General features: G+C 65.7%; 53 protein-coding genes (2 of these 53 cut by a window edge). 15 read left to right on the plus strand and 38 right to left on the minus strand.

Annotated features, from left to right (window positions below; all coding sequences use genetic code 11):
- Nucleotides 1-1,839 carry the 3' portion of a sulfatase-like hydrolase/transferase gene (locus TO66_RS13450; RefSeq protein ID WP_044462777.1) on the plus strand. Its footprint begins 72 nt before the window's first position, so 1,839 of the gene's 1,911 nt are visible here — the last part of the coding sequence; its start codon lies off the left edge, out of view; its stop codon occupies nucleotides 1,837-1,839.
- A 156-nt stretch (nucleotides 1,840-1,995) separates the two neighbouring features.
- Here TO66_RS13450 and TO66_RS13455 read toward each other — a convergent pair whose 3' ends face one another.
- The 5 genes from TO66_RS13455 to TO66_RS13475 form a co-directional block, all read right to left on the minus strand.
- Entirely contained in the window at nucleotides 1,996-2,760 is a 765-nt protein-coding gene (locus tag TO66_RS13455; RefSeq protein WP_044462778.1) for an SDR family NAD(P)-dependent oxidoreductase, read from the minus strand.
- A 104-nt stretch (nucleotides 2,761-2,864) separates the two neighbouring features.
- The gene (locus TO66_RS13460) at nucleotides 2,865-4,232 is read right to left on the minus strand and encodes a DUF1329 domain-containing protein (protein ID WP_044462779.1); all 1,368 of its coding nucleotides are present in this window, start codon (nucleotides 4,230-4,232) and stop codon (nucleotides 2,865-2,867) included.
- Between the two features lie 59 nt (nucleotides 4,233-4,291).
- Entirely contained in the window at nucleotides 4,292-6,262 is a 1,971-nt protein-coding gene (locus tag TO66_RS13465) for a DUF1302 domain-containing protein (protein ID WP_044462780.1), read from the minus strand.
- Nucleotides 6,263-6,413: 151 nt separating this feature from the next.
- Nucleotides 6,414-7,799 carry a glycoside hydrolase family 1 protein gene (locus tag TO66_RS13470; RefSeq protein ID WP_082061082.1) on the minus strand — a complete coding sequence of 462 codons (1,386 nt, stop codon included), beginning with the start codon at nucleotides 7,797-7,799 and terminating at the stop codon, nucleotides 6,414-6,416.
- 53 nt (nucleotides 7,800-7,852) lie between these two features.
- Nucleotides 7,853-9,274, minus strand: a complete 1,422-nt coding sequence (locus TO66_RS13475; RefSeq protein WP_044462781.1) for an MFS transporter — start codon at nucleotides 9,272-9,274, stop codon at nucleotides 7,853-7,855.
- A 198-nt stretch (nucleotides 9,275-9,472) separates the two neighbouring features.
- Between TO66_RS13475 and TO66_RS13480 the strand changes: the two genes are divergently transcribed.
- Nucleotides 9,473-10,096 (plus strand): TetR/AcrR family transcriptional regulator, encoded by a 624-nt coding sequence (locus tag TO66_RS13480; protein WP_044462782.1) that lies wholly within the window; start codon nucleotides 9,473-9,475, stop codon nucleotides 10,094-10,096.
- 112 nt (nucleotides 10,097-10,208) lie between these two features.
- Here the strand turns inward: TO66_RS13480 and TO66_RS13485 are convergent, their stop codons facing one another.
- Nucleotides 10,209-11,831, minus strand: a complete 1,623-nt coding sequence (locus tag TO66_RS13485) for an arylsulfatase (RefSeq protein ID WP_044466025.1) — start codon at nucleotides 11,829-11,831, stop codon at nucleotides 10,209-10,211.
- Nucleotides 11,832-12,107: 276 nt separating this feature from the next.
- Between TO66_RS13485 and nudK the strand changes: the two genes are divergently transcribed.
- The 4 genes from nudK to TO66_RS13505 all read left to right on the plus strand — a co-directional run bounded on the left by nudK (nucleotide 12,108) and on the right by TO66_RS13505 (nucleotide 15,276).
- A complete protein-coding gene (nudK, locus tag TO66_RS13490) occupies nucleotides 12,108-12,986 on the plus strand; it encodes a GDP-mannose pyrophosphatase NudK (RefSeq protein ID WP_044462783.1) in 879 nt (292 codons plus the stop codon).
- A gap of 179 nt (nucleotides 12,987-13,165) precedes the next feature.
- Nucleotides 13,166-13,576, plus strand: a complete 411-nt coding sequence (locus tag TO66_RS13495; protein WP_044462784.1) for an EF-hand domain-containing protein — start codon at nucleotides 13,166-13,168, stop codon at nucleotides 13,574-13,576.
- A 64-nt stretch (nucleotides 13,577-13,640) separates the two neighbouring features.
- Nucleotides 13,641-14,519 carry a DUF692 domain-containing protein gene (locus tag TO66_RS13500; protein ID WP_044462785.1) on the plus strand — a complete coding sequence of 293 codons (879 nt, stop codon included), beginning with the start codon at nucleotides 13,641-13,643 and terminating at the stop codon, nucleotides 14,517-14,519.
- Nucleotides 14,512-15,276, plus strand: a complete 765-nt coding sequence (locus tag TO66_RS13505; RefSeq protein ID WP_044462786.1) for a DUF2063 domain-containing protein — start codon at nucleotides 14,512-14,514, stop codon at nucleotides 15,274-15,276. The genes TO66_RS13500 and TO66_RS13505 overlap by 8 nt, the downstream gene beginning before the upstream one ends.
- A gap of 328 nt (nucleotides 15,277-15,604) precedes the next feature.
- Here the strand turns inward: TO66_RS13505 and TO66_RS13510 are convergent, their stop codons facing one another.
- The 4 genes from TO66_RS13510 to TO66_RS13525 all read right to left on the minus strand — a co-directional run bounded on the left by TO66_RS13510 (nucleotide 15,605) and on the right by TO66_RS13525 (nucleotide 18,972).
- Nucleotides 15,605-16,108, minus strand: coding sequence for a DoxX family protein (locus tag TO66_RS13510; protein ID WP_044462787.1), 504 nt, complete (start codon nucleotides 16,106-16,108; stop codon nucleotides 15,605-15,607).
- A gap of 53 nt (nucleotides 16,109-16,161) precedes the next feature.
- Nucleotides 16,162-16,797, minus strand: a complete 636-nt coding sequence (locus TO66_RS13515; protein ID WP_044462788.1) for a membrane protein — start codon at nucleotides 16,795-16,797, stop codon at nucleotides 16,162-16,164.
- A 115-nt stretch (nucleotides 16,798-16,912) separates the two neighbouring features.
- Complete coding sequence (locus TO66_RS13520) at nucleotides 16,913-18,235, minus strand: ATP-binding protein (protein WP_044462789.1); 1,323 nt, start codon at nucleotides 18,233-18,235, stop codon at nucleotides 16,913-16,915.
- The gene (locus TO66_RS13525; RefSeq protein ID WP_044462790.1) at nucleotides 18,232-18,972 is read right to left on the minus strand and encodes a response regulator; all 741 of its coding nucleotides are present in this window, start codon (nucleotides 18,970-18,972) and stop codon (nucleotides 18,232-18,234) included. The genes TO66_RS13520 and TO66_RS13525 overlap by 4 nt, the downstream gene beginning before the upstream one ends.
- Nucleotides 18,973-19,270: 298 nt before the next feature.
- On the opposite strand from TO66_RS13525, the gene TO66_RS13530 reads away from it, so the two are divergent.
- Together TO66_RS13530 and TO66_RS13535 are read left to right on the plus strand one after the other, a co-directional pair.
- Nucleotides 19,271-19,534 (plus strand): DUF2790 domain-containing protein, encoded by a 264-nt coding sequence (locus TO66_RS13530; RefSeq protein WP_044462791.1) that lies wholly within the window; start codon nucleotides 19,271-19,273, stop codon nucleotides 19,532-19,534.
- Nucleotides 19,535-19,618: 84 nt separating this feature from the next.
- Nucleotides 19,619-20,824: a cytochrome c biogenesis protein DipZ gene (locus TO66_RS13535; protein WP_044462792.1), complete on the plus strand. Its 1,206-nt coding sequence runs from the start codon at nucleotides 19,619-19,621 to the stop codon at nucleotides 20,822-20,824.
- A gap of 178 nt (nucleotides 20,825-21,002) precedes the next feature.
- Here the strand turns inward: TO66_RS13535 and TO66_RS13540 are convergent, their stop codons facing one another.
- Both TO66_RS13540 and TO66_RS13545 read right to left on the minus strand, forming a co-directional pair.
- Nucleotides 21,003-21,314, minus strand: coding sequence for an AzlD domain-containing protein (locus tag TO66_RS13540; RefSeq protein ID WP_148558714.1), 312 nt, complete (start codon nucleotides 21,312-21,314; stop codon nucleotides 21,003-21,005).
- Nucleotides 21,314-22,012: an AzlC family ABC transporter permease gene (locus TO66_RS13545; RefSeq protein ID WP_044462794.1), complete on the minus strand. Its 699-nt coding sequence runs from the start codon at nucleotides 22,010-22,012 to the stop codon at nucleotides 21,314-21,316. The genes TO66_RS13540 and TO66_RS13545 overlap by 1 nt, the downstream gene beginning before the upstream one ends.
- A gap of 383 nt (nucleotides 22,013-22,395) precedes the next feature.
- On the opposite strand from TO66_RS13545, the gene TO66_RS13550 reads away from it, so the two are divergent.
- The 3 genes from TO66_RS13550 to TO66_RS13560 all read left to right on the plus strand — a co-directional run bounded on the left by TO66_RS13550 (nucleotide 22,396) and on the right by TO66_RS13560 (nucleotide 24,746).
- Complete coding sequence (locus TO66_RS13550) at nucleotides 22,396-23,052, plus strand: ribonuclease T2 family protein (RefSeq protein ID WP_044462795.1); 657 nt, start codon at nucleotides 22,396-22,398, stop codon at nucleotides 23,050-23,052.
- Between the two features lie 86 nt (nucleotides 23,053-23,138).
- Nucleotides 23,139-24,059: a pyridoxal-phosphate dependent enzyme gene (locus TO66_RS13555; RefSeq protein WP_044462796.1), complete on the plus strand. Its 921-nt coding sequence runs from the start codon at nucleotides 23,139-23,141 to the stop codon at nucleotides 24,057-24,059.
- A 57-nt stretch (nucleotides 24,060-24,116) separates the two neighbouring features.
- On the plus strand, nucleotides 24,117-24,746 hold the full coding sequence (locus TO66_RS13560; RefSeq protein WP_044462797.1) for a LysE family translocator: 630 nt from the start codon (nucleotides 24,117-24,119) through the stop codon (nucleotides 24,744-24,746).
- A gap of 141 nt (nucleotides 24,747-24,887) precedes the next feature.
- Here TO66_RS13560 and TO66_RS13565 read toward each other — a convergent pair whose 3' ends face one another.
- From TO66_RS13565 to TO66_RS13635, 15 genes are all read right to left on the minus strand, one after another.
- Entirely contained in the window at nucleotides 24,888-25,673 is a 786-nt protein-coding gene (locus tag TO66_RS13565) for a hypothetical protein (protein WP_044462798.1), read from the minus strand.
- Between the two features lie 62 nt (nucleotides 25,674-25,735).
- Nucleotides 25,736-26,089, minus strand: coding sequence for a DUF2493 domain-containing protein (locus TO66_RS13570; protein WP_044462799.1), 354 nt, complete (start codon nucleotides 26,087-26,089; stop codon nucleotides 25,736-25,738).
- Complete coding sequence (locus TO66_RS13575) at nucleotides 26,077-27,786, minus strand: Na/Pi cotransporter family protein (protein ID WP_044462800.1); 1,710 nt, start codon at nucleotides 27,784-27,786, stop codon at nucleotides 26,077-26,079. The genes TO66_RS13570 and TO66_RS13575 overlap by 13 nt, the downstream gene beginning before the upstream one ends.
- 18 nt (nucleotides 27,787-27,804) lie before the next feature.
- Nucleotides 27,805-28,020: a hypothetical protein gene (locus tag TO66_RS13580; RefSeq protein ID WP_044462801.1), complete on the minus strand. Its 216-nt coding sequence runs from the start codon at nucleotides 28,018-28,020 to the stop codon at nucleotides 27,805-27,807.
- A 129-nt stretch (nucleotides 28,021-28,149) separates the two neighbouring features.
- Nucleotides 28,150-30,864 (minus strand): magnesium-translocating P-type ATPase, encoded by a 2,715-nt coding sequence (gene mgtA, locus TO66_RS13585; RefSeq protein WP_044462802.1) that lies wholly within the window; start codon nucleotides 30,862-30,864, stop codon nucleotides 28,150-28,152.
- Between the two features lie 288 nt (nucleotides 30,865-31,152).
- The gene (locus TO66_RS13590; protein ID WP_044462803.1) at nucleotides 31,153-31,437 is read right to left on the minus strand and encodes a hypothetical protein; all 285 of its coding nucleotides are present in this window, start codon (nucleotides 31,435-31,437) and stop codon (nucleotides 31,153-31,155) included.
- Between the two features lie 437 nt (nucleotides 31,438-31,874).
- Nucleotides 31,875-33,032, minus strand: a complete 1,158-nt coding sequence (locus TO66_RS13595; protein ID WP_044462804.1) for a glutathionylspermidine synthase family protein — start codon at nucleotides 33,030-33,032, stop codon at nucleotides 31,875-31,877.
- An 11-nt stretch (nucleotides 33,033-33,043) separates the two neighbouring features.
- On the minus strand, nucleotides 33,044-33,766 hold the full coding sequence (locus tag TO66_RS13600) for a DUF1190 domain-containing protein (protein ID WP_044462805.1): 723 nt from the start codon (nucleotides 33,764-33,766) through the stop codon (nucleotides 33,044-33,046).
- A gap of 20 nt (nucleotides 33,767-33,786) precedes the next feature.
- On the minus strand, nucleotides 33,787-34,215 hold the full coding sequence (locus tag TO66_RS13605; protein ID WP_044462806.1) for a DUF350 domain-containing protein: 429 nt from the start codon (nucleotides 34,213-34,215) through the stop codon (nucleotides 33,787-33,789).
- Nucleotides 34,216-34,230: 15 nt separating this feature from the next.
- Entirely contained in the window at nucleotides 34,231-34,881 is a 651-nt protein-coding gene (locus tag TO66_RS13610; RefSeq protein WP_044462807.1) for a DUF2491 family protein, read from the minus strand.
- A complete protein-coding gene (locus tag TO66_RS13615; RefSeq protein WP_044462808.1) occupies nucleotides 34,868-35,902 on the minus strand; it encodes a potassium channel family protein in 1,035 nt (344 codons plus the stop codon). The genes TO66_RS13610 and TO66_RS13615 overlap by 14 nt, the downstream gene beginning before the upstream one ends.
- A 68-nt stretch (nucleotides 35,903-35,970) precedes the next feature.
- A complete protein-coding gene (locus tag TO66_RS13620) occupies nucleotides 35,971-36,537 on the minus strand; it encodes a rhomboid family intramembrane serine protease (RefSeq protein ID WP_044462809.1) in 567 nt (188 codons plus the stop codon).
- Nucleotides 36,538-36,700: 163 nt separating this feature from the next.
- Nucleotides 36,701-37,402, minus strand: a complete 702-nt coding sequence (locus tag TO66_RS13625; RefSeq protein ID WP_044462810.1) for a PspA/IM30 family protein — start codon at nucleotides 37,400-37,402, stop codon at nucleotides 36,701-36,703.
- Nucleotides 37,403-37,428: 26 nt separating this feature from the next.
- Nucleotides 37,429-38,148, minus strand: a complete 720-nt coding sequence (locus tag TO66_RS13630; protein ID WP_409077171.1) for a YjfI family protein — start codon at nucleotides 38,146-38,148, stop codon at nucleotides 37,429-37,431.
- Nucleotides 38,149-38,271: 123 nt separating this feature from the next.
- Complete coding sequence (locus TO66_RS13635) at nucleotides 38,272-38,775, minus strand: GNAT family N-acetyltransferase (protein ID WP_044462812.1); 504 nt, start codon at nucleotides 38,773-38,775, stop codon at nucleotides 38,272-38,274.
- A 102-nt stretch (nucleotides 38,776-38,877) separates the two neighbouring features.
- On the opposite strand from TO66_RS13635, the gene TO66_RS13640 reads away from it, so the two are divergent.
- On the plus strand, nucleotides 38,878-39,465 hold the full coding sequence (locus TO66_RS13640; protein WP_044462813.1) for a LysE family translocator: 588 nt from the start codon (nucleotides 38,878-38,880) through the stop codon (nucleotides 39,463-39,465).
- 111 nt (nucleotides 39,466-39,576) lie between these two features.
- Here TO66_RS13640 and TO66_RS13645 read toward each other — a convergent pair whose 3' ends face one another.
- The 3 genes from TO66_RS13645 to TO66_RS13655 all read right to left on the minus strand — a co-directional run bounded on the left by TO66_RS13645 (nucleotide 39,577) and on the right by TO66_RS13655 (nucleotide 41,956).
- The gene (locus TO66_RS13645) at nucleotides 39,577-40,410 is read right to left on the minus strand and encodes an AraC family transcriptional regulator (protein WP_044462814.1); all 834 of its coding nucleotides are present in this window, start codon (nucleotides 40,408-40,410) and stop codon (nucleotides 39,577-39,579) included.
- 39 nt (nucleotides 40,411-40,449) lie between these two features.
- The gene (locus TO66_RS13650) at nucleotides 40,450-40,953 is read right to left on the minus strand and encodes a VOC family protein (RefSeq protein WP_044462815.1); all 504 of its coding nucleotides are present in this window, start codon (nucleotides 40,951-40,953) and stop codon (nucleotides 40,450-40,452) included.
- Between the two features lie 91 nt (nucleotides 40,954-41,044).
- Nucleotides 41,045-41,956, minus strand: a complete 912-nt coding sequence (locus TO66_RS13655; RefSeq protein WP_044462816.1) for a LysR family transcriptional regulator — start codon at nucleotides 41,954-41,956, stop codon at nucleotides 41,045-41,047.
- A 110-nt stretch (nucleotides 41,957-42,066) separates the two neighbouring features.
- On the opposite strand from TO66_RS13655, the gene TO66_RS13660 reads away from it, so the two are divergent.
- Entirely contained in the window at nucleotides 42,067-42,912 is an 846-nt protein-coding gene (locus tag TO66_RS13660; RefSeq protein WP_044462817.1) for an oxidoreductase, read from the plus strand.
- Between the two features lie 262 nt (nucleotides 42,913-43,174).
- Nucleotides 43,175-43,747, plus strand: a complete 573-nt coding sequence (locus TO66_RS13665; protein WP_044462818.1) for a GGDEF domain-containing protein — start codon at nucleotides 43,175-43,177, stop codon at nucleotides 43,745-43,747.
- A 15-nt stretch (nucleotides 43,748-43,762) separates the two neighbouring features.
- Here TO66_RS13665 and TO66_RS13670 read toward each other — a convergent pair whose 3' ends face one another.
- On the minus strand, nucleotides 43,763-44,233 hold the full coding sequence (locus TO66_RS13670; RefSeq protein WP_044462819.1) for a MarR family winged helix-turn-helix transcriptional regulator: 471 nt from the start codon (nucleotides 44,231-44,233) through the stop codon (nucleotides 43,763-43,765).
- 101 nt (nucleotides 44,234-44,334) lie between these two features.
- Here TO66_RS13670 and TO66_RS13675 point away from each other — a divergent pair, with 101 nt between their 5' ends.
- On the plus strand, nucleotides 44,335-44,703 hold the full coding sequence (locus TO66_RS13675) for an antibiotic biosynthesis monooxygenase (RefSeq protein ID WP_044462820.1): 369 nt from the start codon (nucleotides 44,335-44,337) through the stop codon (nucleotides 44,701-44,703).
- Between the two features lie 39 nt (nucleotides 44,704-44,742).
- Here TO66_RS13675 and TO66_RS13680 read toward each other — a convergent pair whose 3' ends face one another.
- From TO66_RS13680 to gloB, 7 genes are all read right to left on the minus strand, one after another.
- Nucleotides 44,743-46,350 (minus strand): ABC transporter ATP-binding protein, encoded by a 1,608-nt coding sequence (locus TO66_RS13680; protein ID WP_044462821.1) that lies wholly within the window; start codon nucleotides 46,348-46,350, stop codon nucleotides 44,743-44,745.
- A 1-nt stretch (nucleotide 46,351) separates the two neighbouring features.
- The gene (locus TO66_RS13685; RefSeq protein WP_044462822.1) at nucleotides 46,352-47,371 is read right to left on the minus strand and encodes an ABC transporter permease; all 1,020 of its coding nucleotides are present in this window, start codon (nucleotides 47,369-47,371) and stop codon (nucleotides 46,352-46,354) included.
- 1 nt (nucleotide 47,372) lies between these two features.
- Nucleotides 47,373-48,446, minus strand: a complete 1,074-nt coding sequence (locus tag TO66_RS13690; protein ID WP_044462823.1) for a microcin C ABC transporter permease YejB — start codon at nucleotides 48,444-48,446, stop codon at nucleotides 47,373-47,375.
- A gap of 1 nt (nucleotide 48,447) precedes the next feature.
- On the minus strand, nucleotides 48,448-50,292 hold the full coding sequence (locus TO66_RS13695; protein ID WP_044462824.1) for an extracellular solute-binding protein: 1,845 nt from the start codon (nucleotides 50,290-50,292) through the stop codon (nucleotides 48,448-48,450).
- Complete coding sequence (locus TO66_RS13700) at nucleotides 50,289-52,118, minus strand: extracellular solute-binding protein (RefSeq protein WP_044462825.1); 1,830 nt, start codon at nucleotides 52,116-52,118, stop codon at nucleotides 50,289-50,291. Before TO66_RS13700 ends, TO66_RS13695 begins: the two co-directional genes overlap by 4 nt.
- A 335-nt stretch (nucleotides 52,119-52,453) precedes the next feature.
- Nucleotides 52,454-53,899 carry a transglycosylase SLT domain-containing protein gene (locus TO66_RS13705; protein WP_044462826.1) on the minus strand — a complete coding sequence of 482 codons (1,446 nt, stop codon included), beginning with the start codon at nucleotides 53,897-53,899 and terminating at the stop codon, nucleotides 52,454-52,456.
- Nucleotides 53,900-53,998: 99 nt separating this feature from the next.
- On the minus strand, nucleotides 53,999-54,567 hold the 3' portion of the coding sequence (gloB, locus tag TO66_RS13710) for a hydroxyacylglutathione hydrolase (RefSeq protein ID WP_044462827.1). It continues 199 nt past the right edge of the window; the window shows 569 of its 768 coding nt (coding positions 200-768); its start codon lies beyond the right edge, outside the window — the gene reads right to left on this strand; it ends in the stop codon at nucleotides 53,999-54,001.

Raw genomic sequence — 54,567 nt, forward strand, 5'->3', positions numbered from 1 at the left:
TCGCTGGCCAAGGATCACCGGGTCCAGTCCAGACCCAATATTCTGTGGCTTGTCAGCGAGGACAATTATCCTTTTATCGGCGCCTATGGGGATCCGCTGGCGAGAACCCCGACCCTCGACAGGATGGCGCGTGAGGGCATTCTGTACCGGCACGTCTATTCCAACGCCCCGGTTTGCGCGCCTTCGCGTTTCGGCATTCTTACCGGAGTGCTGGCGCAATCCTGCGCCCCAGCCAACCACCACCGAGCGCGGGCGGAGTTTCCCGCGCAGTTCAAGACCTACCCGCAATTGCTACGCGAGGCCGGTTACTACTGCAGTAACAACGCCAAGACCGACTACAACTGCGATGTCGAGCCGGCCTCGGTGTGGGACGACAGCAGCGACGCCGCGCACTGGCGCAAGCGGGCGGCCGACCAGCCCTTCATGGCGGTGTTCAATTACGCCAGCACCCATGAATCGCGCATCTTTCGCGGTGTGGAGGGGGTGGTCAAGCCGGCGGATGTCCGGGTGCCCCCCTATATGCCGGATACGCCGGGCATTCGTGCTGACTTCGCCGCCTACTACAACCTGATGGAGCGCATGGATGGCCAGATTGCCGAGCGCCTGGCCGAGCTGGAGGCGGATGGCCTCGCCGATGACACCATCGTCTTCTATTACTCCGACAACGGCGGTGTGATGCCGCGCAGCAAACGCTATTGCTACGAGGAAGGTTTGCGCTGCGCCCTGATCGTGCGGGTTCCCCCCAAGTGGGCGCACCTGGTGGACGCGCGTCCCGGCACTCAGGTCGAGGCACCGGCGACCTTTATCGACCTCGCGCCCACCGTATTGGCGCTGGCGGGCATCGCGGCGCCAGCGCATATGCAGGGCTCGCCGTTGTTCGCTGGGCCGTCGCCCAAGACCCGGCAATACGCGTTCGGCATGCGTAATCGCATGGATGAGCGCTACGATTTCGTTCGTGCCGTGAGCGATACCCGCTACCGCTATATCCGCAACTACATGCCCCATCGCATTGGCGGGCAATACCAGGCGTTTGCCTGGTTGGCCAAGGGGTATCGCGACTGGTCGGCGCTGCTCAAGGAGGGTCGACTCACCTCGCAGCAGAGGGCCTTCTTCGAGGAGCGCCCCTATGAAGAACTCTATGATTTGCGCAGTGATCCGGACGAGATGGTCAACCTGGCGGCCGTTCCCGAACACCAGGGCAAACTCCAGGAGCTGCGGACAGCCCTCGACCAGCAGATGCTCGACGTCAACGACAACGGCTTCATTCCCGAGGGCTCGCCGCTGGAGGGTTATCTCAACAGCCGGCGGCCCGGTGCTTACCCGTTGGCCAACATCATGGCGCTGGCCGAACTGGCCGCGTGCCGCAAACCAGAGAACCTGCAAGCCTTTATCAAGGCGCTGGACGATGACAACGAGATAATGCGGTTCTGGGCCGTCAGTGGCTTGCTGATGCTGGGCGAAGAGGCCGCGCCAGCAAAATCGCGGTTATTGGAAATCCTTCACGAAGACCGTCCGCAAACGCGCATTGTCGCGGCGGAAGCGTTGGTGCACCTGCAGGAAACCGAGCAATCGGTGAGGTTGCTGGCCGGCTATCTGGCGCAGGAACAACCCAAGCCGCTGCGCTTGCAGGCCATCAACTCGCTGACCTATTGCGGGGAGGCGGCGCGTGCGGCGTTGCCAACGATCAAGGTCCACGCACAGAGCGACGATGCCGACGTGCGCAACGCTTGCGCATACCTGACGCAGATTCTGGAAGGCACTTACGACCCGAATGTTCCGGTCCAGGACGTGCCACGACTGCTGCGTGAGCTCAAGGCGCAGGGCAAACAGGTGGAGTGATCGCCGTTGCGCTGCACCGTTTGAAGCCAGGCTGTAATCCGTAGCAACCTGCCAACCCGCATGCCGCTTTCCAGTGGCGTTCGGGTTGGCAGGGGTTGATCGCGAGCGTCATGAACGGGCGAGCGTCCCGCAGGCAACCTTCGGGCGGGGGGGCTGTCAGGCCCAGCCACCATCGATGACCAGGTCCTGGCCTGTGCACATACGGCTATCGTCAGCTGCCAGGAACAGGGCGGCGCGCGCCAGTTCGTTGGCCTTGAGCAGTCCGGGCAGGCACTGCTCGCGCTTGATTTGCTCCAGCCCTTCCTCGTCCAGCCACAGGCGTGCCTGTTTGTCGGTAATGACCCAGCCGGGGCTCAGGCAATTGATGCGGATTCGCTGTTGCCCCAGCTCGCGCACCATGCCATTGACGAAGCCACGCAACGCTGCCTTGGCAGTGGCGTATAGCGGATAACCGCGGTTTTTGCGCATCCAGCCGGTGGAGCCCAGGCAGATGATCGACCCGCCGCCCAGTCGATGCATGTCGGGGATCACCGCACGCGTGGCGAAAATCTGGTGGCGCAGGTTGATTGCCATGTTGCGCTCGAATGCGCTTTCGTCGATATCGGCCAGTTCGTGCCGCCAGTCGTTAGCGGCATTGTTGATCAGCACGGCGATCGCTCCGATCTGCGTGCGAGCGCTGGCAATTGCGGTTTCCAGCGCATCCAGATCAGTCAGGTCGCAATGCAGGTATAGGGGCGGGTGCCTGGCATCGGCCAGGCGCTCGATGAGTACCGTGGCGCCTTCATCGTCCACGTCGAGAAAGGCGACACGCGCCCCTTGGTGCACAAACTGTTCGACCAAGGCAGCGCCGATACCGCTGGCGCCTCCGGTGATAAGCACGCCGCGATCGCGCAGGCTGGGGTATAGGGCAAAGTCGAACATTATCGGGTTCCAGGAGAAGGGGATGGTTCGGCGATTGGCCGTGGGGCGCCGCTGGTGTGCGCCCCGGCAGGGGTTGCCCATCGGATTGCCCGACGGGCGAGGGGTCAGCGAACGCCGCGGGCACGCAGGGCGGCAGGGCTGAAGAACTCATCGTCCGGCACCGGCTGGCTGAAATCGATACTGCCCTGCGCTTCGTTCTCCATGAGCTGCACCATGTAGCGCCGCGATTGCAGGTCATGGTAGACGTCCAGCACGCTCATGGTGGTCGGCAGGTCGTAGAGGTTCGACAGATAGGCCATGGACACTCGCCACAATTCGCCGCGTCCGTCGTACTGGTCGACCACGGCGGCGCTCCAGCTGTCTTCGTCGAGGTACAGGGTGCGGCGCGAGTAGACGTGGCGTGCGCCGGGCTTGAGCTTGCCCTCGACGACCCAGACCCGATGCAGTTCATAGCGGGCATATTGCGGGTCGATGTGGCCGGGCTTGAGCAGGTCCTGGTATTTCAGCTCGGGGCTGGAGGTCTTGTAGTTGTTGTAGGGAATGTAGATTTCCCGTTTGCCGACCAGGGTCCAGTCATAGCGATCCGGCGCGCCGTTGAACATGTCCAGGTCGTCGATGGTGCGCAGGCCGTCCGAGGAGGAACCCGGCGTATCGTAGGCGAACAAGGGGGCGCGGCGGACACGGCGCTGGCCGGGGTTGTAGGTCCAGGCCTGGCGTGGTTCCGTGACCTGGTCCAGGGTTTCGCGTACCAAGGAGGCCGTTCCGGCCAGGCGCGCCGGGCTCTTGGTCACCGTCTGGTAGTAGAACAGGGTGTTGTTCAGCTTGTCGAAGCTGCTGCCCTGCTGGTAGTAGCGAGAGAGCATCTGGTACTGGCTGGTGACCGGCGTGAAGCTGCCGTCGCGTTGCACCGCCGCCTCTGCCGGATTACGCACAAGGAAGGTGCCGCGGTAGCGGGCGACATGGTTCCACAGCGCCTCGACGCCGTTCTGCGGAATAGGGAAGGGAACGCCGCCGAAGGCATCGGCAAAGCCGACTCCTCCCTCGACCAGCCTGGCACTGGTGGCGTTCTTGAAGATGTTGTCGTAGACCCACTGTGGCGCCGACCCGGAACGACGGGTCGGGTATACCGGCATCTTGAAGGTGTCCGGATAGGTGTTGAACAAGGCGATTTCACCGGCGGTGAGATTGGCCTTGTACTGCTCCAGGTTGGCCTTGGTGATGGTGAACAAGGGCTTGTCGGCACTGAACGGATCGCTGCGGTACTGCCCCGACTTGTAGCCGGCCGGTGCCTGGGTCAGGCCACCGGTCCAGGTGGGAATGGTGCCGGCGGCGTTGCCGGCCTTTTCCGCGCCCATGGGGGTCAGGGTGGTGTGCAACTTGCCCGCCTCGCTGGCGGAAACCGCGGCCACGGCGCTGCCGGTGCACAGCACCAGGGCAGCGGAAGCGACGATCAGGGCTGGTAGATGACGCATGGTGAATCTCCGTGAGAAACCCGCCGTGCCATGTCGAATGGCGCGGCATGGGCGGTGGGTTAAAAGGAGTACTTGACGTTGAACCCGACGTTGTCGTGGTCACGCGTGCTGTTGTTGTTTCCGGCGCCATAGAACGCGGTGTATTGCAGTTCGGCCTCGAGGGTGTTGCGGTAGGAAGCCTTGAGGCCCAGGGTGTGGGCCTTGCGCCCTTCGATAAAGTTGCCGGCGGAAGAGGAGTTGCCCTTGAAGTCTTCCTTGTAGACCACGTAAGGCGAGAGGTTGACCCCGGCGAACAGGTCGTTCCAGGTGCCCGCGAGTTGCAGGGTGTAGCCATAGGCATTGCGATCGGCCTGGCTGTCGCGGCCATAGCCGGAGACATAGCCCTTGTTCGCGCCGCTGGCGTAATACCGGGTGCTGCCATCCTGGGCGGTGTACTTGAGGCTGCTGCCGCGCACGTGGTCGCTGGCGATCTCGGCCACTCCGGTCATGGTGTCGAAGAACAGCGTCGGGCCGAAGTTGTAAAGGGTGCCGATAGAGGTATTGAAGGACTCCACCCGCTCGTAGTTATGCACCATCGGGCCGTTGCCCAGGGCGATGCTCTGGTTGCCGACCGTGACCGACTGGCCCTTGCTCAGGTTGGGAGCCTGGCTCATCAGGTCGCCGAGCAGGTCGTTGGTGGTGGCGACGCCTATCGGCAGGTTCGGCCGGTAGGCCAGTTCCCCGAACACTGTGGCGTTGCCCACGTTGGTGTTGAAACTCACCCCCAGCATCCGTATGTCTTCCGGGTATTCGCGCTGCGCCACCAGTTGGTTGGTCAGGTCTACCACGGTCGCGCCATTGACCAGCCCCAGGGTCTGGGCCGCCGCCGCATTGCCGCCACGCGCCGCGGCGGCCAGCTGGTTGTAGCTGGCAAAGCCGCCGAGCGCGGCCAACTGGTCGAGGTTGACCCCGCTGTAGGCGCCATTCACATGGGCCGCGACCGAGGGTTCCTTGGCGTGATAGTTGACGAAGTAGAAACCGAATTCGGTGGAGTTGAGGGACTCGGCCATGTAACGGAAGGCCACCCCGAACTGGCCATCGTTTTTCGCATTGATGTCCGGGCCGACGCTGGCGGCCTTGATCACGCCATTGGCGCCCAGGTAATCGGTGCCCTGCAGGCCCGCCACATGGGCCCCCGCCAACTGTCGATAGAGACTCTGGAAGGCCGGATTGGCCAGCGACCTGACCGGGGTGTAGGCGGTGTTGCCGCCATCGGCGAACAGGTCGGTGCTGCCATAGAAGGTGCCGACCGGGTCGATGCGGGTTTCCTTCCAGTTCCATTGGTAGAAGGCGTCCATCGACAGGTTCTCGGTCAGCCCGAGGTTGAAGCTCAGGGCTTCCAGCGGCATCAGCACCTCCTTGACCTCGGAGCCCGGCAGGTGAAAGGCCGAGGCATCCACGGGGTTGGTGGTGTTGACCCCGCCGCGATAGAACAGGCTTTCCCCCCAGTTGAACACCTGGCGCCCCAGGCGGGCGGTCAGCGGCCTGCCCGCCACCTCCCAGTTGCCGTACACATAGGCGTCGAGGATCTCCGCGTTGCGTCCGGCGACACTGCGGGTCTCGTCGGTGAAATGGTCGTCGCGGGGGTAGGACTGGCTCGGCTGCTGCGCAAAGCTGCGATCGTAGTAGTCCGAGCGCTTGTCCATGATCTGCGTGTCGTAGAACGCCGAGCCGCGCAGGAACAGGCCGTAGTTCTGGTAGGTCGCGCCGAGGTCGGAGGTGACCTTGTAGACCTCCGAGACCAGGCCGGTGCCGAAGTTGCGGTTGCCGTCGTTGCCGTTGATGTCGTCGTTGTTCTTGTCCTGGCCCTGCACGCGCCACAGCCTGCCGTAGGAGACGGTGGTGTCCAGCGAGCCGCTGACCTGGTTGTCGGCGAAAGAGAACTCCACCGCCTGGGCAGGCAGTGCCAGGCACAGCGACCACAGGCCGGTGAGGGCGAAACCTGCACGCGCGGCAGCGGGCAGGGGGCGAGTCCGAAGGAAGATATCCATGGCGAAAACACTCGATAGTCTGATCATTGTTATTGGCGCCGTCAGTGCGGCGCCGTTGTTGTCGATCCGGCTGTACAGCAGGTGAGCGCGCGACCCTGGAGCCGGGTCGCGGCGCCACCGGACAAGCAGTGTTCGATGGCTGGGCGATACCTCAGGTCTGTGGCGCGTCGAGGGCGGCGTTGTGGCGGATGCAGTCGGCGAAATAGCCCAGGCTGCGTTTCGGCGTGCGGGCCAGGGTGGCGCGGTCGACCTGGATCAGGCCGAAGCGCTTGGCGAAGCCCTGGGCCCATTCCCAGTTGTCGGTAGCAGACCAATAGAACAGCCCCTTGAGGCGCACGCCCTGGGCATGGGCGGCTTGTGCGGCCTTGAGGTAGCCGGCCAGATGGGCGATCCGGCCGAGGTCATCCACCACGCCGTCCCGGGGTTGCGGATCGGGCATGGCGAAGCCGGTTTCGGTGATGTACAGCTGCGGTGCGTCGTACTCGTCGTGCAGGCGCAGGAGCATTTCGGTGAGGCCGTCCGGCTCGACATGAAAGTAATCGGTGTTCGCCAGATGCCGGGGCGCCTGGCCCTGGGCGATCCCCAGCACGTGATCGGCGGCCTGCCTGACATAGATCCGGCTGTAATAGTTCATGCCCAGGAAATCGGGCTTGACCGCGATCAGTTCCATGTCGCCCTCGGCGACGTAGGGGGCGATCAGGCCGGCGGCCAGTCGCGGATAGCCCTTGCCATACAGTGGGTCGACGAAGGCGCGGTTCCACAGGGCATCGACCATGCGCGCGGCTTGTTCGTCCTGGGCGGAGTTCGTTTCGGCACGTACCGGTTGCAGGTTCACCGTGGTGCCGATGCGATGCCCGCCCGGCAGGGTAGCCCGCAGCGCCTGGAACGCCAGGCCCTGTGCCAGGTTCTGGTGGTGGATCGCGGCATACGCGGCTTCGGCGCTGTTGAACGCCGGGGCATGGACCTGGGCGGCATAACCGCGCAGGGCGACGCTGTTCGGCTCGTTCAGGACGATCCACTGCTGCACCCGGTCGCCGAGCTTGCGTGCCACGATCTCGGCATAGTCGGCGAGCCGCTGGCAGATCTCGCGCTGGCGAAAATCCCCGGCCCAGGCCGGCACGTCCCAGTGGAACAGGGTTGGCCAGGGGGTGATGCCTTTTTCCAGCATGGCGTCGACCATCCGGTCGTAGACCGCCAGGCCGGCGGCATTCGCCGGGCCAGGGCCATCCGGCTGGACCCGGGGCCAGGCGATGGAGAAACGAAAAGCCTGCACACGGGCCTGGGCCAGCAACTCCAGATCCCTGGGGTACAGATCCTCGAACTGCGTACACAGGGCATTGGTCGAGCCATCCAGCATCGCGCCGCGTTCGTTGCACAGCGCATCCCAGTTACTGGGGCCGCGGCCGTTGCGGCTTTCGGTCTGCGCGGCGGAGGCCGCTACGCCCCAGACGAAGTCGGAGCAGAAGCGCAGCGCCGCGGTGTCCTCGGACAGAGGGCTGGAATCGGTATTCTGCGGGTGCGCGCGAGTAGCCATCATATGGATTTCCTTAAGGATTATTGTTGTTCGCAGGGGTGGAGCGGGGTCTGCGTCTACGTCCCGGGCAAGGGCGAGGTGGCGGGCAGGCCGGGGCTGTCAGGCTCCTCCTGGGAGCGCAGGGCCAGGGCCTCGAGCAGGCGGCGGTGGGTCGCCGGATCGATGGGGTAGATCCAGGCGAGCAGGAACACGCCCAGGCTGCCGAGCAGCGGCACGCCGGACATGGTGCTCAGCAGCAGTTGGGTGGTATGCGCCGACTGCAGGCTGTTGGGCACGAAACCGATGCTGCTCAACGCCAGGCCCAGGCTGCCGGCGGCGATGCCGAGCGCGGCCTTCTGGGCGAAGATCACCGTGCCGATAATCAGTGACTCGCAGCGAATGCCCGAACGCCACTGGCCGTACTCGACGGTATCCGGAACCATGGCCCAGAAGCACACGGCGGTGGCGCTGGCGCCGATCGCGAGCAAGGCGAGAATCGCCAGCAGCACGGCATACCCCGAGGCGCTGAACAGGTACCAGAGGACAAAGCCCAGGCAGTAGAAACCGGTGCCTGCCAGCAGCGCGAAACGCTTGCTGCGCGAACGCGCCACATAGGCCCAGAGCGGCGCGGCCAGCGCGGCTACGCAGGCCATCAGGGCCAGCGCCGTGCCGCCGAAGTCGGCGTCGTTGCGCACGTACTTGAAGTAATAGAGAAGGTTCTTGGAGAAAAAGGTGCTGGCCAGCGAGTTCATCAGCGTGATGCCCAGCACGATCAGCAGCGCTCGATTGCTCAGCAGGGCGCCCAGCAGGCGTTTGGCATCCGGCCTGTTGGCGGCTGTCGGCGGCTCGTCCTGCGTCGAGTCATCGGCACCCGCCGCGATGGCCGCGATGATCAGCATGGCGCTGGCCAGGCAGGCGAACAGGCCCACCACCAGCCCCCAGGCGAAAGTCCCGCCGCCGAAATGACGCGTCGCCGGCAGCAGCGTCGCCGAGACGGCCATGGCGGCGAGAATGGCGAACACCATGCGGATGCCGGCCATGGTCGCGCGTTCGGCGCTGTCCTGGGTGACCCGGGCATAGAGCGAGGCATAAGGCACCGAGACCAGGGCGAACAAGGTCCGGAACGCGAAGTGGCTGACCACGGTGAGCAGCACCAGCTGGGTGGTGTCGCCGCGGGGCAGGATGAACATGAGCACGAAGGCGATGGCCAGTGGCGCGGCGCCCAGCAGCAGGTAGGGGCGGAAGCGGCCGAAGCGGGTCCGGGTGCGATCGGCCATGGCGCCGATCAGCGGGTCGACGATCGCGTCCCAGATCAGTGCGCTCATGTAGATCAGGCCGGCGGTGTAGGCGGAAAGGCCCAGCACTTCGGTGTAGAAGAACAGCAGGAACAACGATGCGATCTGCCAGTAGAGGTTGACCCCGAAGTCGCCCGCACCGAGGGAAATCTTGCGTGCCAACGACATCCTGGACGGTGCCTTGCGCGCTACGAACCCGATCATTTGCAAATCTCCGCATAGGCCATTTTGGCTATTGTTTTGCCCGTTTCGATGCCTCGCCACGGGGTTGTTTCGCATCAGATGAGTGCGCGGTGGAAAACTATCCGGTCGGATAATTACTCGGCGAAATAGGCTTGTCAATACTCCGAGACCTGCGCCAGACTTGCGCCCATTCAAAATATTGGCCGGTAGGGATGACGCATGAACACGCCACGAGTCGCTAAGCAGGAACGCAGCGAGCAAACGCGAACCGAGATCCTGCAGACCGCGCTGGATCTGTTCGCGGCCCGAGGGTTCGCGGCGGTGAGCCTGCGCGATATCGCGGATCGGGTAGGGGTCAACCATGCGATGATCCGCTACCACTTCGGTGGCAAGGAGCAGCTCTGGCGCGAAAGCGCGGCTTACCTGTTCGAGCGCCTGGAACAGGAGATCCCGCCGCCGGATCTTGCGCGCGATCCGTCACCCATCGATGCCTTGAAGCGCTATATCCGTGCCTATGTCCATTACTGCGCACGGCATCCCGAGCACGCCCGGCTGATCGTCCAGGAGTCGATCGAAGGTTCGGACCGGCTGCAATGGCTGGCCGAGCACTACATCCGCCCCAATCACGCGCGGACGCTGGGTTTTCTCGAGAACGTCGAGTTGCCCGCCGGCATCGCGGGGCTGGACCCGGTGATGATGCTGTACATGGTGGTGGCCATTGCGCAGATGCCTTACCTGGTCACCGCTGAGCTGCGATTCGTCCATGAGCGCGATGCCCTCTTGCCCGAGGCGATCGAAGCCCACGCCGAGGCGGTCATGAAGTTCATCTTCCGCGACGGTTGAAAGCGGCTGCCGGCCCGGATGGGACGGCGGGCTCCGCTGGCGGCGATGCGCTGCCCGCCAGCGTCGAACCGGCACTGACGGGCAGCGCAGCCTCAGGCGCGGCCGAGGGCAGTCAAGGTTGCGGCAGCACCGGCACCGGCGGGCTGATCACGCCGACGTCCTGGGCATAGAGGGCGTAGGAGGCTTTTAGCCGGGTCAGCCGCTCCGGTTCCTCGCTGCTCAGGTCGAGGGTTTCGCCCGGGTCCCTGGCGATGTTGAACAGTTTCCAGGTGCCATTGCCGGTATCGGTGATTTTCCAGTCGCCCTGGCGCAACGCCCGGGAGCCGTACAGCTCGGTGCCGATGGCATCGTCCGGGCCATAGACGTAGTCGGCCTTGCCCTGCAGATAGGGTATCCAGCTGCGCCCGCGGATGGGTTCGACCGCGCGCCCCTCAAAGGTTGTGCCCGAGGCGGGAATGCCGGCGAGTTCGAGGAAGGTCGGCATCACGTCGGCCACTGACAGGAAGGCGTTGGAGATCGCTCCGGCACGGTTCAGGCCCGGGTAGCTGAGGAACGCCGGGGCGCGGGTCCCACCTTCGCTCGAGTAGTACTTCATCAGCAGCGAAGGGGCCGTGCCGGCCTGGGCCCAGCCAGGGCCATAACCGAAGAAGGAGGTCGCGTTGCCGCGATTTTCCAGGCGGTTGTCGGCGTCCTTGGGCATTTCCCTGGTCGTGCCGGTATCACGGCCTTCGGCGCCATTGTCAGAGAGAAAGAGAATCACCGTATTGTCGAATTCGCCGCTGCGCTTGAGCTCGTCGACCACCCGGCCGACGTTCTGGTCCAGCCGGTCCACCATGGCCGCGTAGACCTCCATATCACGTGCGCCAAGCTGCTGCTGTTCCGGGGTCAACTGATCCCAGCGGCGCGTCATGACCATCCCGTGGGCGCTGGTATCGGCCTGGCGCAAGCCGAGTTCGACCTGGCGTTGCAGACGCTGCTCGCGCAGCACATCGAAGCCGGCGTCGTAGCGTCCGCGGTATTTGTCGATCACCTCCCTGGGCGCCTGCAGCGGCCAGTGGGGGGCGCTGAAGGCCAGATAGGCGAAGAACGGCTGGTCGGGGGCCTGCTTGTCACTAAGGAACTGCAGCAGCTTGCTGGTGAAGTAGTCGGAGGAATAGAACCCGTCCGGCAGCTTCGCCAGGCGCACACCCTGTTCAGTGAACACTGCTCCGCCGGTGTTCTGCTCCGGCGCCTTGTCGGGATCGGCGAAGTCCAGGCCGTAGTGGTTGTGGGCGCCTTGCAGCAGAGCGAAGCTGCGCTGGAAGCCGCGGGCATGCGGGTCCTGTTCCGGCCTCAGGCCCTGGTGCCATTTCCCCGCCATCAGGGTTCGGTAGCCGCCGGCGGCGAAGCGTTCGGCCAGGGTCGCGACCTGCGGTCGCAAGTAACCTTCGTAGCCGGGCTTGCCTTGCTGGTTAGGGGCTATGCGTTCGGCCATCGCACCAAACCCGGCACGATGGCTGTCCGTTCCCGAGAGCAGCATCGCGCGCGTCGGCGAACAGGTCGGCGCTGTGTGGAAGCCGGAGAAGCGCAGGCCCTCGCGGGCCAGCCGGTCGAGGTTCGGCGTGGCGATCTCGCCGCCGAAGGCGCCGAGGTCGGAGTAAGCCAGGTCGTCGGCGACGATCAGCAGGAAGTTCGGCCTCCGGGCGCCGTCCTGCGCCAGTGCCGGTACCGATGCGCTGGTCAGCAGCATCGCCATGACGAGTGAGCGGCGCCAGGCCGTGAACCGGGTGGTGTGCGGGTATTTCATCGATCTTCCCTCGTGCGGGCATAGCCAACAGGCCGCCACTTGTTGTTATTGCCGTGCTCAGGCAACCGGTCACGGCATTTTGGATGGGATCCGGATTTATTTATCCGAGTGGATAAATACTGGCTGGAAATCGATCTGTCAACGTGCCGAGGCAAACCCGGGACAGGATCGACAGTCGCCGCGCCATTGCGGTTGAATGACGCCCAACCGCCAAGAGGGACACTCATGCCAACCGCATCCGTGCGTATCACCGCGGAGCAATTGCTCTCCGACAACTGGTATCTGCTGAAGAAATACAGCTTCGACCTGCGCCGCCGCGACGGCAGCTGGCAGGCGCAGACCCGCGAGGTCTACGACCGTGGCAACGGCGCCACCATCCTGCTGTACAACCGCGAGCGGCGCACGGTGCTGCTGATCCGCCAGTTCCGCCTGCCGACCTATGTCAACGACCACGACGGTTACCTGATCGAGACCGCCGCCGGCCTGCTGGATAACGCCAGCCCTGAAGAGCGGATCCGCCTGGAGGCCGAGGAGGAGACCGGTTATCGCGTCGGCGCGGTGGAGAAGGTCTATGAGGCCTTCATGAGCCCGGGCTCGGTCACCGAGCGCCTGCACTTCTTCCTCGGCGAGTATTCCCCCGACGACCGCATCGGCGACGGTGGCGGCCTGGCGGAAGAGGGCGAGGACATCGAAGTGCTGGAGCTCGGTTACCAGCAGGCGCTGGACATGGTGCGCAGCGGCGAGATCGTCGACGGCAAGACCATCATGCTCTTGCAGTACCTGGAGCTGCGCCTGCTGTCGCCGCGGCGCCTGACCGTCCTGCTGGTCGGCCCCGACGCGGCGGGAGCAACGCTTGAGCAGTGCGCTGCCGCGCTGGTCGAGGTGGGGCACGTGCCACTGCCGGGGCGCTGGCTGGCACAGGAGGCCGGCGTGCTGGATGAACAACTGCAACGTTGCGATGCGGTGTTGCGCATCCCCGGTCCCTGCGCCCGCGCCGATCGGCTGGTCGCCCTGGGCCAGGCGCTGGGCCTGCCGATCTGCGCCGCCCTGGAGGACATCCCGGGCGCGCTGGCCGGCGCGACGATGGAGCGCAAGCGCCGGTAGGCCAGGCGCTCTGTTGTATCGGAGTGTGTAGCGAACCGGCGCAGATACATTTGCTGGGTTTCGCGGCGGTTTCGTACACAGCCCGGATACACCCCGAGGATTAACTACGCCCACCCGCCAGCATCGACACTCGGTGCCGGTGGCGGGAACCGTCAGTCAATCCATCAAGGGGTATCACCATGTTCAAACTCTCCACTGTTTCCAATGCCGCGCTCGGCCTGGCGCTGGTCGGCGGCCTGGGCCTGTCCACCGCCGCCTCGGCGCTGAGCATGACCGAGCTGTCCCAGGGCTACACCCTGGCCGCCGCCGACGCGGTCAAGAGCGGCACTGAAGGCAAGTGCGGCGAAGGCAAGTGCGGCGAGGACAAGTTCGCCAAGACCGACACCAACCACGACGGCAAAGTGTCGCGCGAGGAGTTCATCGCCGCCGCGCCGGAACGGGCTGCCGAGTTCGACCGGATCGACGCCAACCACGATGGCGGTATCAGCCTGGAGGAAGCCAAGCAGTACCTGGCGAGCAAGGCGGCCAAGGCCGGCTCGGCCGAGGGTAAATGCGGCGAAGGCAAGTGCGGCGCGGCGATCGAGTCCTGATCGACGAGGGCGGGGAGCACCGGGTGCTCCCCGATTTTTTCCCGGCCTTATCAGGAGATCGCCCATGCCATCCTCCGTTGTTTCCCACCAGGCTTCGCGGTGGCCGGTTCCGGCTACCGTGGGGCTTGGCTTGCGTCGTGCCTTGCTCGACTCATTGCATACGGCGCCTGCGGGCGCTTTCGACTTTCTGGAACTGGCGCCGGAAAACTGGATCGGCATCGGTGGCGCCCACGGCGCCGCGCTGCGCGCCCTGGCCGAACGCTACCCGCTGAGCTGCCACGGGCTGTCGCTGTCCCTGGGCGGTCCGGCGCCGCTGGATCTGGCGTTTCTCGGCGAGGTGCGCGGCTTCCTCGACGCGTTCGAGGTGCCGTTGTACAGCGAGCACCTGAGCTATTGCGGCGACGACGGCCATCTCTACGACCTGTTGCCGCTGCCCTTTACCGATGAGGCGGTGCGCCATGTCGCGGCGCGTATCCGCCAGGCCCAGGATGTGCTGGGCCGGCGCCTGGCGGTGGAAAATGTGTCCTACTACGCGGCGCCGCGCCAGGACATGGACGAGCTGGCGTTCACCACCGCCGTGCTGGCCGAGGCCGACTGCGACCTGCTGCTGGACGTCAACAACCTCTACGTCAATTCGGTGAACCACGGTTTCGACCCCCAGGCGTTCCTGGACGGCTTGCCACCCGAGCGGGTGGTGGCGATGCATGTGGCCGGTCACTACGACCAGTCCGACAGCCTGAAAATCGACACCCACGGCGCGCCGGTCAAACCGCTGGTCTGGGCCCTGCTGGCGCGGGCCTACGAGCGGTTCGGCGCGCAGCCGACGCTACTGGAGCGGGACTTCAACTTCCCGCCGTTCGCCGAACTGCGGAGCGAGCTGGACTGCATCCGCCGCTTGCAGGGGCAGGCCGAGCAAGCCCGGGGGAGGCTCGCCCATGGATAAGCCGACGAGCGACCTGGCGGCCCGGCAGCAGGCCCTGACCGCCTACCTGCGCGACCCCGAGCACTGCGCCATGCCCGAGGACATGGACCCGGTGCGGGTGGAGATTTACCGCGAGCTGGTGTTCGACAACCTGCGCTCGTTGCTGGGCAACACCTTCCCGGTAGTGCGTGCGCTGCTCGGCGAGCAAGACTGGTGCCGACTGCTGCGGATGTTCCTCCGTGAGCACCGCTGCGCCACGCCGAAGTTCGGTGAAATCGCCGCCGAGTTCGTGGCCTGGATGGCCTCGGCGCCGGCCAGCCTGCAGGACACGCGCTGGCCGGCCTTCCTGCTTGAGCTGAGCCATTACGAGTGGATCGAAATGGCCCTGCAGCAGGCCGATGCCGAGCCGCTGCCGGCCAGTGATCCGGACCTGTTGCTGGTAAGTCCCCTGCGCCTGTCACCCCTGGCCTGGCCACTGGCCTATGCGTGGCCGGTGCAGCGTCTGGGTCCGGCCTGGCGCCCGACGGCGCCCGGGGAAGCACCGACCCTGCTACTGATCCGGCGCGATGCCGACTACCGCGTGCGCTTCTCCGAACTCAGCCCCCTGGCCTGGCGCCTGCTGCAACGCCTCGAAGAGTTTCCCGAGCTGACGGGGCGCGCCCAACTGCTCGCCCTGGCCCAAGAGGCGGGCCTCGACGACCGCGACACCTTGATCGCCGAGGGCCAGCGCCTGCTGCGCCAGATGCATGGCCAAGGCATTATCGGCAGCGCCCGTTAGCCGCTGTCCTCGACCTTGCTTGGTCCTGCCGCCACGGATGGCGCTCCCACCCTGTGTAGCCGCTGGCGCAGCCGTCGTAAAACCTGTTATCGCGATCTTCCTGAAACACTGCGTCGCCTGGCTTGGCGGCCGCTGCGCGCCCGATCGCAGGCTGCGCCAGCGGCTACAGGGTGTGCGGTGTGGGCGCGAGTGTAGTGGGCGCTTTTGTTAGCAGTGGCTTGGGCCTGCGGCAAAAATTCAGGGCGATGGGGGATACCTCCGTTACAAACGCTTTCCCCCGGAAACGCCAAAGCCGCAGCTCAAGCTGCGGCTTTTTTGTCCCGACGCATCAGCGCCGCTGGCGCAGGCGCTCGACCAACGCATCCAGGCTGAGTTTGCCCGCGCCCTGGAGCAGCAGCGGTAGCAGCGCCGCCAGGTAGATGGCCGGCAGTTTGAAGTTGCCGTGGCCCTTGTTGCTGATGGCATAACCCTGGGCCAGCTCACCGAGGCTCGACCAGTCGGCCGGCCAGTGCACGGCGGCGGTGGCGACCAGGGTGACCACGATCAGCACCAGCGCGGCGCAACGGGTGCCCAGGCCCAGCAGCAACGCCAGGGCGCACAGCAGCTCGGCCCACATCGACAGTTGCCAGTTGAGGTTCGCCGGCAGGTGATCGAAGGGGAACGGGAAGGCGGCCTGGATCTCCTGGAACCAGTTTTCGCCGCGCCATTTTTCCAGGCCCGATTCGAAGAACTCCCAGGCCAGGAACAGGCGCAGGCTGAGGAGGGCGCCCCAGGGGGCCAGGCGATCGAGCTGGCGTTGCAGCCCGTTGAGGGTGGATGAGGTGAGGGTCATGGGGTGGATCTCCTGTGCAGAAAAAGGCCGATGGAGGGCAATGGCGACGCTGTCTAGCGCGGGCTCAAGGCCTGGCGTTGCCGGCGCTTGCCGGCCTGGGCCAGCTTGCCCAGCAGGTTGATCGCCATGGCCGTGCAAGTGAGGGTGAACGGCAGCAGGTACCAGGCGCTCAGCGGCAGGCGTTTGAAGTTGGAGTAGGCGAAGATCGCCGCCAGCACCCACATGCCGGTGGTGTGCAGGCGTTTCCAGGCGCGGCGGCCGAGCAGCGCGGCCGGGCCTTTGAACGAGGTCAGCGCCAGCAGCAGGATGAACAGGTAGCCGACCGACCCGGGCAGGTTGCCCAGGGCACTGCGGCCGGGCCAGAACTGCGGGTTCAACTGGCCGTAGCGGTAGATCAGCAGTGCGTGCACCAGGTGCGAGAAGGCGAAGGCCAGGCCGATGAAGCGCCGTTCGCGCAGCAGCGCCTGGCCCAGGGGCGAGGGCAGCAGCACGGCCCAGGCCGAAGCCAGGAAGGCCAGCAGGAACAGCACGAAGGATGAACGCGCGGTGGCGCGGATGGCGCTGCGGGTGGCGTCGACCGCGTCCGGGCCGAGCAGCAGGATCAGCGCGGTCATCAGCAGCACGGCGGCGGCCAGCAGGCTGAACAGCCGCCAGCCATGCCATGGCGAGGGGAAGGTGTGGGTGGTCATTACGGGCTCCTGGGGTTGGGCGCCGCCGCTGCGGCGCGTCCCGGGAGTCTTGCAAGGCCATGTATACCGGCTGTGTCGGCGCGGGCCGGTTATGTATGCCTGTGTAGCGAGCCGCTCAGAGGCGGGCCGGGCCGCCGCCGACCAGGATCAGCTCGGCGCACAGGCCGCCGCCCTGGCGATTGCTCAGGTGCAGCGAGCCGCCCAGGGCCACCGCCAGTTGCTGGGCGATGGCCAGGCCCAGGCCGGTGCCGCCGGTATCGCGGTTGCGTGAGCTTTCCACCCGGTAGAACGGCTTGAGCACTTCGGCCAGTTGCGCTTCGCTGATCCCCGGGCCGCGGTCCAGGACCTTGATCGACAGGCGATCGCCGGCCAGGGCCTGGACCTCGATCCGCGCCGCGCCGGAAAACTTCAGCGCGTTGTCCACCAGGTTCACCAGCACCCGGCGCAGGGCGTGGGGGCGGGTGTCGATCAGCGCGCCGTTCTTGCCCGCCAGTTCCACGTCCTGGCCGGTGTCCTGGTAGTCGAACACCAGGCTGTCGAGGAACGCGTCCAGGGCGATCCGGCAACTGGCCTCGGTGGCGCCGTGGATGCTGCGGGCATAGGCCACGCCTTCGCGCACCAGGTGCTCCATTTCGCTCAAATCGCTCCACAGTTTGTCTTTCTCGCTGGAGTCGTCCATGAACTCGGCGCGCAGCTTCATGCGGGTGATCGGCGTCTGCAGGTCATGGGAGATCGCCGCCAGCAGTTGCATGCGCTCCTTGAGGTAGGCGCCGATCCGCGCCTGCATGGCGTTGAAGGCCCGGGCGGCGTGCGCCACTTCGAGCGGACCCTTTTCGTCCAGCGGCACGCCGTGGGTGTTGGGGTCGAGGCTGTCCACCGCCTGGGCCAGCCGGGTCAGCGGGCGCACCGCGACCCGCACCGCCAGCCAGGCGCAGAGGATCAACAGCAGCAATTGCCCCAGCAGCACCACCGGCAGCCAGGGCGACATCGGCATCATCGCCGGACGCACATCGATGGTCAGCGGGCTGCCGTCGGCCAGGCGCAGGTGGGCCTGATAGTGCTGGCGCGGTCCGGGAATGGTGTTGAACGCCAGCTCGTAGTCCGCACCCAGGGCGGTCTTGATCGAGTTCACCGAGACCGGCACGTCGTCGCGGCCCATGGGCTGGCCGGGTTCGCCGGTATCGAGCCGGTAGCCATAGGTGCGCCGTTGCAGGCGCGGCAGCCAGGCGTCGCGTTCGGCGGCGGGCAGGCGGTCGAGGATGGCCACGGAGGTCGCGACATCGCTTTCCAGGTTGCCGAGCATGGCCGTCCTGGCGCTCTGGTAGCGCTCGTAGGATTGCGCGGCGAACGACAGCCCCTGGGCCAGCGCCAGGCCGATCAGGAAGATCAGCGACAGCCGCGAGGCGAGGGTCCGCGGCCAGTGCAACGCCAGCTTCACGACGCGGCCTCGAGGATCTCCACCGGCAGCGAGAACACATAACCCTCGCTGCGCACGGTCTTGATGTAGGCCGGCTCGCGGGCGTCGTCCAGCAGGCGCTGGCGCAGGCGGCTGACCAGCAGGTCGATGGAGCGGTCGAACAGGTCGGCGTCGCGGCCCTGGGTCAGGTTGAGCAACTGGTCGCGGTTGAGCACCCGCTGCGGGTGGTCGAGGAACACCCGCAGCAGGCGGTATTCGGCGCCGCTGAGGGCGACCAGGGTGCCGTCCTGGTCCAGCAGGTGGCGCGCGGTGGTGTCCAGGCGCCAGCGGCCGAAGCCGAGCAGGCGACCGCTTTCGCTGACCACCAGGTTCGGCGGCAGCATGCGCGTGCGCCGCAGCACGGCATTGATCCGCGCCAGCAGCTCGCGGGCGGCGAAGGGCTTGACCAGGTAATCGTCGGCGCCCATCTCCAGGCCGATGATGCGGTCGGTCTCGTCGTTGCGCGCGGTGAGCATCAGCACCGGGGTGGCCTTGTGCTTGCCGGCGCGCAGCTCGCGGCACAGCACCAGGCCGTCGTCGCCGGGCAGCATGATGTCGAGCACGATCAGGTCCACCGGGGTGGTTTCCAGGAAGCTGCGCATCTGCCGGCCGTCGGCCACTACCGTGGTGCGCAGGCCGTTCTTCTTCAGGTAGTTGCCTACCAGTTCTCTGATCTCGCGGTCGTCATCGACTATCAGTACGTGATCGACATGATCCATCGGGTGCTGCCTCGGTCGTCGGGGGTCGTGCCGCTTAGTCTATAGCGCCCGGGGGAGCTTGCCTGCGGGGCTTTGTATTGCAGTGTATCTGGCGCCTGGTCGCACACATGGCGATGCAAAACCGCGGGGTCCCGGCACTTTTGTATCGCTCTGTATCTCCGGGCGGCCTGGATACGCAGGGAGGCCTGCGGGGCGCCTGGCCGACACAAGCGCGATACCTCGCGCGCCTTCAATGGGCCCCATCGAGGCACGGCTGTGCGCCTCGCCATCCCACCCATTGTCGCCCGAGGTCTCCATCATGAAACGCAACGCCCTGTACGCCGCCTGCCTGTTCGCCGCGCTGAATCTCTGCACCTTGTCGGCCCGTGCCGAAAGCGAGGTCCAGGCCCGCACCTACAGCTACGGCACCGCGCTGGATATCCAGCGCGTCCTGTCGATGACCGAGGACCCCACGCCAGCCTGCGGGGTGGTCAATGCGCGCATGACCTACCTCGATTCCCAGGGCCGGACCCAGGTCCTGGACTACCGCAAGTTCGCCAACGACTGTAACGACGGCAACTGAACGCACTCCCTTGTTCCATCACGCTGCCGCGCCATGGGGATTCGCCCGGGGCGGGCAGGACATTGACCGATCACAGGTGATGCCATGTTGCTCATTGCGTTTCTCGGCGGGGTGCTGACCCTTCTCAGCCCCTGCATTCTTCCGGTGGTGCCGTTCCTGTTCGCCCGGGCCGACCGCTCCCGTGGCTCGGTCCTGCTGACCCTGGTCGGCATGGCGCTGACCTTCGCCCTGGTGTCGAGCCTGGCGGTGGCCGGCGGCAGCTGGGTGGCCCAGGCCAACGGCGTCGGTCGCCAGCTGGCCCTGGCGGTGCTGGGGCTGTTCGCGCTGTCGTTGATCTCTGCCCGGCTCGGCCACTGGCTGGCGCGGCCCTGGGTCAGCCTGGGCAATCGCCTGGGCCGCGTGCGCGCCTTCTCCGGGCCCTCGGCGGCGCTGCTGCTGGGGGTGGCCACCGGCTTGCTCTGGGCACCCTGTGCCGGGCCGATCCTCGGTTTGATCCTCACCGGCGCGATGTTGCAGGGAGTGAACGCCCAGACCAGCCTGTTGCTGCTGGCCTACGGCCTGGGCAGCGCGCTGTCCCTCGGCGGGCTGATCCTGGCCGGGCGGGGCCTGGTCAACCGGCTCAAGCCCTCGTTGCCGGCCATCGCCAGGTTGCGTCGCGCGGTCGGCTGCGTGGCCTTGCTGGCCACCGTGGCGATCGGCAGCGGGCTGGACAGTCGCTTGCTGGCCAGTACCTCGTTCCAGGGTGCGACGGCCCTCGAACAGGGTGTGCTGAGGGCGGTGCCCAAGGCCCTGGATTACCTGGTCGACAAGGCCGGCGCCGCACCCGTCGAGACGCTGCCGAGCAAGGGCCCGATGCCATCGCTGAACGGCGCGGTGCAATGGCTGAACTCGCCGCCGCTGGACGCCCAGGCCCTGCGCGGCAAGGTGGTGCTGGTGGATTTCTGGACCTACGACTGCATCAACTGCCAGCACAGCCTGCCCTATGTGAACGCCTGGGCGAAGAAGTACGCCGGGGACGGGCTGGTGGTGATCGGCGTGCATACCCCGGAGTACGCCTTCGAGAAGGTCATCGACAACGTCAAGGCCCAGGTGCGCAAGCTGGATATCGCCTACCCGGTGGCTATCGACAACGATTACGCGATCTGGCGTGCGTTCGATAACCAGTACTGGCCGGCGCACTACTTTATCGACGCCCGCGGCCAGGTGCGCTACAGCCACTTTGGCGAGGGCGGTTACGCGGCGCAGGAGCAAGTGATCCAGCAATTGCTCGAGGAAGCCAAGGCGAAGTGAGGTTGCTGCTGCCGGTCGATGGTCCGGTGTGAGGCAGCTACACCGGGTTGCCCCCATCGCCGGCAAGCCTGGCTCCTACAGGCTCCGCGCCGTATGCCTGACCTGTAGGAGCGCAGCTTGCGCGCGAGGCGTCCTGCCTGACACACCGCGCCGTTTCTATCGCCGGCAAGCCTGGCGCCTACAGCCACCACCGCAACAGGAAAAAGAACGCCATGCTCAGCAGCATGCTGACCAGGGTATTGCGGGTGTAGATCACCAGCACGATGGCCACCAGCGAGCTGATCAGGTACGGGTTGTCGTAGGCCAGGTTCAACTGGTGCTCGGGCATGAACACGATCGGCCCGCAGATCGCGGTGAGCATGCCCGGCACGGCAAAGCCGAGGAACTGCCGGGCGTTGCTGCTCAGGCGCACCGGCAGGCGCGGTTCGAGAAACACGTAGCGGTTGAGGAACACCAGCAACCCCATGCCGACAATCACTGCCCAGACCATCATGTGCGCTCCCGGTAGAACTTGTTGCAGAGAAACCCCGCGCTCATGCCCATCAGGCCCGCCAGCACCAGGGCCGAGCCCCATTGCCAGTAGCTGAACAGCACCGAACAGAACAGCGAGACGGCGACGCAGACCACGGTCGGCACGTTGCGCACCAGCGGCGTGATCAGGGCGATAAAGGTCGCGGCGATGGAAAAATCCAGGCCCAGGTGTTCCAGCCCGGGAATCGCCCGGCCAAGGACGATGCCGGCCAGGGTGAACAGGTTCCAGGCGATATAGAACGTCAGGCCCACGCCGAGGGCGTACCAGCGGTCGAACTGCTGTTTATCGTGCTGGCTGGTGAGGGCGAACAGTTCGTCGGTGAGCAGAAAGCCCAGGCCCACCCGCCAGCGCCCCGGCAGCGGGGAAATCACCGAGCGCAGGCTCATGCCGTACAGCAAGTGCTGGGAGGTCAGCAGCAGGGTGGTGAGCAGGATCGAGACGATCCCGGCGCCGCCCTTGAGCATGCCGATCGCCACCAGTTGCGCGGCGCCGGCGAACACGATGCTCGACAGGCCCTGGCCTTGCAGCGGCGTGAGGTTGGCCTCGATGGCCATGGAACCCGCCAGCAGGCCCCAGGGCGCGGTGGCCAGGGACAGCGGCAGGATGGCGACGGCGCCGCGCAGGAAGGCGACGCGGGGAAGAAGAACGCTGGACATGGCCTCTCGCTAACCGGGAAACGGAGCCTGACTGTGCCAGCCGACGACAGGAATTTCTTGAACGATCTTGCGCACTTGCCCCCCATCTCATCCCCGTCGCGAACTGTAGGAGCCAGGCTTGCCGGCGATGGCGGCGGCGCGGTGTGCCAGGCCGGACGCCTCGCGCGCAAGCTGCGCTCCTACAGGAGTGGGGCGCATCCGGGAGCGTCGCGGAGCCTTGTGGCGGTCAGGCGATCGGTCTGCTACAACGCTCTGCTAACCGGCCGCGTACCAGCGGCTTGTCATGTTCCTGCAACAGCCCCGTGCCAAGAAGGTGATCTGGCCGCTACCGGCCAGGTCACTATCGGGCTGTCCATCAACCGCCCATCCCAAGGAGAGGGTCGATGAAAAAACTGTTTGCCACCGCGGCGCTGGCCGCATTGATGATCTGCACCGTCGCTGTCACCCAGGCACGGGAGTCGCGGCAGCAGCGCGAGTCGGTTGCCGGGGTGTTCGATTACTACCTGCTGTCGCTGTCCTGGTCGCCGACCTTCTGTCTGACCCATCCGGAAAACGAGCAGTGTTCCGGCAAGGGCTACGGTTTTGTCCTGCATGGCCTGTGGCCGCAATACGCCAAGGGCGGCTGGCCGGAGTCCTGCCCGCCGTTGACCCCGCTGACCGCCGAACAGCGAGCCAAGGGCCTGACCCTGTTCCCCACCGCCAAGCTGCTGGAGCATGAGTGGAGCAAGCACGGCACCTGCAGCGGGCTGGGCGCCACGGCGTACCTGGAAGCCTCCGACCAGGCCCTGGGCGCGGTGAAGATTCCCCAGGCGCTGGAACCGTCGACGACCGTGCGCTACTTCGAGGCCCGGGAAATCGAGCAACTGTTCCGCCAGGCCAACCCGGGCATTCCCGACAAGGGCGTGACAGTGCTGTGCAGCGGCCCGGAACTCTCCGAGGTGCGGGTGTGCCTGGACAAGAACCTGGGCTTCGGCGCCTGTGGCAAGGGCGTGCGCACCCAGTGCCGCAGTGGCGACATCCGCGTACCGCCGATTCGCTGATCGGCGCGCGGTAGGGGGAAGGGCGGCAGCGGCAAGCGCGAGCATCTATGGTTGCAAGACCGCCGCCTGCCGCCGAGGAACCGCCGATGCTGCACATCCGTACCCCGCTGATCCTGCACCCTGGCTTGTCCACGGCCACCCGGCGCATCTGGCTCAAGCTGGAGAACCTGCAACCCGGCGGTTCGTTCAAGATGCGCGGCCTGGGCTTGCTCTGCGAGCAGGCCGCGCAGCAGGGCAAGCGCCGGGTGGTCTGTCCTTCCGGCGGCAACGCCGGGTTGGCCACGGCGGTGGCGGCGGCCCGCCTGGGCCTGCAAGCCTGCATCGTGGTGCCGCAGACCACCCCCCAGGCAACCCGCGAACGTATTGCCCGCACCGGCGCCGAAGTGCTGGTGCAGGGGCAGGTCTGGGACGAAGCCAACGAACGGGCGCTGGAGTTGAGCGCCAGCGCCGACAGCGAATACGTCCCGGCATTCGATCACCCGGTGTTGTGGCAGGGCCACAGCACGATGGTCGACGAAATCCTCGAAGACTGCCCGCAGGTCGATGCGCTCGTCACCTCGGTGGGCGGCGGCGGGCTGCTGGCCGGCCTGCTCACCGGGCTGTTGCGCCATCAGCGGCAGGACTGCCTGATCGTCGCCTGCGAAACCATGGGCAGCGCCTCCTTTGCCGCGGGGCTGGCGGCCGGCCACCCGGTCAGGCTGGAGCGGATCGAGACCGTCGCCAGTTCCCTGGGCGCGTCCCGGGTGGCCGCCTGGCCGTTGGCGCAGATCCAGCGGTTTGCCTATCGGTCGCTGGTGTTGTCGGATGCCGAGGCGATCCTCGGCGTGGTGCGTTACGCCGACGACCTGCGCCAGCTGGTAGAGCCGGCCTGCGGCGTCTCGCTGGCGGTGGCTTACCTCGACCATCCGGCCATCGCCACGGCCCGGGACGTGGTGATAGTGGTCTGTGGCGGGGTCAGCATCAGCGCGCGCCAGGTGGCGCAGTGGAACGCGTTGCTGCCTGCGTGAAAGTCCCTGGTGTATGCTGCGCTCCCTGTCTTTCCAAGGTCGTTGCGGAGGGTTCGAATGGACGCCACCACGTTGTTTCTCTACGTCATCACCGTCAGTGCGGTGATGATGACCCCCGGGCCATCGATGCTGCTGGCCCTAAATAACGGTGCCAGCCACGGCATGCGCATCGCTGGTTGCGGCATGGCCGGCGCGGCCTTGTCCGACGTACTGTTGATCGGTGCGGTGGGTCTTGGCCTGGGCGCGTTGCTGCAAGCGTCCGAGCAGCTGTTTTCCATCGTCAAGTGGGGCGGCGCGGCGTACCTGCTATACCTCGCGTGGGTGCTGTGGAAGGCACCGACCACGGCGCTGGCCGCGCAAAGCAGCGGTGCTGCCAGCAGTGGCCGCGGGGCGTTCGTGCGCTCATTGCTGGTGGGCATGTCGAACCCCAAGGGGTTGCTGTTTTTCTCGGCATTCCTGCCGCAGTTCGTGCGCCCCGACCAGCCGGTGGCGCAGCAGTACCTGATCCTGGCGCTGGTCAGCGCGGCGATCGATTGCGTGATGATGGCGGTCTACGCCTTTGGCGGGCGGCATGCCATGCGCACCTTCTCGGCGCGGACGATGCAATGGATCAACCGCAGCTGCGCCGGCATGCTCGCGGCGCTGGCGGTGGGCCTGAGCCTGTACCGGCGCAGCGATATCCGCTGAGGCGGCGTTCGCCCTCCCAGGCGCGTTGCGCCTATCGCCGGCAAGCCTGGCTCCTACAGGTTTTGCGGCGTATGCCGGACCTGTAGGAGCAGCCGGTCGACGCTCGATTGCGCGCGAGGCGTCCTGTCAGGCACACCACGTTTAGAACCTCAAGGTCGCACCGCTGGTCAGCCAGCGGTCGCGGTTTTCATTCAACTGGCCGCCCAGCACCAGGTCGAGGTCCAGGTTGGCTCCCAGGTGCAGCCGGGGCCCGGCCTGCCAGGCCTGTTCGCCGCCGCCTTGCCCGTAGCGTTCGGCGACCAGGGTCAGCTGTTGGCCGAGGTCGTATTCCAGGCCGCCGCCCCAGGTCCACCGGTGGTTCTGCTGGCCGTCGTCATAGGCGTGGGCCCAGCCGGCGTTGAGGTTCAGGCGCAGGCCGGGCAGGGGCTGATAGGTCAGCGGCAGGCTGATGTCGCCGCCGTCGAACGCATGGTGGCGGTCCAGGGCGACATGCACGGAGGTCGCCAGCGCCAGTTGCAGGCCCAGGTCTTCGCGGTCCCACAGTTGCGCCTTGAGCTGCGGACTCAGCTGGGTTTCGCCGTGGCCGTCCTCGCGGGTGCGTTCGAGGGCGGCGCCCAGCTGCAACCGTGGCAGGCCGGCGAAGGTGCAGGCCGGGGAGAGCACCGCGGCATGGTTGGCGCCCTGGTGCCGCAGGCTCTGGTACCAGAGATCCAGGTTGCACTCGCCCGGCGCATTGATCGCGCCGTCGTCCACCACGTAGGCGCCACCCGCCGCGTTGGCCTTGGCCACCAGGCTCAGCAGGCCGATCACGCTGAGGGTGACGGTGACGAAGATCAGGTTGCGCCGCAGCATGCGCCTTTTCGCCGCGGGCAGGTCGCGGGTGAGGCCGGCGAAAGGGTTGCTGCGCAAAGGGTTGTACTTGGACATGGGGAATCTCGCTGATAAGGGGAGCGCCGCGCAGGCCGCTCCCGGGATTCAGGGGTGGAAAATCATTGCCAGTCGTCGACCGACAGGGTCTGGATGCCCGCGGCCCGGGCCTGGGCCAGCAGCTCCTCGGTGTCGTCGCCGCCGGGCAGGGCGATGACGATGTCGGGCCGGCTGTCGCGCAGCATGAAGGCGTTGCGCAGGCGTTCGGCGAGCTTGCCGTGCAACTGCCAGTTGGCCGGGTAGCGCACGATGTCGGCGCCGATCTCCCGGCCCCAGTCCTCGATCTCTGCGCCGAGGAACTGGCTGCCACCGTGGATCAGCACCTGCACTTCATGCAGGCGCTGGAAGGCGTCGAGCACCCGTCGGCACAGGCGGCCGTCGGTGCAATGGCGGCCGGCGCAGATCAGGACACGCATCGCATGCTCTCCTGGGCCGTCGGCTTGATGCCCAGCGGATGGTCCACCAGCAGTTCGCCCGGCTCGGTGGCGTCCGGGCCGCGTTCGCCGGCCCGCTCCAGGGCCGGGTAGGCCAGGGCGGCGATGTGGTGGTGCACCCGCCGGTAGTCGCGCAGCACCCGCTGGAAAATATCCCCGGATTCGGCCCAGGCGCTGCGGTCTTCGCGCAGGCCGCGAAAGTGCTCGCGGCTGGCGTCGGCCTCCAGCCTGCGCACCAGTTCCTTGCGGTCCACCAGTTGGTGGGCGCTGGCCAGGTCTTCGCGCAGGAACACCGTGACCGCCAGGCTCAGGCTGTCCACCAGGGCCTGGTGCAGGGACTGGATACAGTCCAGCTCGAACACCGAGAACTGCTCGCCGCGGCGCAGGCGGCGCGATGCGAGCTGGGTCAGGCTGCTGGCGAGGATATCGCCGGCGTGTTCGAGGTTGATCGCGAACATCAGGATCTCCTGGGCGCGGTCGGCGTCCTGGTCGCTGATGCCGTCCTGGCCGATATCCGCCAGGTAGGCGCGAATCGCCGCGCTGAGCAGGTCCAGCGACTGGTCGACGCGCCGCACTTCGTCGGCGCCGGCCGGGGTCGAGGCCTGGAACAGGCGCAGCACGCGCTCGCCCATCAGCGCCAGCATGTCGGCCAGGCGCAAGGCTTCGCGGGCGGCGTTGGACAGGCCGATCGTGGCCAGCGCCAGGCCGGCCTCGTCCAGGTACTGCGGCATGCCCGGGTCGACGTCGCGCTGCGGCTCGGGCAGCAGGCGGGTCAGCAGTGCGGCCATGGGCCCGGTCAGGCCGATGAACAGCAGCGCCAGCACCAGGTTGAACAGGCTGTGCAGGTAAACCACCTGCAGGCTGGGGGCGAGGGCGGCGACCGTGGGGCTTTGCGCGATCCACGGCAGGCACGGCAGCAAGGCGCCGGCGCCGAGCAGGCGCACCAGCAGATTGCCCAGGGGCAGGCGCCGGGCGACGCTGGAGTCGGCGCCCAGCAGCGACGGCAGGGCGCCGCCGATATTCACTCCGAGCACCAGCGCCATGGCGGTCACCGACGACAGCAGGCCGGTGGCGGCCAGGGACGCCACCAGCAGCACCACGGCGACGCTGGAATGGCACAGCCAGGTCAGCAGGGCCGCCAGCAGCAGGGCGATCAGCATGTCGCCGTCGAGGCCGCGCATCAGGGCGGCGAACACCGGCGTGCCTTCGACTTGGCCCAGGGTGGCGCCGAGGGTGTGCAGCGCCAGCAGCATCAGGCCCAGGCCGATCAGCGCGCAGCCCAGGCTTTCACAGCGCGAGTCGTCGCGCAGGCGGAAGGTCACGAAGCCCGTCAGCAGCGCCAGCGGCGCCAGGAGCGAGGTGTCGACGCTGAGCAGTTGCACCACCAGGGTCGAGCCGATGTTGGCCCCGAGCATCACCGCCAGCGCCGGGGCCAGCCCCAGGGCGCCGGTGGCGGTGAACGAGCTGGCCATCAGGCTGACCGCAGTGCTGCTTTGCAGGACCCCGGTGATGGCCACGCCGGACAGCAGCGCCATCCAGCGGTTGTTCAGGTGCTGCCCCAGCCACTGGCGCAGTTGGGTGCCGAAGCCGCGCAGCAGCGCCGAGGAAATCATCTGGGTGCCCCACAGCAGCAGGGCGATGGAGCCGGCGAGGTTGATCAGCAGAGTAGTTCCCGACATGAGGACTCTCCTTGTGTTTCATGGCTTGGCGGATCGCAGCAGGCGCAGGCTGCTGCGATGAAGGACGCTGGCGAACCCCAGCAATGCGCGGATCGTCACCCGGCTCAGCAGGCCCCGGGCATACAACCGGACGCCGACCAGGGTGATCAGGCTGGCGAGGCTTTCCAGGGCGCTCACCAGCAGGGCGCGCAACGCGTGTTCGGTCAGCGACCGCAGGTCGGTAAAGGCTTTCATGGTGGATGCTCCATTGGGCCGGGCGCCGGTTGGGCCGGCGCCGCGTTGCGGCTATCGCGAGCGAGCTCGCTCCTACAGGGGATTGCAGGGGCTGCTTGCTCGCGATGGCTTCGCGCTAACCGTCGGTCTTCAGAACCACTGCTTGAAGCGGCGGATGTAGAGGGTCTTCATGGTCTGGGCGACGACGCAGTAGCTGAGCAGGGTAGCGACCAGCCATGGGAAGTATTCCCAGGGCAGCGGCACCAGGCCGACCATTTCACCCAGCGGCGAGAACGGCACGTAGATACCCAGGACCATCACCAGCCCGGTCATCAGCATCACCGGCAGCGCCGCGGTGCTCTGGATGAACGGGATCTTCTGGGTGCGCAGCATGTGCACCACCAGCGTCTGCGAGAGCAGGCCCTCGATGAACCAGCCGGACTGGAACAGCGCCTGCATCTCGGGGCTGTTGGCGGCGAACACGAACCACATCAGGGCGTAGGTGGTGATGTCGAAGATCGACGAGGTCGGCCCGATCCACAGCATGAAGCGGCCGATATTCTTCGCGTCCCACTTGCGTGGCTTGCGCAGGAATTCCTTGTCCATCTTGTCCCACGGCAGCGACAGCTGGGAGATGTCGTACATCAGGTTCTGCAGCAGCAGGTGGATCGCCAGCATCGGCAGGAACGGAATGAACGCACTGGCCACCAGCACCGAGAACACGTTGCCGAAGTTCGAGCTGGCGGTCATGTTCAGGTACTTCATGATGTTGCCGAAGGTCTCGCGGCCCTTGATCACGCCTTCTTCCAGGACCATCAGGCTCTTTTCCAGGAGGATGATGTCCGCCGATTCCTTGGCGATATCGGTGCCGCTGTCCACCGAGATGCCGACGTCGGCATCACGCAGTGCCGGGGCGTCGTTGATACCGTCGCCGAGGAAGCCCACGGTGTGGCCGTTGGCTTGCAGGGCCTTGAGCACCCGGGATTTCTGCAGCGGGGTGAGCTTGGCGAACACCGTGCGTTCTTCCACCAGGCGGGCGAGCACGGCGTCGTCCATGTGCTCGATATCGCGCCCCAGCAGCGGCTGGCCGACCTCCAGGCCGACTTCGCGGCAGATCTTCGCGGTGACGATCGGGTTGTCGCCGGTCAGCACCTTCACCGCCACGCCGTTCTCGCGCAGCGCGGCGATGGCCGGGCCGGCGGTTTCCTTCGGCGGGTCGAGGAAGGTCAGGAAGCCTTCGATGATCAGCTCGCGCTCGTCGCTGGCGCTGTACTGCTGGCGGGTCTGCCCCGGCGCCAGGTCGCGGGTGCCGACCAGCAGCACACGGAAACCGTCGCGGTTGTATTCCTCGGCCAGCTCCAGCAGCGCCGCGCGGCGCCCGGCGTCGAGGGCCACGGTGACGCCGTCCTGGCGCACCCGGGTGGCGGTGTCGAGCATTTCCTCGACCGCGCCCTTGCACACCAGCAGGTGATGGCCGCTGTCGTCGGCGAGGATCACCGAGAGGCGCCGGCGGACGAAGTCGAACGGCAGCTCGTCGACCTTGCGCCAGGCATCGGGCGCGCTGAACTTCGGATTCTCTTCGGCGAAACGCACCACGGCGCGGTCCATCAGGTTCTTCATGCCGCTCTGGTGGAAGCTGTTCAGCCAGGCCAGTTGCAGCACCTGGTCGCAGCGGTTGCCGCCGATGTCGACGTGGTGCTCGAGGATGATCCGGTCCTGGGTCAGGGTGCCGGTCTTGTCGGTGCACAGCACGTCCATGGCGCCGAAGTTCTGGATCGCGTTGAGGCGCTTGACCACCACCTTGCGCTTGGCCATGGCCGAGGCGCCCTTGGCCAGGTTGGCGCTGACGATCATCGGCAGCATTTCCGGGGTCAGGCCGACGGCCACCGCCAGGGCGAACATGAAGGCCTCGGCCCAGTCGCCCTTGGTGAAGCCGTTGATCAGCAGCACCACCGGCACCATCACCAACATGAAGCGGATCAGCAGCCAGCTGACGCTGTTCACCCCGCGGTCGAAGGCGGTCTGGGTGCGCGAGCCGACAATGGAGCGCGCCAGCGAACCGAAGTAGGTGCGCGCGCCGGTAGCCACCACCACCGCGGTGGCGGTGCCGCTGACCACGTTGGTGCCCATGAAGCAGATATTCGGCAGGTCGAGCAGGTCCTGCTGGTCGGCGGCGGTGCGGTGCGCGGATTTCTCCTGCACGGCGCCCAGGGTGTCGTACTTCTCCATCGGCAGCGCCTCGCCGGTCAGCACCGCCTGGCTGATGAACAGGTCGCGGGACTCGATCAGGCGGATGTCGGCGGGGATCATGTCGCCGGCCGACAGTTGCACGATGTCGCCGACCACCAGGTCGCGCATCGGCACTTCGCGCAGGGTGGCCTTCATGCCCATCTGCTCGCGGCGCAGCACGGTGGCGGTGGTCCGCACCATGGCCTTGAGCGCCTCGGCGGCCTTGGCCGAACGGTACTCCTGCCAGAAGCGCATCAGGCCGCTGACCAGCACCATGACCAGCACGATGATGACGCCGGTCAGGTCGGTTTCTTCACCGGCCTGCAGCGGCAGCCAGAAGTCGGTGAAGAAACTGATACCGGTCAGGGTCATCAGCACATAGATGAAGGGGTTGTTGAAGGCTTGCAGCAACTGCACCAGGGCGTGAGGCGGCCGGTCGTGGGCCACTTCGTTGAAGCCGTCGCGCTGCAGGCGGCCCTCGGCGTCGAGTTCGGTCAGGCCGTTGGCGGTCGACTTGACGTTGTCCAGGGTCACGCCAAGGCTGTTCTGCGCTTCACGGGCGGCGCGCATCGACAGGCGGGTGTCGTCGCGGGTGGGGTTTTGCGCGGGGGCGGTGCGGGTTTTCAGCGTAGTCATTACGTGTGCTCCTGCCGCGGTCTGGCGGCACGACACACAGACCACTCACCTATTCAAAGACGAGCGAACGTATGTCGAGCCGCAAGTAAGCGATCGATTCAGGTAGTTGTGTCTTATGGGGTTTAACGTTCGCCGCCTATCCACTGGGCATGAATAGGCGACGAACCTACTACTGGCTTCGTCCATAACAATTACCACCAACTTTTTGTTTTAAGCAGGCAATAGAAAGTTGCCGAATTCCTTAACTAAGGAAAACGTTATTGAAGGACTTCAAGTGCCTTCGGTGAACTAGAAGTGCGAGTCCCGGGACAGGCTCAGCAGCAGGCCGGCCCGCATCAGCAGGCCCGCCAGGCTTCGACTCTGAGGGTCCTGGCTGTCGTCGAAACTCCAGCGTTGCTGGAGCCGGCAGGTTACCGGGCAGACGCGCCAGTTGGCCCGTGGCCGGGCTTGGGGGGAGGGGGCGGAATACAGGGTGTCGACCCGCGCGACGCCAACACGCTCAGCGTGGGGCTTGACCCGCATGGTCGATGCAAAGGCGCGTACGCCGGGCATTACAGTGGATTTGAAGTTCATAACCGTTGCCTCGCGACCGGACTGGTTCCGGTGAAGGCAAGTTACGAAGGAGCGTCAAGCTCTAGCGCAGCTTACCCGACCGAAAGTCGAGCCCCGTCATTGTCTGGGTCAGTGCCCGGCTCTGCATGAATGCAAGGGCCAGACAGCGTCTAGATACTGTGTCCATTGGCTTCTTTAGTGAGTTGAAAAAAGGCCGGTTTGACCGGCCCGCGCAATTTACTCAGGCGCCGGTATCAAGTCAAGATTAAATTGCCGCGAATTAAGTGCTGGTTCAGCTTTAAGTAAAGTCTGTGTCTGAATACAGATAAATGAGGCGGCAAGTTATTGAGACGCTCTGGGTAACTAGCGCAAAACAGTCCGGGCGCCCGTTGTTGTATTCGAAGTCTTCGCCAACAGTCCGCCAGGTAATCGGGGCGCCTTGCGCGCCCCGGCGCATTTCAGTCAAGGATCAGGTGCGGCAGGAAGCGGCTGGAGTCCTTGGTGATCAGGCTGTTGTCTTCGCGCACGCCGATGCCGGCGGCCTGGTCGCCGATGACCCAGGAGCCGATCAGGGTGTAGCTGTCGCCAAAGCGCGGCAGCGGGGCGAAGGATTGCAGGATGTAGGGCGCGTCGGTGTAGGGGCCGTCTTCCTTGACCACCTGGTCCTCCGGGGTGCGCAGTTCGATGTTCGCGCCTTCGCGGGAGAAGAACGGTTTGCGCACCCAGCCCTTGGGCACCGCCTGCTGCGGGTGCGGGTCCAGGTGGGCTTCGAGCAGGTTGGGGTGGCCCGGGTGGGCCTCCCAGAGCAGCGGCAGTATGCCCTTGTTGGACAGGATGGATTTCCACGCCGGTTCGAAGAACTGCGTATCGCAGCCGGCGATCGCCGCGCCGAAGGGTTCGTGGAAGATGAACTCCCAGGCGTGCAGCTTGAACAGGTGCGGGATCCAGCGGTCCTGCAGGTCGACGAAACGCCCGTCGTCCGTCAGGCCGATGTCTTCCACGTCGATATGCCGCGACTCCAGGCCGGCCTTTTCCGCGATCAGGCGCAGGTAGTCGGTGGTGGCGCGGTCTTCCACCGAGTCCTTCATCGAGGCGAAATAGAACGGGCGCTCGATCCCCAGCTGGGCGAAGGCCTGGTGCAGGCGGGTGTCGATGCTGTTGAACTGGTCGGCATGGCGCGGCAGCAGGCCGCGCTCGATGTTCTGCTCCAGCCAGCCCCACTGGAACGCCGCGGTTTCATAGAGGCTGGTGGGGGTGTCGTAGTTCAGCTCCAGCAGCTTGGCCGGGCCCTGGCCGTTGTAGGAAAAGTCCATGCGGCCGTAGAGGTGCGGATGCCCCTCGAGCCATGAGGTACGGATCATGTCGTAGAAGGCCGGCGGAATGCTCAGGCGATCCAGCAGGGCCTCGTCGTGCACCACCCGGCCCACCAGGTCCATGCACATCTCATGGAGCTCGGTGGTCGGGTCTTCCAGGTCGTCCTCGATCTGCTTGAGGCTGAACTGGTAGTAGGCGCTTTCGTCCCAATAGGCTTCGCCGTCGATGGTGTGGAACAGGAAGCCGAGTTTTTCCGCGGTCTGTCGCCAGTCCGGGCGTTCGTTGCAGAGGATCTTCTTCATGGCGCGGCCCCTTAGCTGCTCGAGCGTCCCGAACTCCAGCCCGAGCTCGAACTGGAGCCGCCCCAGCCGCTGCGGGCGCTGGCCTGGCTGCCGAAGCCGCCACGGGAGGTGGAGGAGGAGACCGACATCGACCGTGGGCTGGTGACGCGGAAACCGTTGCCCGATTGCGCCTGGCGCGACTTGGAGAAGGTCGAGCCGCTGGCGATGCGCTGGTTGAGCGTCGAGTTGGCGTAGCCGCCGCGGTCGTCGCGGTAGCGGTAGACCGGCTCGGAGTAATAGTTGCGGTTGCCGCCGCTGAGCATGTTGCCGATCAGCAGGCCGGTGAGCAGTCCGCTGTCGCTGCTGCTGAACGACGAGCTGCGTCCGGCCTCGGGGCTGACCCCGGCCGCCGCCAGCTGCTCGCGGGTGAACGCGCCCTGGGTGTTGATTTCAAAGCCGCCCAGCTTCGGCACGAACTTGCCGTTGGAGTCCACCTGGCACCAGTTCTCGACGAAGTCGGCATCGCAATCGGCCTGGCTGTCGTAGACCGGCGCCTGGGCGCGGTGCTCGGCCATGGCCTTGATGTAGGCATCGGAGCAGACGTCCACGGCGATCTTGCCGTCCACGCATTCCTGCACCGACTGGAAGTTGAATTTCTGCTGGACCGCGAGGGTATCCGGCTCCGAGTTGCAGCCCGAGATCGCCAGCGCCACCGAGGCGGCCAGGGAGAGCTGGACGTATTGGCTTCGTTTCATCGAATGCTCCGTGCGGTCGATCAGTTCTGCGAAGGGGTCATGCAGGCGGCGTTGAGCAGGCCGACGCTGATGGCCACGGCGGCGACGTAGATGCCGGCGGCGATTTCACCGTTGCGGATGCGTTGCGAGGTGCCCTTGAGCACCAGGCTGGTCATCAGGAACGCCAGCAGTTGCACCACGGCGGCGATCAGCGCCCAGACCGCGAAATCCAGCAGGCTGATGGAGTAGGCGATAACGTTGCTGGCCGGAATGGCGAAGCCGATGATGGCGCCGCCCAGGGCGATCGCCGCGGAGGCGTTGCCCTCGCGGATCAGCTCGAACTCCTTGTGCGGTGTCAGGCGGGTGTAGACGAACTGGAACAGGACGAACAGCACCGCCGCGCCGAGGATGTAGGTCAGGAAACCGACCACGGCGAATTTGTTCAGGGAAATGGAAAGGGCTTCAAGCATGGGTTCTGGTCCTTGTCAGAGGGTTTGCAGGTCGGTCATGTAGAGGGAAATGCCCAGGGAGCTCACGAGGCTGACGCTACCGTCGGCGTATTGCTCCACGGAAAACAGCAGGAATTCGCGGCGATTGGTCAGGCCGGTTTCGCGGGCGTACAGCATCGAATGGCTGTCGAAAGAGAAGGTCTCGTCCGGCTTGGAGACCTGCTCGTGCAGCGGCACCAGCTCGGTCTGGCCGGCCTCGGTGCCCCATTCGCGCTGGTACTCGACTCCGTCGAGGCTGTAGCTGGGGCGGCCGATCAGGCTGTTGGGGCCGGCCAGGCGGCGCAACTCGGCTTCGCTGTTGATCGCCTGGTTGCTCAGGTAATTGAACAGGATCACCGACTTGACCTCGCCGTCGACGCCGCCGCTGGTATGCACTTGCAGCCAGTAGTCCTCGTCGTCCAGGTAATAGCGCGACAACCACTCGGACTGGCCCAGGTCGACCCGGCCTTCGCTGTAGACCGCCTGGTCGCCGGGAATCACCACGCCGGTCTTGCCGTCGAGCAGCAGCCTGAGGCTGGCGTCGAAGCGGACGCTGGCGCCCATGTTCAGGCCGAGCGGGCCGGCCGAGGAAACCGCGGCGGTGCTGGTGGGGGCCTGCAAGCCCATGAAGCGTTTAAACCATCCCATTGTCGATGTCCTTGAGGCGGTTGGAAGCGATATAGAAAAGGTCGCCACCCTGGATCCGCGTGTCGCTGCGCGGGTTGATCTGCGGCTGTTGCGCGCCACGCGGGCGATAGCCGATCAGGGTCGCGTTGTAGTCTGCCTTGAGGCGCACGTAGAGTTCGGCGAAACCGCATTCATAGCTGTCGGGCAGGCGCATGACATATTGGGTGGCGCCTTCGCCGACGCACAGCAGTTCGTTGATCACCACCGAGGAGCCGGGGTCCTGGGAAGAGCGGACCAGCATTTCGATGGCCATGCTCGAGGTGCATTCCAGTTTCGGCGCGTAGGAGGCGGCCAGGGTGGCGATTTCACTGTCGTTGAAATGCGCGACCACATGGCCGCTGGGGCGCAGCTGGTTGATCGCCAGGACGCTGGCCAGGGTCAGGTCGTCGGCGCGGGTGCGCACCAGCACACGCTCGGCACCGGGCACCCCGGCGCGCAGCAGCAGGGCCGCGGACGACAGGCTCTCGCCGCGGACGAAGGCGGCCTTGCCCTGCATCGGGTTCTCGTCGAGGGTGGCGTCGCAGATCACGATCAGGTTGTCGTTGGAGGTTTCGTCCTGTAGCAGCAGTTCGATCACCCGTTCGCTGGACGCGCCTTCCCAGCCGACCAGCACGGTATGGCCGGTCTTGCCGGTGAAGTCGCCTTTGCCTTTCATGCCTTTTCTCCATACGTCGATAACGCTGCTGGTGGTCTTGCCGATGGCCGCAGTCAGCAGGGCAATGCCGCCGAGCATCACCCAGACGGCGACGAACACCCGGCCGGCGGCGGATTGCGGCGACAGGTCGCCATAACCCACGGTCAGGGTGGTGGTGAAGTAGAAATAGATGAAGGTCGCGGGCGCGGTGAGGTGCTGCTCGCCCAGGACCACCAGGCCGAGGTAGGAGGTCGCGGCATGCGCGCCGAGCGCGATGGCCAGGCCCATCCAGCCGAAGCGCTGGAAGAAGGTGGCCGCGTAGACCCTAAGCAGGATGAAAATCGACATCGAATCCCTGATTTCCTGATGAACTGTTCTATCCGTGATGCGCCAGGCGACGCCCGGGCAGGGCGTCGTCATTGCCGCGCGGCATTAGACATCGGCTTGGCGCCGGATAAAAGCATTTTTGCTGCGATGAAGCCGGCGAAGGCGCCGGCGAGGTGCCCTTCGAAGGACACCCCGGCCCGCGGCACGAACCCCAGCACCAGGCCCGAATACAGGAACAGCGCCAGGCCGGCAGCCAGCAGGCTGGCCCAGCTGCGCAGCAGCCAGGCGCGCGTGAGGATGTAGGTCCACAGGCCGAAGACCCAGGCACTGGCGCCGACGTGGATGCCGCGAAAGCCGAACAGCCACACCAGTGCGCCGGAGAGCAGGATGATGATCAGGCTGACCGTCACGAAGCGCCGCTGGCCTTCGGCAACCACCATGGCGCCCAACACCAGGAAGGGCACCAGGTTGGCGCTCAGGTGAGTGAAGGAGGCGTGGAGAAAGGGCGAGGCGAGTATCCCCGGCAGGCCCTGCAGGGTGCGCGGGATCAGGCCGAAGCCATTCAGGCTGTAGCCGCTGAGGCTGTTGAGCAGCTGTACCGCGACCATCAGCAGGGCCAGGCCCGCCAAGGTCTTGAAGCCATTTGCAGCGACCATCGCGGCCCTCCCATAGGCCAGAATCCATTGTAGGAGCGAAGCTTGCTCGCGATGGACTGCAGAGTGCTGCGCATACCCAGTCAGTACGCGGTGCCATTAACGATCATCGCGAGCAAGCTTCGCTCCTACCGTTTCCGTGGCATGACACCGCGTGCCTTTTTTCTTACTCGGCCGATTTCTGTTTCTTCAGGCGCTCGAGAATGGCGTTGGCGCTGCCCTGGTCGGGCACGATGTTGGCTTCGCGCAGGCGACGCTCCAGGTCGTTGCCGTTGCTTGCGTCGGCCAGTTGCTCCTGGGCTTCCATTTCCGCCGCGCGCTGGTCCTGCTTGGCTTGCAGGCGGTTCAGGGTGTTGACCGCGGTTTCCAGCTTGCCGTTGGCGCCGCCGCTGGCGATCGAGGCACTGACCTGGGCCTTCTGCACGCTGTCGCGGGCCTTGGCCATGTCTACCTGCTGGCGCAGGCTGCGGATGCGCGCCTCGGCCTTGCCGATGTCCTTGCGCATGTTCTCGGCATAGGTGCCGAACTCGCTGGCCTGCTTCTGCTCGGCTTCCAGGCCGGTGGTCAGGGTCGAGATGGCTTCGGCGACTTCCAGGGCCAGGTCTTCGCGGTTGGCTTGCAGGGCGGCGACCGCCTTGGATTCCAGGTCGGCGATCTTGGCGTTGAATTCGTTGACCCGCTCGGTGGACAGCTTGTGCTTGGCCATGATGGTGACCAGTTCACGCTTGGCGTTGGCCAGGGCGTTGTCGGCGTCGCGGATTTCCTGGTCGAGGATGCGCAGGGCCTGCTGGTCGGCGATGGCTTCGCCGACTTCGTTGGCGCCGCCGCGCAGGGCGGTGAAGAGTTTGTTCCAGATGGACTGAGTCATTGAGGCGTACTCCGGATGCAGGGCAATCAGTTGAAGAAGCCGGCGAAGGCTTCGGTGGCGCGCTGGACGTTGTCGACCAGGGTCTTGATCTCGGTGACCACGTTGGTCAGGTTCGATGCCGAGCTCAGGGCGCCGAACATGTTGTAGACGGTCTGGCCGTTGGGCATGGACTCGATGCCGATGGAGGAGAGGGGGAACATCTCCCGGCTGCGCAGCACCGCGTCGTTGAAGCGAGGCACGTCGTTGATCGATTCCAGGTCCACCAGCACGGTGTCGACGATGATCTGCTCGCCGACCACCGCGATGTAGATCGGCAGGCCGCCGAACTCGTGCATGTCCAGCTTGATGCTTTGCTCGGCCCCTTGAACCAGGGTCAGGCCGATTTCGTTCGAAGTCACTTCGTCCAGGGCCTGCAAGGCGCTGAAGAGGCGGTCGATGGTCCAGTTCTCACCTGCGATCATTTCATTCTCCAATACCGGTGCGCCGCCGATCAGGGGCTGGCGCAGCTTCTTCTCAATGTGCTTGAGCACGCTCCGGTTTTCCGGAAGTACCCAGGTTTCGTGTTTCACATAACCAGCGGCACTCAGGCCTGCGCGCATCTGCTTCATGTAGAAGCTCGACGGCTTCTTGCCGGACGCCTTGTCGCTGGACGCTGTGTGTTCAGAGGGGGGCGAGCGCTCTCCTTGTCGACTCTCTGAGGAAGCCGGTGGGTCAGCAAGCTGACGGGCCGGACGGGGCTTTTTCATGGGGTGACTCCGTTGTTCACGTATCACGCGTGAGAAAAACTACAGGATGATTTGTCGCTGTTCAATAGCTCACGCGTGATATTTTTTCGTGGCTGGAAGAAGGCTCCGGCAGCCGTCCGATGGTTATCCGGCCGCTGCCAGGCCGTCGAATGCATAGCGCGTGCAGGGGTAACCGTCAGCGCTGATCGGGTGGCGGCGGTAAGCGTTTGCGGTGAGTTGGGGAATGACCCGGGCCCAGAAATCCCGGGCCGGCCGGTTGGCGTCGATATGGACGACCTGCCATTGCCCGGGCCGTGGCGCCAGCAACTGCGTCACCAGTTGGCGGCCGATGCCGCGGCCGCGAAAGCGCCGGGCCACGAACAGGTAGGCGAGGTTGTGCTGCGCCTGGGCCAGGTGCACCTTGTCGTCGACGACGGCGAAGCCGGCCAGTTCGCCGTCGACCCGCAGCAGCCAGGGGCGGGTGCCGGGCTGGCGCCAGTAGCGGTCCAGCGACTGGATCTGGAACAGGCCGTGGCGGCCGAGTTCCAGTGGCAGCCATTCGCTGAGTTCGTACAGGTAGAACTGCATCAGGTTCTCGAGGCATTGCCAGTCGTCGCGCTGGGCCGGCTGCAGGTCGATCGGGCTCATGCTGGGCGCTCCGGGCGCAGGGGTGTTTTCTTCAATACAGGGGGTGGCTCGCGCACCTAACGTGGTCGCCGGACTTTCCGATCGATCCCATGAAGGTGTGTGATGAGCGTAGTGTTTTCCATGGCGGCCTTCGCGCTAGCCTCTTCGATTACCCCTGGCCCGGTCAATATCGTGGCCCTGAGTTCCGGCGCGCAGTTCGGCTTTCGCGCCAGCCTGCGGCATGTCGGCGGCGCGACGCTGGGCTTCGTGCTGTTGCTGGTGCTGATCGGCCTGGGCCTGCATGAGTTGCTGCGGCTGTGGCCGTTCCTGACCCGGGGCATCCAGCTGTTCGGGGTGGCCTTCCTGCTGTTCATGGCCTGGAAACTGGCGGTGGACGATGGCCGCCTGGGCAGCGACGGCCAGGCCCGGGCGCCGTCGGCCCTGTACGGCGCGATCATGCAATGGCTCAACCCCAAGGCCTGGCTGGCCTGCGTTGCCGGCATGGGGGCGTTCGCCGCCAATGGCGAGGCGCTGCTGGTGTGGCAGTTCGCGCTGGTGTATTTCGTGATCTGTTACCTGTCGATCGCCTGCTGGGCCTATGCCGGCACCTTCCTGCGCCAGTACCTGAGCAACCCGAAGGGCATGCGCCTGTTCAACCGCAGCATGGCGTTGCTGCTGGTGGCGAGCGCGGTGTACCTGTTGTTGCCATGAGAGGAGGGGTCAGGCGTTCTGGCCTATCGCGAGCAAGCTCGCTCCTACAAGGGCCTGCGATCTCCTGTAGGAGCGAGCTTGCTCGCGATCAGGGACGCCAGGGCTGGCGCATCACCCGCGATACTGCCCCGGCGTCGCAGCCATGTACTGCTTGAATGCCCGCTGGAAATGCGCCTGGTCGGCGAAGCCGGCTTCCAGGGCCACGTCGGCGATCGGCTCGCCTTCCCGCAGCCGGCCCTGGGCGAATTGCACCCGCTGGTTGACCACGAAGGCGTGGGGCGTCATGCCGTAGTGCCGCTTGAAGGCACGGATCAGGTAGGACGGAGACAGCTCGGCGGCCTGGCAGATGTCTTCGAGTTTCAGCGCATGGGTGCAGTGCGTGCGGATGTAGTCGGCGGCCCGGCGCAGCTTCTGGTTGCTCGCGCGGGGCGGCTGGCTGGCCGGGTTCAGGCGTTGTTGCAGGTCGCTGAAAAACGCCACCGCGGCGCTGTGTTTGTGCCGCGTCTCGGCTTGTTCGTCCACCAGCGTTTCATACAGCCGGTTGAGCCCGGCATAGAGCGCGGGGTCGGTGCTGTAGGGCGTGGAGAAGGCACGAAAGCCCAGGTCCTGGCTGAACCCCAGCTGGTGCTGCAACTCGGTCAGCCAGGAGGTATCGACATACAGCATGCGATACGACCAGGGCTGGTCCTCGAGCGGGTTGCAGGCGTGCACCTCGCCGGGGTTCATCAGCACCACGGTGCCGGTGTCGATGCGAAACCGCGCCTGTTCGTGCAGGTAGATGCTCTGCCCGGCGGTGATGGCGCCGATGGAAAAGAACGCATGGGAATGCCGGCTGTAACAGACCTTGCGCCCATCGGCGATCGAACGGGCCTCGATAAAGGGCAGCGCCGCATCGCGCCAGAATTGCGGGGCGGTAGCGCAGCGGGTGGTCGGGCTCGGCTTCATCAAGGGCATCCCAGCGACAGGCATCGGCCACCGAGTGTATTAGGTCTCGCCGGCGAAGGCTCGCTCCAGGGTGGCGATATCGAGTTTTTTCATCGCCAGCAGGGCCTGCATCACCCGCTGCGCGCCGGCCGGGTCGGGGCCGCTCATCCAGCGGGCCAGCGCGCTGGGCACGATCTGCCAGGACAGCCCGAACTTGTCCTTGAGCCAGCCGCACTGCTGGGCCTGGGGATCGCCACCGTAGGACAGCGCGCTCCAGAAGTGGTCGATTTCCCCCTGGTTCTGGCAGTTGACCTGCAACGAAACCGCTTCGCTGAACTGGAACAGCGGCCCGCCATTGAGGCCGGTGAAGCTCTGGCCGTCGAGCTCGAAGGACACGGTCATCACCGAGCCTTCGGGGCGACCGTGGAACTCGAACCCGGCCTTGCCGTAATGGGTGAGGGCGGTGATGCGAGAGTGCTCGAAGATCGAGCAGTAGAACTGGGCGGCGGTTTCGGCCTGGTGGTCGAACCACAGGCAGGGCGTGATGCGATGAATGTGCGACATGACGGCTCTCCTCGGCAGGTTGTTCAGCCTTGAGCAAGCGTAGTCAGCCCAGGGGTGGCCGGGATTGCCGTAGATCGACAAACCGCTGCGCTCAGGAGCGCTCTTGTTCGGCCACCCAGGCCCTGGCCGTATCGATGAAGGCGCGCAGTTTCGGCTGGCTCTGGGTACGGCTGGGAAAGTACAGGTACAGCCCGGAACTGGGCGGTACGAAGGCTTGCAGCACGCGTTCCAGGCGCCCGCTGGCCAGGTCGTCGGCGATCTCGATGTCGCAGGCGTAGGCCAGCCCCTGGCCGGCCCGTGCCGTGGCGAGCAGCAGTTGGCGGTCGTTGACCACCAGGGCGCCCTGGACGCCGACGGTGAAATCCCGGCCCCTATGACGAAACTCCCAGCGATGGGGCCGGCCTGAAGTGATGAAGCGATAGCCGATGCCTTGGTGCCGGGTCAGCTCTTCGGGAGTCTGCGGTCTGCCGGCCCGGGCGAAATAGCCTGGCGCGCCTACCACCGACCAGGCCAGGTCCGGGGTCAGGCGCACGGCGATCATGTCCTTTTCCAGGGACTCGCCCAGGCGGATGCCGGCGTCGAAGCCCTCGCTCACCAGATCCACCGTGGCGTCGTCCAGGGAAATCTCCAGGTTGACGTCGGGGTAGGCGGCGCGAAAACGCGGAATCAAGGGTTCCAGCAGCAGAGCGCCGGACAGGCGCGGCGCGGTCAGGCGCAAGGTGCCCATTGGCCGCTCGCGGTAGCTGCCGAGCACCGCCAGGGCATCGCCGATTTCAGTGGCGGCCGGGCGCAGGCGGGCGAACAGGCTGCTGCCGGCCTCGGTCAGGGCCACGCGGCGAGTGGTGCGCTGGAACAGCAAGACGCCGGTGCGTCGTTCGAGGTTTTTCACCGCCTGGCTCACGGCGGTCGGGGTCACCCCCAGCTGGCTGGCCGCCTGGGTGAAGCTCTTGTGCTCGGCGACGGCGAGAAACTCGGTCAAGCCGTCGAAAGGGTCCTGGTTCATCGCAAGGCCATTATGAAAGAGAGATTCATAGTGCTTGTAGCACAAGACGATTTTTCCGACTAATGCGCGTGCGTACCTTGTGTTCACCCACTCCTGACAAGGTATCGATCATGACTTCGCAAACCCCTTTCAAACGTGTCTGGCTGATCACCGGGGCTTCCCGCGGCATCGGCGCCAGGATCACCGCCGCGGCCCTGGCCCATGGCGATGCGGTGGTGGCTACCGCGCGCAATGCCCAGTCGCTCATCGAGCGTTTCGGTGCGCAGCCGGGCCTGCTCGCCGCGCAGCTGGACGTCACCGACGAGGCCCAGGCCCGGGAGGTGGCGCAGAGCGCTGTCGAGCGCTTCGGCCGCATCGATGTGCTGGTCAACAATGCCGGTTTCGGCCTGCTCGGCGCGGTGGAAGAGGCCAGCAGCGAGGAAATCCGCCGGGTCTATGAAACCAATGTGTTCGGCCTGCTCAACGTGACCCGCGGGGTGCTGGCGCACATGCGCGCCGCCCGCAGCGGCCATGTGATCAATATCTCTTCGATCGGCGGCTATCAATCGGGGGCGGGCTACGGCGTCTACTGCTCGACCAAGTTCGCTGTCGAAGGCCTGAGCGAAGCCTTGCACAGCGAGCTGGCGCCCCTGGGGGTGAAGGTCACGGTGGTGGAGCCGGGCTACTTCCGCACCGACTTTCTCGACGGCAATTCATTGCTGGAATCGCCCGCCCGCATCGCTGACTACGAGCCGACCGTCGGCCTGGTGCGGCAGCAGGCCAAGGCCTACAACCAGCAGCAGCCGGGCGACCCGGACAAGCTGGCGCAGGCGATGATCGCCCTGGTCGAGGCACAGCAACCGCCGCTGCGCCTGCCCCTGGGCACCGACACCCTGGCGGCCATCGCGGCGAAGAACGCCTATGTCGAGGAGGAAACCGCCACCTGGCGGGCGCTGTCGGCCTCCACCGACTTCTGATCGCCGCGGCGCCCACAGGCCACTCTGTTCCAGGCGAGGCGGTCCGGCCCGTGGGCATGACCGGCGGTCGTAGAATCGGGCCCGGCCGGCAAACTGCGCTTAGCTCAAGGGGGGCGTCTGCGCGGCGCGTGGAACCGGCAGGAGGCAGGCGCGGCTTGCCCGTCGGTCGGAAGTTGCGCCCGCAGCCTGCCAGGGAGGGCGATTGTCGGGAGTCAAGGCGCCGACGGCCGCTCTAACGGAAATACCCGCAATGGAGTGTGCGATGTTTTCCCCAGACAAGATTGCCCAGGCACCGGCCCAGGTGCCTGCTGCCGAGACGGACGAGCCGTCCCGGCAACGGTTGCGCGAGCAGAACCGCCGGGCCGAGCAGGAACTGGCCGCGGTGCAGGTGGCCAACCTCGACCGGCTGACGCTGTTGCCCAATCGCCATGGGTTCGCGGTACTGGCGGGCGATGCGCTGCGCGCCTGCCGGGACCTGCATTGCCCGGCGACCCTGTTGCTGTTCGACCTTGACGACCTGCACCGCATCAGCGGCGCCTACGGCCGGGACGAAGGCGAGGCGGCGCTGAAAACCTTCGCCGATGGCTTGCGCATCGCCTTTCGCGAAAGCGATGTGGTCGGACACCTGGAGTACTCGCGTTTCGCGGTGCTGCTGAGTGGCTCGGAGCGGGTCGAAAAGCTGGCGATCATCGCGCGCCTGCAGGAGATTCTCGCCGAGCGCACCAGCACCTCGCAGCGCGCCTACAGCCTCAGCTTCAGCATCGGCCAGATCGAGTTCGCCCCGGACCAGCCCGTGGATGTCGAAGGCCTGCTGGCCCGGGCCGGCCAGCCCTGAGGCACGCGGGGAGGGTTATTCCTCGGCGTCCGGCGGCCCGGCGAGGCGTTTGCGCAGCTCGGTGACAACCCGTAGGGCGGTACGGATCTCTTCCTCCTCAAGCCCGGCCGACAGCTCGTTGACCAGCGGGGTATACAGGCCGATGGCCTGGTTGAAGGCGGTCGTGCCCTTGTCGGTCAGGGTCACCAGTTGCGCGCGCCGGTGATGCGGGTTGGGCTCGAAGGTCACCAGGCCTTCCCTGGCCAGGTCGTTGACGATGCGCTGCACGTTCTGGCGGTTGGCTTCCAGGTCGCGGGCCAGCCAGGCCACCGGCTGCGGCCGCTGCGCCGCGACGATTGCGCCGAGGATCTGCCAGCGGGCGCTGGTCAGCCCCAGGGGCGCGACGATCCGGTCGCCCCAGGCCAGCGTCTGATTGCTGGCGCGGAACATGCCCAGGATGAAGTCGGTCAGGGCGGCTCCGGCCGAGGTGGGTTCAGGTGGGTGCATAAGGTCGATATCCGGATAAATTGATGCTTTAAGCCAAGTTGACATCATGGTGTCAATATAGCAATGTGGTGGCGTTTTATTTCTCACACCTGGAGTACGCCATGTCTTTGATTCGTCCCCTGGACCCCGCTTTTCCGATCGAACGCCAGATTGCCCTCGACGCCTCGTCGGTGGTCCTGGTCAATGTCTTTACCCTGGACCCGGCCGATGAACCGGTCTTTCTCCAGGCCTGGCAAGCCGATGCCGGCTTCATGCGGCAGCAGCCGGGGTTCATCTCCACCCAACTGCATCGCGCCATCGGCGACAGCCCGACCTACCTCAACTACGCCGTCTGGGAGTCCAACGCGCATTTCCGGGCGGCGTTCAGCCATCCCGAGTTCAGGGCCAGCCTCGCGGCCTATCCGTCCTCCGCGGTGGCTTCCCCGCACCTGTTCCAGAAGGTCGCGGTGCCGGGGATCTGCGTCGCCTAGACCGGATCACGGCACCTTCGAACCAGGCCCGGACGGTGCCTACTGGCCGGCCGGCGCCAGGAAGGCCGCTTCCAGCAGTTGCCGGGTGTAGGGATGTTGCGGGGCGGCGAAGATCTGCTGCGCGTCGCCCTGTTCCACCACCTGGCCGTGCTTGACCACCATCAACTGGTGGCTCAGCGCCTTGACCACCGCCAGGTCGTGGCTGATGAACAGGTAGGTCAGGTTGTACTTGGCTTGCAGCCGGCGCAGCAGTTCCACCACCTGGCGTTGCACGGTGCGGTCCAGCGCCGAGGTCGGCTCGTCCAGCAGGATCAGCGCCGGCTTGAGCACCAGGGCGCGGGCGATGGCGATGCGCTGGCGCTGGCCGCCGGAAAATTCGTGGGGGTAGCGGTGCCGGGTCTCCGGGTCCAGTCCCACTTCCTTGAGCGCCTCGATGATTGCCTGCTCCTGCTCGGCCGGGCTGCCGATCTGGTGGATGCGCAGCCCTTCGCCGACGATCTGGCTCACACACATGCGCGGGCTGAGGCTGCCGAACGGATCCTGGAACACCACCTGCATTTCCCGGCGCAACGGCCGCACCTGCTTTTGCGTGAGCCTGTCCAGCTGCTGGTCTTCGAAGCGGATGGCGCCCTGGCTACCGATCAGTCGCAGGATCGCCAGGCCCAGGGTCGACTTGCCCGAGCCGCTTTCGCCGACGATGCCCAGGGTCTGGCCCTGGGGCAGGCTGAAGTTGATGCCGTCCACCGCCTTCACATGGTCGACGGTGTGGCGCAGCAGGCCTTTCTTGATCGGGAACCAGACCTTCAGGTCCTCGACCTGCAACAGCGGCCGGCCGATGGCGTTGCCCGCCGGGCCGCCGCTGGGCTCGGCCGCCAGCAGTTCGCGGGTGTAGGGATGTTGCGGCGCGCGGAACAGTTCCTCGCAAGGCGCCTGCTCGACGATGCGCCCGCGCTGCATCACGCAGACGCGGTGGGCGATGCGCCGGACCAGGTTGAGGTCGTGGCTGATCAGCAGCAGGGCCATCCCCAGGCGCGCCTGCAGCTCCTTGAGCAGCTCGAGGATCTTCAGTTGTACGGTGACGTCCAGCGCCGTGGTCGGCTCGTCGGCGATCAGCAGCTCCGGCTCGTTGGCCAGGGCCATGGCGATCATCACCCGTTGCCGCTGGCCGCCGGACAGCTCGTGGGGCAGGGCCTTGAGGCGCTTGTGCGGCTCGGGGATGCCCACCAGTTCCAGCAGCTCCAGGGTGCGCCGGGTGGCCACCTTGCCGGTCAGGCCCTTGTGCAGGCCCAGCACTTCGTTGATCTGCTTTTCGATGCTGTGCAACGGATTGAGCGAGGTCATGGGCTCCTGGAAAATCATCGCGATCCGGTTGCCGCGGATATGCCGGATGGTTTTCTCTTTCTGGGTCAGCAGATCCTGGCCGGCGTACCGGATGGTCCCGGACGGATGGCGCGCCAGCGGGTAGGGCAGCAGGCGCAGGATCGAATGCGCGGTCACCGACTTGCCGGAACCGCTTTCGCCGACCAGGGCCAGGGTTTCGCCGCGCTTGATGTCGAAGCTGATGCCCTCGACCACGCGCTGCTGCTGTTCGCCGACGACGAACTCGACGGCGAGGTCGCGGACTTCGATCAGATTGTCCTGATTCATCTCATTTCCTCGGGTCGAAGGCATCGCGAGCGGACTCGCCGATGAACACCAGCAGGCTCAGCATGATCGCCAGCACGGCGAACGCGCTGATGCCCAGCCAGGGCGCCTGCAGGTTGGATTTGCCTTGGGCCACCAGTTCGCCCAGGGACGGCGCGCCGGGTGGCAGGCCGAACCCGAGGAAGTCGAGGGCGGTCAGGGTGCCGATGGCGCCGGTGAGGATGAACGGCATGAAGGTCATGGTCGAGACCATGGCGTTGGGCAGGATGTGGCGGAACATGATCGCGCCGTTCTGCATGCCCAGGGCGCGGGCGGCGCGCACGTATTCCAGGTTGCGCCCGCGCAGGAACTCGGCGCGCACCACGTCCACCAGGCTCATCCAGGAGAACAGCAGCATGATTCCCAGCAGCCACCAGAAGTTCGGCTGCACGAAGCTGGCGAGGATGATCAGCAGGTAGAGCACCGGCAGCCCGGACCAGATTTCCAGGAAGCGCTGCCCGGCCAGGTCGACCCAGCCGCCGTAGAAGCCCTGCAGGGCCCCGGCGATGACGCCGATGATCGAGCTGAGCACGGTCAGGGTCAGGGCGAACAGCACCGACACCCGGAAGCCGTAGATGACCCGCGCCAGCACGTCGCGGCCCTGGTCGTCGGTGCCCAACAGGTTGTCCGCCGAGGGTGGCGCCGGGGCCGGCACTTTCAGGTCGTAGTTGATGCTCTGGTAGCTGAAGCGGATCGGCGCCCACAGCACCCAGGCGTCCTTGGCCGCCAGCAGCTCGCGGATGTACGGGCTCTTGTAGTTGGCTTCGAGGGGGAATTCGCCGCCGAAGGTGGTTTCCGGGTAGCGCTTGAGCGCCGGGAAGTACCAGCCGTCGTCGTAGTGCACCACCAGCGGCTTGTCGTTGGCGATCAGCTCGGCGCCCAGGCTGGCGCCGAACAGCAGCAGGAACAGCCACAGCGACCACCAGCCGCGCTTGTTGGCCTTGAACAGCTCGTAGCGCCGGCGATTGAGGGGGGACAGGTTCATCTCAATGCTCCCGGCTTTCGAAGTCGATGCGTGGGTCGACCAGGGTGTAGGTCAGGTCGCCGATCAGTTTCACCACCAGCCCCAGCAGGGTGAAGATGAACAGGGTGCCGAACACCACCGGGTAATCGCGGTTGATCGCCGCCTCGAAGCTCATCAGGCCCAGGCCGTCGAGGGAGAAGATCACCTCCACCAGCAGGGAGCCGGTGAAGAAGATGCCGATGAAGGCCGCGGGAAAGCCGGCGATCACCAGCAGCATGGCATTGCGGAACACGTGGCCGTAGAGCACGCGCCGGCGGGTCAGGCCCTTGGCCTTGGCGGTGATCACGTACTGCTTGTTGATCTCGTCGAGGAAGCTGTTCTTGGTCAGCAGGGTCATGGTGGCGAAGTTGCCGATCACCAGCGCGGTCACCGGCAGGGCCAGGTGCCAGAAGTAGTCGAGGATCTTGCCGCCCCAGCTCAACTGGTCGAAGTTGTTCGAGGTCAGGCCGCGCAACGGGAACCAGTCGAAATAACTGCCGCCGGCGAACATCACGATCAGCAGGATGGCGAACAGGAACGCCGGGATCGCGTAGCCGACGATGATCGCCGAGCTGGTCCAGACGTCGAAGTGGCTGCCGTGGCGGGTGGCCTTGGCGATCCCCAGGGGGATCGACACCAGGTACATGATCAGGGTGCTCCACAGGCCCAGGGAGATCGACACCGGGAGTTTCTCGCGGATCAGGTCGACCACCTTGGCATCGCGGAAGAAGCTGTCGCCGAAATCCAGGGTGGCGTAGTTCTTGATCATGATCCACAGGCGTTCCGGCGCCGACTTGTCGAAGCCGTACATCTTCTCGATTTCCTTGACCAGGGCCGGGTCCAGGCCCTGGGCGCCGCGGTAGCTGGAACCGGCCACCGAGACCTCGGCGCCGCCGCCGGCGATCCGGCTGGTGGCGCCCTCGAAGCCTTCGAGCTTGGCGATCATCTGTTCCACCGGGCCGCCGGGCGCGGCCTGGATGATCACGAAGTTGATCAGTAGGATGCCGAACAGGGTGGGGATGATCAGCAGCAGGCGCCGCAGAATATAGGCCAGCATCTTATTGCTCCACGCCGTCGGGGGCGGCCTGCGAGTGGGTGTCCGGGGTCACGGCCGGCGTGGCGTCGGGCTTGATCCACCAGGTCTGGGTGCCGATGTCGTACTTGGGCGAGACCTTCGGGTGCCCCAGGTGGTCCCAGTAGGCCACGCGCCAGGTCTTGATGTGCCAGTTGGGAATCACGTAGTAGCCCCATTGCAGCACCCGGTCCAGGGCGCGGGCATGGGTCACCAGGCTGTGGCGCGAGTCGGCGTTGATCAGGTCTTCCACCAGGGCGTCGATGGTCGGGTCCTTGAGGCCGATGAAGTTGCGGCTGCCGGGATTGTCGGCGCTGGAGGACTTCCAGTATTCGCGCTGTTCGTTACCCGGTGAATTGGATTGCGGGAAGCTGCCGACCACCATGTCGAAGTCCCGCGAGCGCAGGCGGTTGATGTACTGCGACACGTCGACCCGGCGGATCACCAGGTCGATGCCCAGGTCCGCGAGGTTGCGCTTGAACGGCAGCAGCACGCGCTCGAATTCGGTCTGGGCCAGCAGGAACTCGATCACCACCGGCTTGCCCTGGGCGTCGACCATCTTGTCGTCGACGATGCGCCAGCCGGCTTCCTGCAGCAATTGATAGGCCTGGCGCTGCTGCGAGCGGATCATCCCGCTGCCGTCGCACATCGACGGCTGGAAGGCCTCGGTGAACACCGGGTCGGGGATCTTGCCGCGCAGCGGTTCGAGGATCGCCAGCTCGTCGGCGCCCGGCAGCCCGGTGGCGGCCATTTCCGAGTTCTCGAAGTAGCTGCGGGTGCGGGTGTAGGCGCCGTTGAACAGCTGCTTGTTGGTCCACTCGAAGTCCAGCAGCAGGCTCAGGGCCTTGCGCACCCGCACGTCCTGGAACAGCGGCCGGCGCAGGTTGTAGACGAAGCCCTGCATGCCGGTGGGGTTGCCGTTGGGGATCTGTTCCTTGATCAGCCGGCCTTCGGCCACGGCCGGGACGTTGTAGGCGTTGGCCCAGTTCTTCGCGCTGATTTCCAGCCAGTAGTCGAACTGCCCGGCCTTGAGCGCTTCCAGGGCCACGGTGTTGTCGCGGAAGTAGTCGGTGGTCATGACGTCGAAGTTGAACTGGCCGCGGTTGATCGGCAGGTCCCGGGCCCAGTAGTCCTTGACCCGCTCGTAGCGCACCGAGCGCCCGGCCTTCACTTCGGCCACCTTGTACGGGCCGCTGCCGAGGGGCATTTCCAGGTTGCCCTTGGCGAAGTCGCGGTGTTCCCACCAGTGCTTGGGCAGCACCGGCAACTGGCCGAGAATCAGCGGCAGCTCGCGATTGTTGGTGTGCTTGAACTTGAACAGCACCTTGAGCGGGTCTTCGGCGATCACCTCGTCGACGTCGGCGTAGTAGCCACGGTACATCGGCGCGCCGGCCTTCATCAGGGTCTGGAAGCTGAACACCACATCTTCGGCATGGATCGGGTGGCCATCGTGGAAGCGCGCCTCGGGGCGCAGGTAGAAGCGCACCCAGCTGTTGTCCGGGGCCTTCTCGATCTTGCCGGCGACCAGGCCGTACTCGGTGAAGGGTTCGTCCAGGCTCTGGCGCATCAGGGTGTCGTAGATCAGGCCGATGTTGTCCGCCGGCACGCCTTTGTTGATGAACGGGTTGAGGCTGTCGAAGCCGCCGAAGCCGGCCTCGCGGAAGGTGCCGCCCTTGGGCGCGTCCGGGTTGACGTAGTCGAAGTGCTGGAAGTTCGCCGGGTACTTCGGCGGTTCGTTGTACAGGGTCAGGGCGTGTTGCGGGGCAGCCTGGGCGAGGCAGGCGACGCCCGTCAGCAGCACGGCGCCGGCCCGCAGGAGCAGGGGCATCATTGGGCTTTCTCCAGAGACTTCAGCCACCAGGCGCTCAGGCCCAGCTGGTAGGGCGGCGTGGTGACGAAGGCGAACCGGTTGCGGTACGCCAGACGATGATAGTTGAGGTACCAGTTGGGGATGATGTAGTGCTGCCACAGCAGCACTCGATCCAGGGCCCGACCGGCGGCCAGTTGTTCGTCGCGGCTTTGCGCGGCGAGCAGTTGTTCCAGCAGGTGATCGACGATGGGGTTGGCGATGCCCGCGTAGTTCTTGCTGCCCTTGACCCCGACCTGGCTGGAGTGGAAGTACTGCCACTGTTCCAGGCCCGGGCTCAGGGTCTGGTTGAGGATCATGAGGATCATGTCGAAGTCGAACTGGTCCAGGCGCTGCTTGTACTGCGCCCGGTCCACGGTACGCAGGCGCGCGTCGATGCCGATGCTGGCCAGGTTCTCGACGTAGGGCTGGAGGATTCGCTCCAGGTTCGGGTTGACCAGCAGCACCTCGAAGCGCAGCGGTTGCCCGGCGGCGTTGACCAGGCGCTGGCCGTTGAGCTTCCAGCCGGCTTCGGCCAGCAGGCCCAGGGCACGGCGCAGGGTCGCGCGCGGGATGCCGCGGCCGTCGGTCTGCGGCAGGCTGAAGGGCTGGGTGAAGAGTTCGGCGGGCAATTGCTCGCGGTAGGGCGAAAGCAGCAGCCATTCATGGCCCACCGGCAGGCCCGTGGCGGAGAACTCGCTGTTCGGGTAGTAGCTCGTCGCGCGCTTGTAGGCGCCGCTGAACAGGGCGCGGTTGGTCCACTCGAAGTCGAACATCAGGCCCAGGGCCTCGCGCACCTTGCGGTCGGCGAAGGTGGCCCGGCGGCCGTTCATGAACAGGCCCTGGGTCTGGGTGGGAATCTGGTGCGCGACCTGCGCCTTGATGATGTCGCCGCGGTTGACCGCCGGAAAGTTGTAGCCGTTGGCCCAGTTCTTCGCCTGGTGCTCGATATAAATGTCGAACTCGCCGGCCTTGAAGGCTTCGAAGGCCACGTCGCTGTCGCGGTAGAACTCCACCGCGACCTTGTTGAAATTGTTGAAGCCGCGATTGACCGGCAGGTCCTTGCCCCAATAGTCCTTGACCCGCTCGAATACCAGCGAGCGTCCCGGCTGCACCCGGGTGATGCGGTAGGGGCCGCTGCCCAGCGGCGGCTCGAAGGTGGTGGCCTTGAAGTCGCGGTCCTTCCAGTAATGCTGCGGCAGCACCGGCAGCTCGCCCAGGCGCAGGATCAGCAGCGGGTTGCCGGAGCGCTTGAACACGAAACGGATGCGCCGCGGGCCGAGGATGTCCACCCGCTGCACTTCCTGCAGGTTGGTGCGGTATTGCGGATGGCCTTCCTTGAGCAGCAGCCGGTAGGAGAACGCCACATCGCGGGCGGTGATCGGCTGGCCGTCGTGGAAACGCGCCTCGGGGCGCAGGTTGAACACCACCCAGCTGCGGTCTTCGCTGTATTCGACGGAACGGGCGATCAGGCCGTAGCTGGAGGTCGGCTCGTCGCCGGACGGCGCGTACTGGCCGGTGCCGACCATCAGCGGCTCGTTCAGCTCGTTGACCCCGTATTGCAGGAAGTTCGGCGTGGCGACCGGGCTGGTGCCCTTGAAGGTGTAGGGATTGAGGGTGTCGAAGGTGCCGAACGCCATCACCCGCAAGGTGCCGCCTTTGGGCGCGGCGGGGTTGACCCAGTCGTAATGGGTGAACTTGGCGGGGTACTTGAGCGTGCCGAACTGCGCGTAACCATGACTTTCAGTGATCGTTGCGCTTGCGGGAAAGCTCAAGGCCAGACTGATGAGGGACAGGAGGAGGGGACGCATCAAGTCAGAGATCCGATCCAGACGGCTTGGGCTTTTTGTGCTCCGTACAGTAACAGCTTGTATCGACAGGAAAAAGGCCGTCCGCTGCCGACGGGAATCCTGTAGCCGCTGCCGAGCCGCAGGCGAGGCTGCGATCGGGGCGCAGCCCCGCAAGGCGGTGTGATGGGTGTTCGGCGGTGCCTGGCCTGGCGCCCGCTATGCGGTCGTTCGCAGCCTCGCTGGCGCTCGACAGCGGCTACAGGTATCGACGGGAATCCCGTAGCCGCTGCCGAGCCGCAGGCGAGGCTGCGATCGGGGCGCAGCCCCGCCAGGCGCGGCGATGAATGGCCTGGCGATCAATGAGGCAGGTAGACGGTCAGCATCTGGCCTGGCTTGAGGGCCTGGCCGGCGCGGGGGTTCCAGCGCTTGAGGTGCTGCATCTCGACGTTGAAGCGCTTGGCCACCATGTACAGCGAGTCGCCTTGCTTGACCTTGTACTGGGTCGACTTCTTGTCGGCCTTGGCCACCAGGGTCTTCTTGCCGGACGCCTTGGCGCTGGTCCGCGCCTTGCTGGTGTCCTGCATGACCAGGGTCTGGCCGACCTTGAGCCGGTTGCCGCTCAGCTTGTTCCAGCGTTGCAGGTCCTTGACCTCGACCTTGTTGGCCTTGGCGATCTGCGCGAGGTTGTCGCCACGCTTGACCCGGTAGTTGCGCTTGGCCTGGGCCATTTCGCGACTGTCGGCACCCTCGAACACCGGCTTGAACGAACGCTGGCTGATCAGTTCCTCGGGTTTCATGGTCGACAGGCTGGCGCTCAACAACTGCGCCTTGGACGTCGGCACCAGCAGGTGCTGGGGACCGTCGATGGTGGTGCGCTGCTTGAAGGCCGGATTGAGCTGGAACAGCTCGTCCTCGTCGATGTTCGCCACCGCGGCGACCTTGGACAGGTCCATGCGCTGGTTGATCTCGACGACCTGGAAGTAAGGTTCGTTGGCGATCGGGTTCAGGTTCACGCCATAGGCTTCGGGCGCCAGTACTACCTGGGACAGGGCCAGCAGCTTGGGCACATAGGCCTGGGTTTCCGCCGGTAGCGGCAGGTTCCAGTAGTCGGTGGGCAGGCCCAGCTTCTCGTTGCGCTCGATGGCCCGGCTCACCGTGCCTTCGCCGGCGTTGTAGGCCGCCAGGGCCAGCAGCCAGTCGCCGTTGAACATGTCGTGCAGGCGGGTCAGGTAATCCATGGCCGCGGTGGTCGACGCGGTGATATCGCGACGGCCATCGTAGAAGCGGGTCTGGCGCAGGTTGAAGGAACGACCGGTGGACGGGATGAACTGCCAGAGGCCTACCGCGTCGGCCCGGGAATAGGCCATCGGGTTGTAGGCGCTCTCGATCACTGGCAGCAGGGCCAGCTCCAGCGGCATGTTGCGTTCTTCAAGACGCTCGACGATGTAATGAATGTAGAGGCTGCCGCGTTCGCTGGCGTTCTCGAGAAAGGAGGGGTTGCTGGCGAACCACAGGCGCTGTTGTTCGATGCGCGGGTTGACGCCGATGCCGTCCTGCAGCTGGAAACCGTCGCGCATCCGCGCCCAGACGTCCTGGGGGGCCTGCGGGCTGGGTTTGTCACTCAGCCAGATGGGTTTCTGCTTGATGCGGGCGTTGAAATTCTGGGTGTGCGAAGCGTCGGTTTGCGGGACGTGGCTCGTGCTTTGACAGCCCGCCAGGGTGGCGGACACAGCCACCGCGATGGCTTGGGCCAACCGCGTCAATGCGTCTGAATTGATGGATTTACGAATAGATGACGACATTGGCTGGAAGTAAGTTCCGGGCAAAAATGTCGGGCGATTCTAGAAAGCGCACCCGGTGCGGTCAACCATTCAGAATTTTCGTATCAGCCCGCCACCTGCTTAGAACTTATCTTTCCAAGCCCGCAACGCCGCAAAAACCGCACTCTGAGCCCGGTTATCGAGGCCGCTCCGTTCGTCCGCTTTTTGTTTAACGGATGTTTCGCCGGTGCGCAGGAACGGGTTGGTGAGTTTTTCCAGGGCCAGGGTGGAGGGCAGGGTCATGCGGCCGGTTTCCCGCAGTTCGCTGACTTTTTGCAGGCGCTCGGCGATGTCCGGGTTGTCCGGCTCCACGGCCTGGGCAAAACGCAGGTTGCTCAGGGTGTATTCGTGGGTGCAGTACACCAGGGTGCCTTCGGGCAGGGCCGCCAGGCGGCTCAGCGAATGGTGCATCTGTTCCGGGGTGCCCTCGAACAGGCGTCCGCAGCCACCGGCGAACAGGGTGTCGCCGCAAAACAGCAGGCCGTGATGGTAATAGGCAATATGCCCCAGGGTATGCCCGGGTACCGCGTAGATGTCGAAGTCCCAACCGAGAATGCTGGCCCGGTCGTTGTCGTTCAGGGCCACGTCGCGCCCCGGGATGTTCTCGTTGGCCGGGCCCCAGACCGTGGCGCCGCTGGCTGCTTTCAGCT

This window comes from Pseudomonas sp. MRSN 12121 (genome assembly GCF_000931465.1).
Classification (GTDB): Bacteria; Pseudomonadota; Gammaproteobacteria; order Pseudomonadales; family Pseudomonadaceae; genus Aquipseudomonas.

Coding starts and splice junctions, on each gene's coding strand:
- TO66_RS13650 (WP_044462815.1), bottom strand. CDS start 40,953: ATGTCGCACATTCATCGCATCACGCCCTGCCTGTGGTTCGACCACCAG.
- TO66_RS13680 (WP_044462821.1), bottom strand. CDS start 46,350: ATGAATCAGGACAATCTGATCGAAGTCCGCGACCTCGCCGTCGAGTTC.
- TO66_RS13685 (WP_044462822.1), bottom strand. CDS start 47,371: ATGAACCTGTCCCCCCTCAATCGCCGGCGCTACGAGCTGTTCAAGGCC.
- TO66_RS13480 (WP_044462782.1), top strand. CDS start 9,473: ATGAACACGCCACGAGTCGCTAAGCAGGAACGCAGCGAGCAAACGCGA.
- TO66_RS13590 (WP_044462803.1), bottom strand. CDS start 31,437: ATGAACTTCAAATCCACTGTAATGCCCGGCGTACGCGCCTTTGCATCG.
- TO66_RS13535 (WP_044462792.1), top strand. CDS start 19,619: ATGTTGCTCATTGCGTTTCTCGGCGGGGTGCTGACCCTTCTCAGCCCC.
- TO66_RS13595 (WP_044462804.1), bottom strand. CDS start 33,032: ATGAAGAAGATCCTCTGCAACGAACGCCCGGACTGGCGACAGACCGCG.
- TO66_RS13580 (WP_044462801.1), bottom strand. CDS start 28,020: ATGAAAGCCTTTACCGACCTGCGGTCGCTGACCGAACACGCGTTGCGC.
- TO66_RS13610 (WP_044462807.1), bottom strand. CDS start 34,881: ATGGGATGGTTTAAACGCTTCATGGGCTTGCAGGCCCCCACCAGCACC.
- TO66_RS13460 (WP_044462779.1), bottom strand. CDS start 4,232: ATGCGTCATCTACCAGCCCTGATCGTCGCTTCCGCTGCCCTGGTGCTG.
- TO66_RS13550 (WP_044462795.1), top strand. CDS start 22,396: ATGAAAAAACTGTTTGCCACCGCGGCGCTGGCCGCATTGATGATCTGC.
- TO66_RS13645 (WP_044462814.1), bottom strand. CDS start 40,410: ATGAAGCCGAGCCCGACCACCCGCTGCGCTACCGCCCCGCAATTCTGG.
- TO66_RS13570 (WP_044462799.1), bottom strand. CDS start 26,089: ATGCGTGTCCTGATCTGCGCCGGCCGCCATTGCACCGACGGCCGCCTG.
- TO66_RS13560 (WP_044462797.1), top strand. CDS start 24,117: ATGGACGCCACCACGTTGTTTCTCTACGTCATCACCGTCAGTGCGGTG.
- TO66_RS13615 (WP_044462808.1), bottom strand. CDS start 35,902: ATGTCGATTTTCATCCTGCTTAGGGTCTACGCGGCCACCTTCTTCCAG.
- TO66_RS13530 (WP_044462791.1), top strand. CDS start 19,271: ATGAAACGCAACGCCCTGTACGCCGCCTGCCTGTTCGCCGCGCTGAAT.
- TO66_RS13540 (WP_148558714.1), bottom strand. CDS start 21,314: ATGGTCTGGGCAGTGATTGTCGGCATGGGGTTGCTGGTGTTCCTCAAC.
- TO66_RS13695 (WP_044462824.1), bottom strand. CDS start 50,292: ATGATGCCCCTGCTCCTGCGGGCCGGCGCCGTGCTGCTGACGGGCGTC.
- TO66_RS13670 (WP_044462819.1), bottom strand. CDS start 44,233: ATGCACCCACCTGAACCCACCTCGGCCGGAGCCGCCCTGACCGACTTC.
- TO66_RS13705 (WP_044462826.1), bottom strand. CDS start 53,899: ATGTCGTCATCTATTCGTAAATCCATCAATTCAGACGCATTGACGCGG.
- TO66_RS13675 (WP_044462820.1), top strand. CDS start 44,335: ATGTCTTTGATTCGTCCCCTGGACCCCGCTTTTCCGATCGAACGCCAG.
- TO66_RS13655 (WP_044462816.1), bottom strand. CDS start 41,956: ATGAACCAGGACCCTTTCGACGGCTTGACCGAGTTTCTCGCCGTCGCC.
- TO66_RS13640 (WP_044462813.1), top strand. CDS start 38,878: ATGAGCGTAGTGTTTTCCATGGCGGCCTTCGCGCTAGCCTCTTCGATT.
- nudK (WP_044462783.1), top strand. CDS start 12,108: ATGCCAACCGCATCCGTGCGTATCACCGCGGAGCAATTGCTCTCCGAC.
- TO66_RS13555 (WP_044462796.1), top strand. CDS start 23,139: ATGCTGCACATCCGTACCCCGCTGATCCTGCACCCTGGCTTGTCCACG.
- mgtA (WP_044462802.1), bottom strand. CDS start 30,864: ATGACTACGCTGAAAACCCGCACCGCCCCCGCGCAAAACCCCACCCGC.
- TO66_RS13660 (WP_044462817.1), top strand. CDS start 42,067: ATGACTTCGCAAACCCCTTTCAAACGTGTCTGGCTGATCACCGGGGCT.
- TO66_RS13545 (WP_044462794.1), bottom strand. CDS start 22,012: ATGTCCAGCGTTCTTCTTCCCCGCGTCGCCTTCCTGCGCGGCGCCGTC.
- TO66_RS13700 (WP_044462825.1), bottom strand. CDS start 52,118: ATGCGTCCCCTCCTCCTGTCCCTCATCAGTCTGGCCTTGAGCTTTCCC.
- TO66_RS13620 (WP_044462809.1), bottom strand. CDS start 36,537: ATGGTCGCTGCAAATGGCTTCAAGACCTTGGCGGGCCTGGCCCTGCTG.
- TO66_RS13485 (WP_044466025.1), bottom strand. CDS start 11,831: ATGGCGATGCTGCTGACCAGCGCATCGGTACCGGCACTGGCGCAGGAC.
- TO66_RS13630 (WP_409077171.1), bottom strand. CDS start 38,148: ATGAAAAAGCCCCGTCCGGCCCGTCAGCTTGCTGACCCACCGGCTTCC.
- TO66_RS13625 (WP_044462810.1), bottom strand. CDS start 37,402: ATGACTCAGTCCATCTGGAACAAACTCTTCACCGCCCTGCGCGGCGGC.
- TO66_RS13475 (WP_044462781.1), bottom strand. CDS start 9,274: ATGATCGGGTTCGTAGCGCGCAAGGCACCGTCCAGGATGTCGTTGGCA.
- TO66_RS13525 (WP_044462790.1), bottom strand. CDS start 18,972: ATGGATCATGTCGATCACGTACTGATAGTCGATGACGACCGCGAGATC.
- TO66_RS13505 (WP_044462786.1), top strand. CDS start 14,512: ATGGATAAGCCGACGAGCGACCTGGCGGCCCGGCAGCAGGCCCTGACC.
- TO66_RS13635 (WP_044462812.1), bottom strand. CDS start 38,775: ATGAGCCCGATCGACCTGCAGCCGGCCCAGCGCGACGACTGGCAATGC.
- TO66_RS13690 (WP_044462823.1), bottom strand. CDS start 48,446: ATGCTGGCCTATATTCTGCGGCGCCTGCTGCTGATCATCCCCACCCTG.
- TO66_RS13495 (WP_044462784.1), top strand. CDS start 13,166: ATGTTCAAACTCTCCACTGTTTCCAATGCCGCGCTCGGCCTGGCGCTG.
- TO66_RS13565 (WP_044462798.1), bottom strand. CDS start 25,673: ATGTCCAAGTACAACCCTTTGCGCAGCAACCCTTTCGCCGGCCTCACC.
- TO66_RS13515 (WP_044462788.1), bottom strand. CDS start 16,797: ATGACCACCCACACCTTCCCCTCGCCATGGCATGGCTGGCGGCTGTTC.
- TO66_RS13605 (WP_044462806.1), bottom strand. CDS start 34,215: ATGCTTGAAGCCCTTTCCATTTCCCTGAACAAATTCGCCGTGGTCGGT.
- TO66_RS13470 (WP_082061082.1), bottom strand. CDS start 7,799: ATGATGGCTACTCGCGCGCACCCGCAGAATACCGATTCCAGCCCTCTG.
- TO66_RS13575 (WP_044462800.1), bottom strand. CDS start 27,786: ATGTCGGGAACTACTCTGCTGATCAACCTCGCCGGCTCCATCGCCCTG.
- TO66_RS13455 (WP_044462778.1), bottom strand. CDS start 2,760: ATGTTCGACTTTGCCCTATACCCCAGCCTGCGCGATCGCGGCGTGCTT.
- TO66_RS13500 (WP_044462785.1), top strand. CDS start 13,641: ATGCCATCCTCCGTTGTTTCCCACCAGGCTTCGCGGTGGCCGGTTCCG.
- TO66_RS13665 (WP_044462818.1), top strand. CDS start 43,175: ATGTTTTCCCCAGACAAGATTGCCCAGGCACCGGCCCAGGTGCCTGCT.
- TO66_RS13600 (WP_044462805.1), bottom strand. CDS start 33,766: ATGAAACGAAGCCAATACGTCCAGCTCTCCCTGGCCGCCTCGGTGGCG.
- TO66_RS13465 (WP_044462780.1), bottom strand. CDS start 6,262: ATGGATATCTTCCTTCGGACTCGCCCCCTGCCCGCTGCCGCGCGTGCA.
- TO66_RS13510 (WP_044462787.1), bottom strand. CDS start 16,108: ATGACCCTCACCTCATCCACCCTCAACGGGCTGCAACGCCAGCTCGAT.